The 55,662-nt window shown below is 68.6% G+C and carries 49 protein-coding genes, 6 tRNA genes and 2 pseudogenes (1 of these 57 running past the window's edge); 25 read left to right on the top strand and 32 right to left on the bottom strand.

Annotation, left to right across the window (positions count from 1 at the left end; all coding sequences use genetic code 11):
• The 8 genes from bioB to AruCF_RS20105 form a co-directional block, all read right to left on the bottom strand.
• On the bottom strand, positions 1-452 hold the 5' end (the start) of the coding sequence (gene bioB, locus AruCF_RS20140; protein WP_049075634.1) for a biotin synthase BioB. 574 nt of this gene lie to the left of the window's left edge; the window shows 452 of its 1,026 coding nt (coding positions 1-452); its start codon is at positions 450-452; the stop codon falls past the left edge of the window.
• Between the two features lie 250 nt (positions 453-702).
• Positions 703-2,193, bottom strand: a complete 1,491-nt coding sequence (locus AruCF_RS20135; protein ID WP_049075632.1) for a helix-turn-helix transcriptional regulator — start codon at positions 2,191-2,193, stop codon at positions 703-705.
• A gap of 228 nt (positions 2,194-2,421) precedes the next feature.
• Positions 2,422-2,498: transfer RNA gene (locus AruCF_RS20130), tRNA-Asp, on the bottom strand.
• A gap of 76 nt (positions 2,499-2,574) precedes the next feature.
• Positions 2,575-2,650, bottom strand: a tRNA-Glu gene (locus AruCF_RS20125).
• 45 nt (positions 2,651-2,695) lie between these two features.
• Positions 2,696-2,771 (bottom strand) — tRNA-Ala (locus AruCF_RS20120).
• 103 nt (positions 2,772-2,874) lie between these two features.
• Positions 2,875-2,951, bottom strand: a tRNA-Asp gene (locus tag AruCF_RS20115).
• A gap of 60 nt (positions 2,952-3,011) precedes the next feature.
• A tRNA-Glu gene (locus AruCF_RS20110) sits at positions 3,012-3,087 on the bottom strand.
• Positions 3,088-3,156: 69 nt separating this feature from the next.
• Positions 3,157-3,232, bottom strand: a tRNA-Ala gene (locus AruCF_RS20105).
• A gap of 428 nt (positions 3,233-3,660) precedes the next feature.
• On the opposite strand from AruCF_RS20105, the gene AruCF_RS20100 reads away from it, so the two are divergent.
• Positions 3,661-4,716 (top strand): aldo/keto reductase, encoded by a 1,056-nt coding sequence (locus AruCF_RS20100; RefSeq protein ID WP_080977473.1) that lies wholly within the window; start codon positions 3,661-3,663, stop codon positions 4,714-4,716.
• 84 nt (positions 4,717-4,800) lie between these two features.
• On the opposite strand, the gene lnt is transcribed toward AruCF_RS20100, so the two are convergent.
• From lnt to miaB, 5 genes are all read right to left on the bottom strand, one after another.
• On the bottom strand, positions 4,801-6,432 hold the full coding sequence (gene lnt / locus AruCF_RS20095; RefSeq protein ID WP_049075631.1) for an apolipoprotein N-acyltransferase: 1,632 nt from the start codon (positions 6,430-6,432) through the stop codon (positions 4,801-4,803).
• Positions 6,429-7,319, bottom strand: coding sequence for a CorC family transporter (locus AruCF_RS20090; RefSeq protein ID WP_049075628.1), 891 nt, complete (start codon positions 7,317-7,319; stop codon positions 6,429-6,431). Before AruCF_RS20090 ends, lnt begins: the two co-directional genes overlap by 4 nt.
• 155 nt (positions 7,320-7,474) lie before the next feature.
• Entirely contained in the window at positions 7,475-7,948 is a 474-nt protein-coding gene (ybeY, locus tag AruCF_RS20085) for an rRNA maturation RNase YbeY (protein ID WP_049075626.1), read from the bottom strand.
• Positions 7,938-8,963, bottom strand: coding sequence for a PhoH family protein (locus tag AruCF_RS20080; RefSeq protein WP_049075624.1), 1,026 nt, complete (start codon positions 8,961-8,963; stop codon positions 7,938-7,940). Before AruCF_RS20080 ends, ybeY begins: the two co-directional genes overlap by 11 nt.
• On the bottom strand, positions 8,960-10,393 hold the full coding sequence (gene miaB, locus AruCF_RS20075; protein WP_049075623.1) for a tRNA (N6-isopentenyl adenosine(37)-C2)-methylthiotransferase MiaB: 1,434 nt from the start codon (positions 10,391-10,393) through the stop codon (positions 8,960-8,962). Before miaB ends, AruCF_RS20080 begins: the two co-directional genes overlap by 4 nt.
• A 165-nt stretch (positions 10,394-10,558) precedes the next feature.
• Here miaB and AruCF_RS20070 point away from each other — a divergent pair, with 165 nt between their 5' ends.
• Positions 10,559-11,320, top strand: coding sequence for a phosphatase PAP2 family protein (locus AruCF_RS20070; protein ID WP_080977472.1), 762 nt, complete (start codon positions 10,559-10,561; stop codon positions 11,318-11,320).
• Positions 11,321-11,398: 78 nt separating this feature from the next.
• On the opposite strand, the gene AruCF_RS20065 is transcribed toward AruCF_RS20070, so the two are convergent.
• From AruCF_RS20065 to yajC, 5 genes are all read right to left on the bottom strand, one after another.
• A complete protein-coding gene (locus AruCF_RS20065) occupies positions 11,399-12,112 on the bottom strand; it encodes an alanyl-tRNA editing protein (RefSeq protein WP_049075621.1) in 714 nt (237 codons plus the stop codon).
• 35 nt (positions 12,113-12,147) lie between these two features.
• Positions 12,148-12,825, bottom strand: a complete 678-nt coding sequence (locus AruCF_RS20060; protein WP_049075619.1) for a VOC family protein — start codon at positions 12,823-12,825, stop codon at positions 12,148-12,150.
• A 129-nt stretch (positions 12,826-12,954) separates the two neighbouring features.
• Positions 12,955-13,890 (bottom strand): protein translocase subunit SecF, encoded by a 936-nt coding sequence (secF, locus tag AruCF_RS20055; RefSeq protein WP_049075617.1) that lies wholly within the window; start codon positions 13,888-13,890, stop codon positions 12,955-12,957.
• A 51-nt stretch (positions 13,891-13,941) separates the two neighbouring features.
• Positions 13,942-15,822 (bottom strand): protein translocase subunit SecD, encoded by a 1,881-nt coding sequence (gene secD / locus AruCF_RS20050; protein WP_049075615.1) that lies wholly within the window; start codon positions 15,820-15,822, stop codon positions 13,942-13,944.
• Between the two features lie 113 nt (positions 15,823-15,935).
• The gene (gene yajC, locus AruCF_RS20045; RefSeq protein WP_006390891.1) at positions 15,936-16,277 is read right to left on the bottom strand and encodes a preprotein translocase subunit YajC; all 342 of its coding nucleotides are present in this window, start codon (positions 16,275-16,277) and stop codon (positions 15,936-15,938) included.
• A gap of 371 nt (positions 16,278-16,648) precedes the next feature.
• Here yajC and relB point away from each other — a divergent pair, with 371 nt between their 5' ends.
• On the top strand, positions 16,649-16,945 hold the full coding sequence (gene relB / locus AruCF_RS20040) for a type II toxin-antitoxin system RelB family antitoxin (protein WP_020926666.1): 297 nt from the start codon (positions 16,649-16,651) through the stop codon (positions 16,943-16,945).
• A complete protein-coding gene (locus tag AruCF_RS20035; RefSeq protein ID WP_049075613.1) occupies positions 16,932-17,213 on the top strand; it encodes a type II toxin-antitoxin system RelE/ParE family toxin in 282 nt (93 codons plus the stop codon). Before relB ends, AruCF_RS20035 begins: the two co-directional genes overlap by 14 nt.
• A 49-nt stretch (positions 17,214-17,262) precedes the next feature.
• On the opposite strand, the gene tgt is transcribed toward AruCF_RS20035, so the two are convergent.
• From tgt to AruCF_RS20020, 3 genes are all read right to left on the bottom strand, one after another.
• Positions 17,263-18,399, bottom strand: coding sequence for a tRNA guanosine(34) transglycosylase Tgt (gene tgt / locus AruCF_RS20030; protein ID WP_049075611.1), 1,137 nt, complete (start codon positions 18,397-18,399; stop codon positions 17,263-17,265).
• Positions 18,396-19,451 carry a tRNA preQ1(34) S-adenosylmethionine ribosyltransferase-isomerase QueA gene (queA, locus tag AruCF_RS20025; protein ID WP_083036830.1) on the bottom strand — a complete coding sequence of 352 codons (1,056 nt, stop codon included), beginning with the start codon at positions 19,449-19,451 and terminating at the stop codon, positions 18,396-18,398. Before queA ends, tgt begins: the two co-directional genes overlap by 4 nt.
• 234 nt (positions 19,452-19,685) lie before the next feature.
• Entirely contained in the window at positions 19,686-20,519 is an 834-nt protein-coding gene (locus AruCF_RS20020) for an IclR family transcriptional regulator (protein ID WP_049075607.1), read from the bottom strand.
• A 120-nt stretch (positions 20,520-20,639) separates the two neighbouring features.
• On the opposite strand from AruCF_RS20020, the gene AruCF_RS20015 reads away from it, so the two are divergent.
• The 5 genes from AruCF_RS20015 to upp all read left to right on the top strand — a co-directional run bounded on the left by AruCF_RS20015 (position 20,640) and on the right by upp (position 25,720).
• Positions 20,640-21,653 carry an LLM class flavin-dependent oxidoreductase gene (locus tag AruCF_RS20015; RefSeq protein ID WP_049075605.1) on the top strand — a complete coding sequence of 338 codons (1,014 nt, stop codon included), beginning with the start codon at positions 20,640-20,642 and terminating at the stop codon, positions 21,651-21,653.
• Between the two features lie 23 nt (positions 21,654-21,676).
• A complete protein-coding gene (locus tag AruCF_RS20010; RefSeq protein WP_049075603.1) occupies positions 21,677-22,180 on the top strand; it encodes a flavin reductase family protein in 504 nt (167 codons plus the stop codon).
• Positions 22,181-22,245: 65 nt separating this feature from the next.
• Positions 22,246-23,400 carry an ABC transporter substrate-binding protein gene (locus AruCF_RS20005; protein WP_049075600.1) on the top strand — a complete coding sequence of 385 codons (1,155 nt, stop codon included), beginning with the start codon at positions 22,246-22,248 and terminating at the stop codon, positions 23,398-23,400.
• Positions 23,401-23,509: 109 nt separating this feature from the next.
• Entirely contained in the window at positions 23,510-24,958 is a 1,449-nt protein-coding gene (dacB, locus tag AruCF_RS20000; protein WP_049075599.1) for a D-alanyl-D-alanine carboxypeptidase/D-alanyl-D-alanine endopeptidase, read from the top strand.
• Between the two features lie 123 nt (positions 24,959-25,081).
• Entirely contained in the window at positions 25,082-25,720 is a 639-nt protein-coding gene (upp, locus tag AruCF_RS19995; protein WP_020926674.1) for a uracil phosphoribosyltransferase, read from the top strand.
• Between the two features lie 50 nt (positions 25,721-25,770).
• Here upp and cysG read toward each other — a convergent pair whose 3' ends face one another.
• Entirely contained in the window at positions 25,771-27,186 is a 1,416-nt protein-coding gene (gene cysG, locus AruCF_RS19990) for a siroheme synthase CysG (RefSeq protein ID WP_049075598.1), read from the bottom strand.
• A gap of 608 nt (positions 27,187-27,794) precedes the next feature.
• Between cysG and AruCF_RS19985 the strand changes: the two genes are divergently transcribed.
• The 7 genes from AruCF_RS19985 to AruCF_RS19955 all read left to right on the top strand — a co-directional run bounded on the left by AruCF_RS19985 (position 27,795) and on the right by AruCF_RS19955 (position 32,990).
• Positions 27,795-29,090, top strand: a complete 1,296-nt coding sequence (locus tag AruCF_RS19985; protein ID WP_080977471.1) for a CmpA/NrtA family ABC transporter substrate-binding protein — start codon at positions 27,795-27,797, stop codon at positions 29,088-29,090.
• Positions 29,091-29,136: 46 nt separating this feature from the next.
• On the top strand, positions 29,137-29,988 hold the full coding sequence (gene ntrB / locus AruCF_RS19980) for a nitrate ABC transporter permease (protein ID WP_372363989.1): 852 nt from the start codon (positions 29,137-29,139) through the stop codon (positions 29,986-29,988).
• Between the two features lie 4 nt (positions 29,989-29,992).
• On the top strand, positions 29,993-30,865 hold the full coding sequence (locus AruCF_RS19975) for an ABC transporter ATP-binding protein (protein WP_049075596.1): 873 nt from the start codon (positions 29,993-29,995) through the stop codon (positions 30,863-30,865).
• A 169-nt stretch (positions 30,866-31,034) separates the two neighbouring features.
• Positions 31,035-31,760 carry a hypothetical protein gene (locus tag AruCF_RS19970; RefSeq protein WP_049078020.1) on the top strand — a complete coding sequence of 242 codons (726 nt, stop codon included), beginning with the start codon at positions 31,035-31,037 and terminating at the stop codon, positions 31,758-31,760.
• An 83-nt stretch (positions 31,761-31,843) separates the two neighbouring features.
• The gene (locus AruCF_RS19965; RefSeq protein ID WP_049075594.1) at positions 31,844-32,161 is read left to right on the top strand and encodes an ElaB/YgaM/YqjD family protein; all 318 of its coding nucleotides are present in this window, start codon (positions 31,844-31,846) and stop codon (positions 32,159-32,161) included.
• Between the two features lie 68 nt (positions 32,162-32,229).
• Entirely contained in the window at positions 32,230-32,646 is a 417-nt protein-coding gene (locus tag AruCF_RS19960) for a phage holin family protein (protein ID WP_049075592.1), read from the top strand.
• Positions 32,643-32,990, top strand: coding sequence for a hypothetical protein (locus AruCF_RS19955; protein ID WP_049075590.1), 348 nt, complete (start codon positions 32,643-32,645; stop codon positions 32,988-32,990). Before AruCF_RS19960 ends, AruCF_RS19955 begins: the two co-directional genes overlap by 4 nt.
• Before the next feature lie 100 nt (positions 32,991-33,090).
• On the opposite strand, the gene ubiD is transcribed toward AruCF_RS19955, so the two are convergent.
• Complete coding sequence (gene ubiD, locus AruCF_RS19950) at positions 33,091-34,635, bottom strand: 4-hydroxy-3-polyprenylbenzoate decarboxylase (protein ID WP_049075588.1); 1,545 nt, start codon at positions 34,633-34,635, stop codon at positions 33,091-33,093.
• 82 nt (positions 34,636-34,717) lie between these two features.
• Between ubiD and AruCF_RS19945 the strand changes: the two genes are divergently transcribed.
• Positions 34,718-35,536: a lytic transglycosylase domain-containing protein gene (locus AruCF_RS19945; RefSeq protein ID WP_049075587.1), complete on the top strand. Its 819-nt coding sequence runs from the start codon at positions 34,718-34,720 to the stop codon at positions 35,534-35,536.
• Positions 35,537-35,564: 28 nt separating this feature from the next.
• On the opposite strand, the gene AruCF_RS19940 is transcribed toward AruCF_RS19945, so the two are convergent.
• Positions 35,565-36,671, bottom strand: coding sequence for a fimbrial protein (locus AruCF_RS19940; RefSeq protein ID WP_049075585.1), 1,107 nt, complete (start codon positions 36,669-36,671; stop codon positions 35,565-35,567).
• 282 nt (positions 36,672-36,953) lie between these two features.
• Positions 36,954-38,114 (bottom strand): pyridoxal phosphate-dependent aminotransferase, encoded by a 1,161-nt coding sequence (locus AruCF_RS19935; protein WP_049075584.1) that lies wholly within the window; start codon positions 38,112-38,114, stop codon positions 36,954-36,956.
• 44 nt (positions 38,115-38,158) lie between these two features.
• Between AruCF_RS19935 and AruCF_RS19930 the strand changes: the two genes are divergently transcribed.
• The 4 genes from AruCF_RS19930 (at position 38,159) to AruCF_RS19915 (ending at position 43,174) form a co-directional block, all read left to right on the top strand.
• Positions 38,159-39,064 carry a hypothetical protein gene (locus tag AruCF_RS19930; RefSeq protein ID WP_049075583.1) on the top strand — a complete coding sequence of 302 codons (906 nt, stop codon included), beginning with the start codon at positions 38,159-38,161 and terminating at the stop codon, positions 39,062-39,064.
• Positions 39,065-39,205: 141 nt separating this feature from the next.
• Positions 39,206-41,494, top strand: coding sequence for an NADP-dependent malic enzyme (locus AruCF_RS19925; RefSeq protein ID WP_049075581.1), 2,289 nt, complete (start codon positions 39,206-39,208; stop codon positions 41,492-41,494).
• Positions 41,475-42,710, top strand: coding sequence for a patatin-like phospholipase family protein (locus AruCF_RS19920; RefSeq protein WP_080977470.1), 1,236 nt, complete (start codon positions 41,475-41,477; stop codon positions 42,708-42,710). Before AruCF_RS19925 ends, AruCF_RS19920 begins: the two co-directional genes overlap by 20 nt.
• On the top strand, positions 42,707-43,174 hold the full coding sequence (locus AruCF_RS19915; RefSeq protein WP_006385613.1) for a barstar family protein: 468 nt from the start codon (positions 42,707-42,709) through the stop codon (positions 43,172-43,174). The genes AruCF_RS19920 and AruCF_RS19915 overlap by 4 nt, the downstream gene beginning before the upstream one ends.
• Before the next feature lie 73 nt (positions 43,175-43,247).
• Here the strand turns inward: AruCF_RS19915 and AruCF_RS19910 are convergent, their stop codons facing one another.
• Positions 43,248-43,979: a 16S rRNA (uracil(1498)-N(3))-methyltransferase gene (locus AruCF_RS19910; protein ID WP_049075579.1), complete on the bottom strand. Its 732-nt coding sequence runs from the start codon at positions 43,977-43,979 to the stop codon at positions 43,248-43,250.
• Between the two features lie 102 nt (positions 43,980-44,081).
• Positions 44,082-44,582 (bottom strand): hypothetical protein, encoded by a 501-nt coding sequence (locus AruCF_RS19905; protein ID WP_049075577.1) that lies wholly within the window; start codon positions 44,580-44,582, stop codon positions 44,082-44,084.
• A 261-nt stretch (positions 44,583-44,843) separates the two neighbouring features.
• On the opposite strand from AruCF_RS19905, the gene tkt reads away from it, so the two are divergent.
• The 3 genes from tkt to AruCF_RS19890 all read left to right on the top strand — a co-directional run bounded on the left by tkt (position 44,844) and on the right by AruCF_RS19890 (position 49,198).
• The gene (tkt, locus tag AruCF_RS19900; RefSeq protein ID WP_054501005.1) at positions 44,844-46,880 is read left to right on the top strand and encodes a transketolase; all 2,037 of its coding nucleotides are present in this window, start codon (positions 44,844-44,846) and stop codon (positions 46,878-46,880) included.
• Between the two features lie 15 nt (positions 46,881-46,895).
• Complete coding sequence (gene gap / locus AruCF_RS19895; protein ID WP_049075573.1) at positions 46,896-47,906, top strand: type I glyceraldehyde-3-phosphate dehydrogenase; 1,011 nt, start codon at positions 46,896-46,898, stop codon at positions 47,904-47,906.
• A 98-nt stretch (positions 47,907-48,004) separates the two neighbouring features.
• Positions 48,005-49,198: a phosphoglycerate kinase gene (locus AruCF_RS19890; protein ID WP_049075572.1), complete on the top strand. Its 1,194-nt coding sequence runs from the start codon at positions 48,005-48,007 to the stop codon at positions 49,196-49,198.
• A 170-nt stretch (positions 49,199-49,368) separates the two neighbouring features.
• On the opposite strand, the gene AruCF_RS19885 is transcribed toward AruCF_RS19890, so the two are convergent.
• A complete protein-coding gene (locus tag AruCF_RS19885) occupies positions 49,369-50,349 on the bottom strand; it encodes a Bug family tripartite tricarboxylate transporter substrate binding protein (protein ID WP_049075569.1) in 981 nt (326 codons plus the stop codon).
• Between the two features lie 305 nt (positions 50,350-50,654).
• Between AruCF_RS19885 and AruCF_RS19880 the strand changes: the two genes are divergently transcribed.
• The gene (locus AruCF_RS19880) at positions 50,655-52,346 is read left to right on the top strand and encodes a SulP family inorganic anion transporter (RefSeq protein ID WP_080977469.1); all 1,692 of its coding nucleotides are present in this window, start codon (positions 50,655-50,657) and stop codon (positions 52,344-52,346) included.
• A gap of 103 nt (positions 52,347-52,449) precedes the next feature.
• Here the strand turns inward: AruCF_RS19880 and fabI are convergent, their stop codons facing one another.
• The 4 genes and pseudogenes from fabI to AruCF_RS29985 form a co-directional block, all read right to left on the bottom strand.
• Entirely contained in the window at positions 52,450-53,223 is a 774-nt protein-coding gene (fabI, locus tag AruCF_RS19875) for an enoyl-ACP reductase FabI (RefSeq protein WP_049075567.1), read from the bottom strand.
• A complete protein-coding gene (locus tag AruCF_RS19870) occupies positions 53,220-54,404 on the bottom strand; it encodes an acetate/propionate family kinase (protein ID WP_049075565.1) in 1,185 nt (394 codons plus the stop codon). The genes fabI and AruCF_RS19870 overlap by 4 nt, the downstream gene beginning before the upstream one ends.
• A 77-nt stretch (positions 54,405-54,481) precedes the next feature.
• Positions 54,482-55,432, bottom strand: a pseudogene (locus AruCF_RS19865) (phosphate acetyltransferase); the annotation flags it as partial.
• Positions 55,423-55,662: pseudogene (locus AruCF_RS29985) on the bottom strand (hypothetical protein); the annotation flags it as partial. The pseudogenes AruCF_RS29985 and AruCF_RS19865, both read right to left, overlap by 10 nt.

Genomic DNA, 55,662 nt, shown 5'->3' with positions numbered 1-55,662 from the left:
TGGCCCTCGCGCAGCATGCCCAGGGTGACGCAGGTTTCCAGGCCCAGTGCCTTGACCGCGCTGACCATCTCCGCCACGGCTTCCAGATGATGCGGCTTGGGACTGCGCCAGGCCGCGCCCATGCAGAAGCGCTGCGCCCCGCCGGCCTGCGCGGCGCGGGCCGCGGCCAGCACTTCGTCCAGCGGCATCAGCTTTTCGGCTTCCAGGCCCGTGTCGTAGCGCGACGACTGCGAGCAGTAGCCGCAGTCCTCGGGACAGCCGCCGGTCTTGATCGACAGCAGGCTCGACAGCTGGATGCCGTTGGGATCGAAATGGGCCCGGTGCGTCTGCTGGGCGCGATACACCAGGTCCATGAACGGCAAGTCGTAGAGTTCCATCACGGCGGCGCTGCTCCACGCGGACGCGGGCTGCGGTTTGGGCGGCTTGGGAACGGGAATGTAGGCGGTCTGCATGAACGGACTCCAGGAAGGCTTGCGGGGATCTCGCCGCCGGCCCGAGGGGGCGGCTTGATCGGCGGATCGTATGAAGCTGCGCAGGGTTTGCGCAATCTGGTGTCCGGGGGCGATTTTGGCGATGTGTTGTCGCCGGTTTCGCTGGAAAAGGCGTTTTTTAGGGGCGGGCGGAATCTAACGCGGCGGCATCTTCGCGCAGCCGCCACCCCCGATTATTTTGATTCAAATTGTAAATTCTGAGCGCCGGCCGTCAGCCCGGGTCGGACTTGCCGCGTGCGCGCGGCTTCTCGTGGCCGGTGATGCCGCGGTCGCGGGCCCAGACGATGGCTGCGCTGCGCCGGTGCACCCCGATCTTGCTGTAGATGGTGGCCACATGGTTGCGCACCGTGTTGCGCGACAGGCGCAGGTGGCGCGCGATGCCGTCGTCATCGTGGCCCTGGCACAGCAGGCCCAGCACCTCGCGTTCGCGCGCGGTCAGTTGCGCCAGTTCGGCCACGTCGCGCGGCGCCGGCGCCGGGGCGCGCAATTGGGCCAGTTTTTCAATGATGCCGCGGCTGAACCAGGAGGTGTCCTGCATCACCGCCTCGATCGCGGTCAGCAGTTCGGTCTCGCTGCGCTTGCGTTCGCTGATGTCCTGCATCACAAGAAGCAGGCGGCGTTCGCCGCCAATCATGACCGGTTCGGCCGACACCAGGCAGTCGAGCTGGCCGCCGTCGGCCGTGACCAGCGCGGCCTCGCGGCTGCGCATGCTTTCGCCGCGCGCCAGGCGCTCGGCCATGCCCTCGGACGGACGCAGGCCGAGCGCCGTCAGTTCCTGGCCGACGCCGTCCCGGGACGATACGCCCACCGCCTGCGCAAAGGCGTCATTGAAATCCAGCGCGCGCAGCGAATCGCCCTCGCACAAAGCCATGGGCACCGGCGCCAGGCGGAATGCCTTGGAAAAGCGTTCCTCGCTATGTTGCAGGGCTTCTTCGGCGCGCTTGCGTTTTTCGAGGTCGATGAAGGTGAACAGCATGCAGGGCTCGTCCTGCATGTCGATGGGCTGGCCGGCGACGATGACGAACCGGGGCGCTCCATCGCCCAGCCGCAGCACGCCCTCGCGCTGGCTGATGGTCAGGCCCGCGTTCAGCTTGGCCACTGCGTCGTCCTTGTCCTCGCCGCCATCGAGCACGTCGAGTTCGTACGCCGATTTGCCCAACACCGCTTCGCGTGGCAGGCCCGTCATGTCCAGGAAGCCCTGGTTCACTTTCACATAGCGCAGGTCGGACAGCCGGCAGATGAGCGCCGGCGCGGGATTGGCGGCGAAGGTGCGTTCGAAGCGCTGTTCGGCGTTGAAGGCCTCGGTCTGGTCGTCCAGGATCAGCACGCGGTAGTCCGCGCCGTCGTCTTCGAGCAACAGGCCGCGCGCGCGAATGTTGCGCAGGAAGTCGGCGTCGTCCTTGCGCGTCAGGTCCAGCAGCAACTCGTCGAACGCCACGCCGGCGGCCAGCCGATCCAGCGGATACTGCCTGGCCGGCACGCGGTGGTGGTTGCGGTAGGTCAGGGCGAAGCGCTTGCGGTAGCCCGCGGGCGTCTGTCCCAGGGCGTCCAGCGTGTCGGCCCCGTGCAGCGCCAGCGCGCTGGCGTTGGCCCAGGCGATGGCGCCGTCGGCTTCGAGCAGGATGATACCTTCGTTCAAGCCAGCGATGATGCGTTGCAGGTGCTGGCGGTGGGCATGTGGAGCGGCGTTGCTGGCGGTCACGTGGGCCTCTTGGCTTGGCTGGCACAAGCGCACAGGATGCGTTGCGACGCGCGGCCTGTCCAGAGGATAAACGGACGAGACCGGGGAAGGGCGACGCGGCGCGTGTTGGCGCGCAAAGCAAAAAAGCCCCGGAATCCGGAGCTTTTGGCGGGCGCCTTCTGGCGCAGTGCAGGAAGACTCCTGCGGAACAACTGGTCTTGCGGCTTGCTGGGATGCACGCAATATGCTTGGCGGAGCGGACGGGGCTCGAACCCGCGACCCCCGGCGTGACAGGCCGGTATTCTAACCAACTGAACTACCGCTCCGCAGCGGCTTACTGGACTTCAGGGCATACCGTCTTGTCAGGACGATCTTGCAGGTCCGGTCGGCGAGCCAGCGAACTGGCGTCCCCTAGGGGATTCGAACCCCTGTACTCACCGTGAAAGGGTGATGTCCTAGGCCTCTAGACGAAGGGGACCGGAAACTGCAACTGCTCCAACTACTGTACTACTTACTGCTTTACTGGTGGAGGTAAGCGGGATCGAACCGCTGACCTCTTGCATGCCATGCAAGCGCTCTCCCAGCTGAGCTATACCCCCCAGAATCCCTGCTGTTCCAACCTGCAAACAACAAGGCTTACACCCTATAAATGCAAAAAGCTCCAGGGACGGAGCTCTTGAAAGGCACTGCGTAGAGCGCTTTTGGCGGAGCGGACGGGGCTCGAACCCGCGACCCCCGGCGTGACAGGCCGGTATTCTAACCAACTGAACTACCGCTCCGCAGCGGCATACTCAACTACTGTGTCACTTCAACTGCATCTTGTACTGCTGCCAGTGAACTGGCGTCCCCTAGGGGATTCGAACCCCTGTACTCACCGTGAAAGGGTGATGTCCTAGGCCTCTAGACGAAGGGGACTTGGACTTGCTGGCTTTACTACGATTTTTACTGCGGTTTTCCTGCTGTACTGCGTTCTTCGCTTTGGACTGGTGGAGGTAAGCGGGATCGAACCGCTGACCTCTTGCATGCCATGCAAGCGCTCTCCCAGCTGAGCTATACCCCCGTTCTTCTAATCAATTCCTGCTTCCGTTCCACGTTTTTCCGACCGCTTTCGTGGTCGTTTTTCGTGTTTCGTTGCCGGTTTTGTTTAGTGCCGTTGGCGAAGAAACGAGATTATGCACGAACTAATTTCGGCGTGCAAGTCGGTTGGATGCAAAAAATGAAAAAGTTGCGCTGAAATCGCTTTCAAGGGGACATATGCGGGGGAGCCGGGCTTGGGGGCCGTGCTCCATCCGGTGTGCGGGAGGGGCCGGCAAGGCCCGCGCAGAAGCGTTTGCGGGCTGTCCGCAAACGCTTCTGCGGGCTCGGTCCGAAGCCGCCCGGCCGCTGGAAAATCAAAGGCTTGCGCGAGTGCTATCGTGGGGGGCGGGGCCGCGGGCGCGCGCAAGGCGTCCCGCCATGATGTCTTTGCCGGCAGGAGATTTTTTTCGCATGAGCACCAACACTTCTTTTCCGACGCGCCAGTTGGGGCGCAGCGACATGTCCATCACGCGCATTGGCCTGGGCGCCTGGGCCATGGGCGGCAACGCCTGGGCCATCGGCTGGGGGCCGCAGGACGATGGCGATTCGATCGCCGCGATCCGGTTGGCGGTGGACCGCGGCATCAACTGGATCGACACCGCCGCCGTCTACGGGCTGGGCCATGCCGAGGAAGTGGTGGGGCGGGCGCTGGCGCAAATGAGCCCCGGCGACCGGCCCTATGTCTTCACCAAGTGCGGCCTGACGTGGTCCCCCGAACAGCCGCGGGCGACGCCGCGGCGCACTGGCGCGCCGGCCAGCATCCGCCGTGAAATCGAGGGCTCGTTGCGGCGCCTGGGCGTGGAACGGATCGACCTCTACCAGATGCACTGGCCGGCCGGCGACGGCACGCCGCTGGAAGTCTATTGGCAGGAACTGCTCGACCTGAAACAGGCGGGCAAGGTGCGGGCGGTGGGGCTGTCCAACCACAACCTGGCGCAGTTGCAGGACGCCGAGGCGCTCGGCCACGTGGAGTCGCTGCAGCCGCCCTTTTCCGCGATCCAGCGCGGCGCGGCCAACGACCTGATACCGTGGTGCGCGCAGAACGGCACCGGCGTCATCGTCTATAGCCCGATGCAGTCGGGCCTGCTCAGCGGCGGTTTTTCCGCCGCGCGGGCGCAGGCCCTGGGCGCGGATGACTGGCGTTCGCGCAATGCCGAATTCCAGGCCCCCAACCTGGCGCGCAACCTGGCGTTGGCCGAGGCGCTCAAGCCCATCGCCGAACGCCACGGCACGACGCAGGCGGCGGTGGCCATCGCCTGGACGCTGGCGTGGCCGGGCGTCACCGGCGCCATCGTCGGCATGCGCAATGTGGCGCAGGTCGACGGCGTGCTGGGCGCGGCGGAACTGGAACTGGACAGCGACGACATGGCGCGCATCGCGGACGCGATCGAGCTGACGGGCGCGGGAGTGGGGCCGCTACGGCCGGTCGACGACAGCGGCGCGCTGCCTGTCAACCTGTTGCGCTAGGACCTCGGCCAGTGACGGCCGCCAATGAAGGTAGCCGGCGAAGGCGCATGCGTCGGACCGGGCGCTGCCCGGTCCGATTCAGGGTCAGGAACGGCGCGCGCGGCGGGCGCCGAAGGCGGCAATCAGCGCCAGGCCGATCAGCGCCAGCGCCGATTTGTCGCCGAAGCGCGCGTAGGGCGTCAGGCCCGCCATGCCCTGCACCGACACCGGCAGCACGCCCGGCCGCAACGGCGCCAGTTGCGCCGCCACCCGGCCCTTGGCGTCGATGGCCGCGGTGATACCGGTGTTGGTGGCGGTCAGCATGGGGCGGGCGGTCTCGATCGTGCGCAGGCGCCCGATCTGCAGATGCTGGCGCAACGCCCAGGTGTCGCCGAACCAGCCCAGGTTGCTGACGTTCACCAGGATGGTGGCGCCCGGTTCGCCGTTGGCGCCGGGCTGCAGCGCCGGCAGCAGGTCGGGGCCGAACAGGTCTTCGTAGCAGATGTTGAAGGCGATGTGCTGGCCGCCCACCGCGAACGGCGTCTGGCGTTCGGGGCCGCGGTCGAAATCGCCCAGCGGGATGTTCAACATGTCGACGAACCAGTGAAAGCCCGGCGGCACGTATTCCCCCCACGGCACCAGGTGACGCTTGTCGTAGCGCATCGCCGTGCTGCCGCCGGTCAGCTGTTCCAGCGGCGTCTGGCCGTCGAAACCCATGACGCTGTTGGTGTAGCGGTCACGGCCGTCGCGCACGTCGTGGATCGGCACGCCCATGGCGATCACGGCATTCTGCCGCGCGGCCACCTGGCGCCAGACGTCCCAGACGCGCGGATCGAGCTGGTCCTGGAAGATCGGCAGCACGGTTTCCGGCAGGATCACCATTTGCGGCGGCGGCACGCCCGGCGCCGGCGGCAGGGCCGCCAGTTCGAGATGGCGGCGCAGGCTCTGGTCCAGCAGCGCCGGATCGAATTTCTGCGATTGCTCGATGTTGCCCTGGACCAGCCGCACATTCAGCGCCTCGCCGCTGGCCGTGGACCAGTCGATGCGCGACAGCGGCCAGCCGGCGGCCGCCAGCGCCAGCGCTACGCCGGCGGCCAGCGCTCGGCGGCCGTCCCGGGGAGCGTTGCGGTCGCTGGCGGGACGCCACAGGCTTGCGATCGCGGCGGCGGCGAAGGCCGACAGCAGCGCCATGCCGTGCACGCCCAGCAGCGGGGCCCAGCCAGCGATGGGGCTGTCGACCTGCGCGTAGCCGATGTTGAGCCAGGGGAAGCCGGTCAGCAGCACCGCGCGGACCCATTCGAAGCCGGCCCACAGCGCGCCCCAGGCCAGCGTGCTGGACAGCACCTGTCCCGGCGCCGAGTCGGCCGCCAGCGGGACGTAGCGCCGCGCCAGCGCGCCGGCCGTGGCCGGGAACAGCGCCAGGAAGGCCGACAGCGCCAGCACCGCGGCCACGGCCAGCGGCGCGGCCAGGTCACCGTAGCGATGCAGGCTGATGAAGATCCAGTACAGCCCCAGCGCGTAGGTGGCGAAGCTGAACAGCCAGCCGCGCAGCCAGGCCTGGCGCGCCGAGGGCGCGTATAGCGTGACGCGCGCGGCCACCGCCAGCGCCAGGATCTGGGTGATGGCCAGCGCCCAGTCCGGCAGCGGACCGGGCGCGAAGGTCAGGGCGTGGATGGCGCCGGCCAGCGTCAGGCCGGCCGCGCCCAGCAGGAACGGACCGCGGGCGGCGCGGCTCATGCGTCGGTATCGGGCTGGACGCCGCGGGAGGGCGCCACGCGCTTGACGCGCAGCCAGATGGCGCGGCGCGCGTCGCCGCGCGCCACTTCGAGCTTCAATCCGTCGAACTCGGCGACGTCGCCGCGGCGCGGGATGCGACCCAACTGGCCGCCCATCCAGCCGCCGACGCTGTCGTACTCGTCGTCGGGTAACTGGCAGCCGAACACGTCGTTGAAGTGCGAGATGTCGGTGGCGGCCAGCACGCGCCACTGGTTCTCGCCCTCGGGGAAGATCGAGTCTTCCTCGGTTTCGTCGAATTCGTCCTCGATGTCGCCGACGATCTGTTCCAGCACGTCTTCCATCGTCACCAGGCCGGAGATGCCGCCATGCTCGTCGATGACGATGGCCTGGTGGTTGCGGCTGGCGCGGAACTCGTGCAGCAGCACGTTCAGGCGCTTGGATTCGGGGATGAACACGGCCGGACGCACCAGCGTGCGCACCTCGATGCCGGGTTCCAGCATGCAGCGCAGCAGGTCCTTGGCGAGCAGGATGCCGATGATGTTGTCGCGGTCGCCTTCGTAGACCGGGAACCGCGAGTGCGCGGTTTCGATCACGTTGGCCACCAGGTAGGGGATGGGCTGCGTGACGTCGAGCAGGTCCATGCGCGAACGCGGCACCATGATGTCGCCGACGGTGCCTTCGGACACGGCCAGCGCGCCCTTGATCATCTTGTAGGACTCCGCGTCCAGCAGGTCGCGGTCATGCGCGGCTTCCAGGACGGCCTTGATGCCTTCACGGTCCTCGGGCTCGCGGCGCACGAGGGAAAGCAGGCGGTCTAGAAGGGATTTGGTGGCGGGTTTGGATGAGCGAGCGGGCGTCGCTTCGGGAGCAGGGTAGGGGTCAGACATCGTCCGGGAGGACAAGTTAGGGAGGGGTCAGCATAACCGAATCTGGCGCGCAATTTGTAACGCGGCACGCGAAAATGGGGCCAACCGACGCGATCTGCGCCGTGCAGGCCGCCATTTCGCGCCGATTGCTCAGGGTTGACCCGAGGACGGCCGGATCAGGCCGCCACGTACGGGTCGGCGATGCCCATGCGCGCCAGCGTGGCGGTCTCCAGCGCTTCCATGCGACGGGCGTCGCGCGCCTTGATGTGGTCGTAGCCGAGCGAATGCAGCACCCCGTGCAGGGTCAGGTGGGCGGCGTGGTCGAGCAGCGCCTTGCGCTGTTCGCGCGCCTCGCGCACCAGCACCGGCACGCACATCACGATGTCGCCGCGCGCCACGCCCAGCGGGTCGACGCCGTATTCGAACGTCAGCACGTTGGTGGCGTAGTCGCGCTGGCGGAAATCGCGGTTCAGGCGGCGCCCCTCGGCCGCGCCCACCAGGCGCAGGCTGAGCTCGGCGGCGCTGAAGTCCACCAGCCCGTCCTCGGCCGCGGCGGCCAGCGCCCGCTCGGCCCAGCGGCGCAGGCGCCAGCGCGGCAGGCGGGGTTCCTCGACGCCGTACTGGACGGACAGGGACAGATCAGGCGTCATGTTCGGCGGCCCGGTCGTAGGCATCGACGATGCGGGCCACCAGCGGGTGGCGCACCACGTCGCGGCTGGTGAAGCGGGTGGTGGCGATGCCCTGCACGTCGTGCAGCACCTTGACGGCGTGCGCCAGGCCGCTTTCCTGGCCGCGCGGCAGGTCCACCTGCGACGGGTCGCCGGTGATGACGGCCTTGCTGCCGAAGCCGATGCGCGTCAGGAACATCTTCATCTGTTCGGGCGTCGTGTTCTGCGCCTCGTCCAGGATGACGAAGGCGTGGTTCAGCGTGCGGCCGCGCATGTAGGCCAGCGGCGCGATCTCGATGGTCTGCTTCTCGAACAGGCGCTGCACCTTCTCGAAGCCCATCAGGTCGTACAGGGCGTCGTACAGCGGGCGCAGGTATGGATCGACCTTCTGCGCCAGATCGCCGGGCAGGAAGCCCAGCCGTTCGCCGGCTTCGACCGCCGGGCGCGTCAGCACCAGGCGCTGCACCGTGTCGCGCTCCATCGCGTCGATGGCGCAGGCCACCGCCAGCCAGGTCTTGCCGGTGCCGGCCGGGCCCACGCCGAAGGTGATGTCGTGCTTGAGGATGTTGTTCAGGTAGTCGCGCTGGCGCGGCGTGCGCGGACGCAGGTCGCTGCGCTTGGTGCGCAGGGCGATGGCGTCGCTGTCGTCGTCCAGCGACGGCAGCGGGTCGGCCTCGCGGGCCGGCGCGTCCTGCGTTTTCTCTTCCTGGCGGCCGACGCCGATCTCGACCAGCCCGAGCTGGATGTCGTCGACCGAGAGCGCGCGATGCACGGCCTGCTCATGGAAACGGCGCAGCACGCGGCCGGCCAGTTCGGCCTTGTCGCCTTCGATGGTGACGCGGCTGCCGCGGCGCGAGAGCTTCACGCCCATGCCGTCGGCGAGCTGGCGCAGGTTCTCGTCCAGCGGGCCGCACAGGTTGGCCAGGTGGGTGTTGTCGCCGTCCAGGATGACGACGGCGGGCAGGCTGCGGCGGGCGCGGGGGCGGGAAGTGGTCATTCGGCCTCTTGGGAGTCGCGGTCGACGTCGGCCACCCGGGCGCGCAGCGAATTGGTGTGCGCCTCGGTGATGATGACGTCGACCATCTGTCCGATGAGCCGCGCGGGCGCGGCGAAGTTGACGATGCGGTTGTTCTCGGTGCGGCCCATCAGCTCGTTCGGGTCGCGCCGCGACGGGCCTTCCACCAGTAGGCGCTGGCGCGTGCCGATCATGTTGCGGGCGATGGTGGCGGCCTGCTCGTTGATCAGCGCCTGCAGGCGCTGCAGGCGGCGCAGCTTGACGTCCTGCGGCGTGTCGTCGTGCAGGTCGGCCGCCGGCGTGCCGGGGCGGCGCGAATAGACGAACGAGAACGAGGTGTCGAAGCCGACGTCCTCGATCAGTTTCATGGTCTTTTCGAAGTCTTCCTCGGTTTCGCCGGGGAAGCCGACGATGAAGTCGGACGACAGCGTCAGGTCGGGACGCGCGGCGCGCAGGCGGCGCACCACCGACTTGAACTCCAGCGTGGTGTAACCGCGCTTCATGGCCGCCAGCACGCGGTCGCTGCCGGCCTGCACCGGCAGGTGCAGGAACGACACCAGCTTGGGCAGGCGGGCGTAGGCGTCCACCATGCGCTGGGTCATTTCCTTGGGGTGCGAGGTGGTGTAGCGGATGCGTTCGATGCCGGGGATCTCGTGCACGTACTCCAGCAGCATGGCGAAATCGGCGATCTCGTCGCTGTCGGCCATGCGGCCGCGATAGGCGTTGACGTTCTGGCCCAGCAGCGTGACTTCCTTGACTCCCTGGTCGGCCAGGTCGGCCACTTCGACCAGCACGTCGTCGAACGGCCGCGAGACTTCCTCGCCGCGCGTGTAGGGCACGACACAGAAGCTGCAGTACTTGCTACAGCCTTCCATGATCGAGACGAAGGCGGTGGCGCCGTCGACGCGCGGCGGCGGCATGTTGTCGAACTTCTCGATCTCGGGGAAGCTGATGTCGACCTGCGAGCGGCCTTCGGCGCGGCGGCGCTGGATCAGGTCGGGCAGGCGGTGCAGGGTCTGCGGGCCGAACACCACGTCCACATAGGGCGCGCGCTTGACGATGGCCTCGCCTTCCTGGCTGGCCACGCAGCCGCCCACGCCGATCACCAGGTTCGGGTTGGTCTTCTTCAGGTGCTGCACGCGGCCCAGGTCGGAAAAGACCTTTTCCTGGGCCTTCTCGCGCACCGAACAGGTGTTGAACAGGATGACGTCGGCTTCTTCCGGATTGTCGGTCAGTTCCAGCCCCTGGTCGCCGCGCAGCACGTCGGCCATCTTGTCCGAGTCGTACTCGTTCATCTGGCAGCCGAAGGTGCGGATGTAAAGCTTGCGGGGAGCGCCGGTGGCGGGGGCGGGCGGGACGGCGGCGGCGCCGTCTTGCGCGTGGGGCACGCGCTTGAGGGAAGTTTCTTGCATGTCGGTCGCCGTGACGGGTGTAGATCCCGGGGGCAGTGGAGAGGGGAAAAGCGGAATTTTACCCCTTGCAGCAAATTTCCTTCATCGATGTGCAATGCAGGGTTACGATAGCTGGCCCTCGCCGATTCCCTTTCCGAGAACAATTATCTTTACGCGACCGGTCCGATGACGACGAATCCCTCCCTTCCGCCGGCCGCCACGCTCGCGCCCGGCGCCGCGGTCGCCGCGGCGGACGAGTTCCGCAACCCCCTCTCGACCACCGCCTGGCTGCTGGCCGGGTTGGGCGTGGCCGTGGTGGCGGCGGCCTGTGCCCGGTGGGTCGACCTGCCGCTGGCGATCTGGATCCGGCAATCGGTCAGCGATGGCGTCAACACCTCGTTCGAGTGGATCGGTGAACTGGGTGAAAGCGGCCGCTATATCGGCGTGGCGCTGGCCTTCTACGTGGTCGGCCTGATCGGCCTGGCGCGCGGCTGGCGCAATCCGGTGCGCATGAGCTACGCCAGCATGGCGCGCGGCAGCCTGCTGATGCTGTCGACCATGGCCGTGGGTGGACTGGTGGTGCTGGTGCTCAAGCGTTCGGTGGCGCGGGCGCGCCCCGAGCTGTTTTTCGAGAAGGGCATCTACGGGCTGGGCGAAGCGTTCTCGCGCGCCAACCAGTTCAATTCCTTTCCTTCCAGCCACACCTACGCCGCCTTCGCGGTGGCGGTGACGCTCGGCATCCTGGCGCCGCGCTGGCGCTGGGCCTTTCTGTCGCTGGCCGCGCTGGTCGCCGCCAGCCGCCTGGTCAACCTGGATCACTACCTCTCCGACGTGCTGACCGCCGCCGCGATCGCCATCGCGGTCGGCCATCTGCTGGCGCCGCGGGTGCTCTGTAGCAAGTACCAGTGGCCGCTGCGCGCGCCGTGGCGCTGGTGGAAAAAGGGCTGAGCGCGCCGCGAGGCGCCGCCGACGGACCTCAATGAAAATGGCCGCCTGCATGGCGGCCATTTTCGTTGGCGGCAAGGTTCAGGCGAACGCCACCACCACGCGGCGGTTGGTGCGGCTCTTCTTTTCGATCTTGGTGACCGTGACCGGGCCGATCTCGCCGGTGTTGGCCACGTGCGTGCCGCCACAGGGCTGGCGGTCCACGCCGGGGATCTCGATGATGCGGATGCGCGCCGCGCCGCCGGGCGGGGCGGCGCCGACCGTGCGCACCAGGTCGGGCTGCGCCGCCAGTTCCTCGGGCGTGATGGTGTTGACGGTGACGTCGGTGCGGGCCTGGATCAGCGTGTTCAGGCGCTCGGTCAGGTCGGCCTTGTCGAGCGTCGACTCGGGCAGGTCGAAGTCGATGCGGGCCGAGTCGGGCGAAATGCTGCAGCCGGTGACGGGCGCCGGCACCAGCGAACCGAGCAGGTGCAGACAGGTGTGCAGGCGCATCAGCCGGTGGCGGCGCGGCCAGTCGATGCGCACGGTGACGCGGTCGCCGACCTGCGGCGCCGCGGCGCCCTCGGCCAGCACGTGCAGGATGCGGCGGCGGTCGTCGGCGTAGATGGTGTCGGCCACCGGCAGCGCGCGGCCATCGGCCAGCGTCAGCGTGCCGCTGTCGCCGGCCTGCCCGCCGCTGCGGGCGTAGCAGAGGGTCTGGTCCAGTTCGACGCCGTCGGCGCCGACGGCGATGACGGTGGCCTCGCACTGCTGCTCGTAGGGCGCGTCGTCGAAGCGCTTGAGGGTGACGCTCATGGGGATGTCTCCGTTGTCTTTCTGTGTGGTGTGGGTCAGGCCAGGATCCGGATGCCCCGGTCGGTCTCGATGGCGGCCTGCAGGCGTGGCGGGCCGTCGGCCTGCTCGATGGCGATGAGCGCGTCCGCGCCCAGCCAGGCCAGCCCCTGGCGCAGCAGCGCGGCATGCGGATGGGTGGCGGTCAGGGCGCGCAGCGTCAGCGGCTGGCGCGGCAGGCTGACGCCGGGATAGGCTGGCACGTCCCACTGGATCAGGGTCGGCAGCAGGCCGTCGCCGGCCGCCTGGCCGCCCTCGCGCCAGGCGGGCAGGCTGCCGTCGTCCGGCACCGTGAGCCGCCAGCGCAGGTCGCCGCGGGTCATGGGGATGGCGGGCGCGATGCGATCGGGGTGCCGCGCCTGCCATGCGCTCAGGTCAGCGGGCGCCTCGACGCGCGCCGCCCAGTGCGCCAGGAACGGCCCTTCGGCCAGGCGCGCCCGCATGGCCGGCTGGTCCAGCCCGAACCAGCGCGGCCGCTGTGGCGCGGGGGCGTCCGGGTCGATGGCGATCACTTCCAGGTACACGCCGCCCGCCATGCCCAGCACGCGGTTGTGGGTGCCCATGCGGGGATGCGCGCCGCCGCCCGTGGGCGCGATGCCCAGCAGGTCGGCCACGTGGCGCGTGCCGCTGTCCAGGTCGGCGGCGGCGACGACGAGATGATCGAGAGCCAGTTTCATGAGGCCTATGGTAGCGAATAAGGGGGCGGTCGTACCCGTACAGCGGGTGGGCGAGGCGTCTGTACAGTGGCCTTGCCAAGCATAAAAAAACCCGCCACGCGGGCGGGTTTTCCAAAAAAGGGAAACGGCTCAGGCGACTTCGCCTTCCTCGCCTTCCTTCTTGACCGGCTTGATCAGGTCTTCGCGCTTGACGCCCATCCACATGGCCAGCGCGGCGGCGACGAACACCGACGAGTAGATGCCGAACCAGATGCCGATGGTCAGGGCCATGGCGAAGTAGTGCAGGGTGGGGCCGCCGAAGAACAGCATCGCCAGCACCATCATCTGGGTCGAACCGTGGGTGATGATGGTGCGCGAGATGGTCTGCGTGATGGCGCTGTTGATGACTTCCTGCACGTCCGCCTTGCGGTACTTGCGGAAGTTCTCGCGGATCCGGTCCATGATGACCACGGATTCGTTCACCGAGTAGCCCAGCACCGCCAGCACGCCCGCCAGCACGGACAGCGAGAACTCCCATTGGAAGAAGGCGAAGAAGCCCAGGATGATGACCACGTCGTGCAGGTTGGCGATCACGCCGGCCACCGCGAACTTCCATTCGAAGCGGAAGCCCAGGTAGACCATGATGCCGATGACCACCACCAGCAGGGCCATCAGGCCGTTGTGCAGCAGTTCCTGGCCGACCTGCGGACCGACGAACTCGACGCGGCGCAGCTCCACGCCCTGGTCGGCGGCCTTGAGCGCGGCCATGACGGTTTCGCTCTGGGTGGCCGACGTCTGGCCTTCCTGCAGGGGCAGGCGGATCATGACGTCGTGCGAGGTGCCGAAGTTCTGCACCTGGAAGTCGGTGTAGCCCAGCTTCGAGACCACGCCGCGTACGTTTTCAAGCTGCGCCGTCTGGGCGTAGTTGACTTCCATGACCGTGCCGCCGGTGAATTCGATCGACAGGTGGAAGCCGCGCGTAATGATGAAGAAGACCGCCGCCACGAAGGTGACGAGGCTGATGATGTTCAGCACCAGCGCGTGGCGCATGAACGGGATGGTGCGGTGAATCCGGAAAAATTCCATGTTTTGCCCTGGCTATTCGGCGGCGGGCGGCGTGGCCGCCCGCGCGCATGTTCAGTTGGTCTTCGGCTTCCAGACTTCGCCGATGGAGATCGACGTGAGCTTCTTCTTGCGGCCATACCAGAGGTTGGCCAGCGCGCGCACGCCCACGACGGACGAGAACATCGAGGTCAGGATGCCCAGGCAATGGACCACCGCGAAGCCGCGGATCGGGCCGGAACCGAAGGCCAGCAGGGCCAGGCCGACAATCAGCGTGGTGAGGTTGGAGTCGAGAATCGTGCCCCAGGCGCGCTCGAAGCCATGGTGGATGGCCTGTTGCGGCGTTGCCCCGTTGCGCAATTCTTCCCGTATCCGCTCGTTGATCAGCACGTTCGAGTCGATCGCCATGCCCAGTGTCAGCGCGATGGCGGCGATGCCTGGCAGCGTCAGCGTGGCCTGCAGCATCGACAGCAGGGCCAGCAGCAGCAGCACGTTCAGGGTCAGGCCGACGGTCGAGAACACGCCGAACAGGTGGTAGTAGATGATGATGAAGACGGCGATCGCCAGGAAGCCGTACAGCGTCGAATGGAAGCCCTTCGAGATGTTGTCGGCGCCCAGGCTCGGGCCGATGGTGCGTTCCTCGATGATCGACATCGGCGCGGCCAGCGCGCCGGCGCGCAGCAGCAGGGCGGTGTCGGCGGCTTCCTCGGAGCTCATGCTGCCCGAGATCTGCACCTGGCCGCCGGCGATTTCACTGCGGATGACCGGGGCCGTGACCACTTCGCCCTTGCCGTTCTCGAACAGCAGGATGGCCATGCGCTTGCCGATGTTGTCGCGGGTGACGTCGCGGAAGATGCGAGCGCCCTTGGAGTCCAGCGTCAGGTGCACGGCGGCCTGCTGGGTCTGCGAATCGCGGCCGGGCTGGGCGTCCTGCAGGTTCTCACCGGTCAGGACCACCTGGCGGCGCACCAGGATCGGGCGGCCGTCGCGGTCGGAGTAGCGCTCCAGGCCGAACGGCACCGAGCCGCCCAGCAGCGCGGCCTGCGCGGCGGGCGAGTCGTCGACCATGCGGATTTCGAGGGTGGCGGTGCGGCCCAGCAGTTCCTTGGCCTTGGCCACGTCTTGCACGCCGGGCAGCTGCACCACGATGCGGTCCGAACCCTGCTGCTGGATGACCGGTTCGGCCACGCCCAGTTCGTTGATCCGGTTGTGCAGCGTGTTGATGTTCTGCTTGAGGGCCGAGTCCTGCACGCGGGTGACGGCGGCCGGGTTCAGCGCGCCCAGCAGCAGCAGCTTGCCGTTCTCTTCGCTTTCGGTGAATTCCAGGTCGGGCAGGCGGCTGCGCAGCGTCGAGATGGCGCGGTCGCGGTCCTGCGCGCTGGCGAAGCTGGCGGCCACGCTCATGCCGGAACGCTCGACGCCGGCCACGTTGACCTTCTGGTCGCGCAGCACCGAGCGCACGTCGGCGGCCAGCGAGTCGTAGCGGGCGGTCAGCGCGCCCTGCATGTCCACTTGCAGCAGGAAGTGCACGCCGCCGCGCAGGTCCAGGCCCAGGTACATGGGCTTGGGGGCGAACCAGCCCATCGCGCGCATCCAGCTGGGCGAGGCCGGCAGCAGGTTCAGCGCCACGGTGTAGTGCGGGTCGCCTTGGACGGTGTTGAGGGATTTGTCGATCAGGTCGCGCGCCTGCAGTTGCAGGTCGGTCGACGTGAAGCGGGCGCGCACGGTGCCGAGCGTGCCGTTCTGTTCGTAGTAGACCCCGTCGTTGGGGATCTTGGCGTCGGCCAGTACCTGCTCGACCCGGTCACGCATGGCCGGATCCACCTTGATGGTGGCCTTGGCGCTGGAAACCTGGACGGCGGGCGACTCGCCGTAGAAATTGGGAAGCGTATACAGCAGGCCGATAAGGACCGCAATCAGGACCGTAATGTACTTCCAGAGGGGATAGCGGTTCATTGCCGGCTACGTCATGTAAGAGTGGAGAAAAGGCCGCCCGGGCGGCTGGCGCGGCGGGCGGCGGGGCAGCTGCCGCGGGCCCGGGGCCCGGCGGCGGAGCTCCTATGGGACGCTTACAGGGCCTTGATGGTTCCCTTGGGCAGAACGGTCGACACCGACGACTTCTGCATGATGATCTCGACCGGCTTGTCGGCCAGTTCCGAGACTTCGACGGTGACGTAGCTGTCGTTCACCTTGGTGACCTTGCCCAGCATGCCGCCGGCGGTCACGACTTCGTCGCCCTTGGCCAGGGCGGCGATGAGGTTGCGGTGTTCCTTCTGGCGCTTCATCTGGGGACGGATCATCAGGAAATAGAGGATCACGAACATCAGGATGATGGGCAGCATGCCCATCAGCGCATTGCCTTCGGGAGCGGCCTGGGCCACGACGAGGCTGGCGGTATCGATAGCGGACATGTAATTCTCCTGCGTTTGGTCTGTTTGGGTTTGTTTGTATCGTGCTGTCGACGATCTTGTTCTGCGCCCATCCCCGCGCGAGCCATGGATAGGGCAAGCCGACTATTGTAGCGAGGTTTAAGGGTCCCCACGCCGCGCGCACGTGGTGCGCTAGCTGCCCCCCCGAGGGGGCTGCCCCGCCTTGGGGGGGCCGGCGGCGGGGCGGCCGTTCTGGCGTAGAGTTCGTCCTGTGCGCAGTGATGAGGGCGGAAACGCGAAACAAAAGTCCTTGTTCGGGTTCTCCCTGTATGGTGGATGCAAAATGCGCGGTTGGTGGCGGGAAAGTATCTCAATTGAGATACACTGGCTCGACATCTATCGCAGGAGTCGCCATGCCCCAGACCTCGATGCTCCACGTCCGCGTGGACGACAAGCTCAAAGCCGACGCCACCGAAAAGCTGGCCGAATTCGGCCTGACGATTTCCGACGCCGTGCGCATCCTGCTCACGCGGGTGGCCAAGGAGGGCGGCCTGCCCGCCGGATTGACCACCGATGCCCAGGCGCACGACGCGTGGTTCCGCGCCAAAGTTCAGGAAGCCCTGGCCGACACCGGGCCGGCCGTTCCGCACCAGCAGGTCATGGACGAGGCCCAGGCGCTGATCGACAGGAAGCGCCGTGCCCGCAGTTGAGTGGTCGTCTGTCGCCAGGGCCGATCTGTTGGCCATAGTCGACTACATCTCGGATGACAATCCAGACGCTGCCCAGCGTCTGAAAGACGATATTGAAACGAAGGCGGCGCAACTGCCCGCCCATCCCGGGCTGTACCGCCCCGGCAGGATCGCCGGTACCCGCGAAATGGTCGTCCGCGCGAATTACATCATCGTGTATGCGGCGGATGCGCTGGCCGTGCGGATCCTGCGCATCCTGCATGCCGCGCAGCAATGGCCGCCGCAGTGATTCTCTCGTCGCGCCGCTGAGCGCGAACCGCGAGCGGCACAGCGTCCCGCTACTCCACCCCGCGCGCCCGGTCGGCCGCGAACTGCGCGCGCCAGGCCTCGAAGCGGCCCTCGGCGATGGCCTCGCGCATTTCCTTCATGATGCTCAGGTAGAAATGCAGGTTGTGCAGCGTGTTCAGGCGCGCGCCGGTGATCTCGTTGGCGCGCTGCAGGTGGTGCAGATAGGCGCGCGAGAAGTTGGCGCAGGTGTGGCAGGCGCAGCTCGGGTCCAGCGGACGGGTGTCGTCTCGGTACTTGGCGTTGCGGATCTTGACGTCGCCGAAGCGGGTGAACAGCCAGCCGTTGCGGGCGTTGCGGGTCGGCATGACGCAGTCGAACATGTCGACGCCGCGGCTCACGCCCTCGACCAGGTCTTCCGGCGTGCCCACGCCCATCAGATAGCGCGGCGCCTGGGCCGGCAGCTTGGGCGTCACGTGCGCCAGGATGCGCATCATGTCTTCCTTGGGCTCGCCCACCGACAGCCCGCCGATGGCGTAGCCGTGGAAACCGATGTCCTGCAGGCCGGCCAGGGACTCGTCGCGCAGCGACTCGTACATGCCGCCCTGCACGATGCCGAACAGCGCGTTGGGGTTCTGCAGCCGGTCGAATTCCTCGCGCGAGCGGCGCGCCCAGCGCAGCGACATGCGCATCGAGCGGGCCGCTTCCTCGACGGTCGCGGGGCGGCCGTCGATCTCGTAGGGCGTGCACTCGTCGAACACCATGACAATGTCCGAGTTCAGCGAGCGCTGGATGCGCATCGATTCCTCGGGCGTCAGGAACAGGCGGGCGCCGTCGATGGGCGAGGCGAACTTCACGCCTTCCTCGGTGATCTTGCGCATGCCCTGCAGGCTGAACACCTGGAAACCGCCCGAGTCGGTCAGGATCGGCTTGTCCCACTGCATGAAGCCGTGCAGGCCGCCATGCTTTTCCATGATTTCCGTGCCGGGGCGCAGCCACAGGTGGAAGGTGTTGCCCAGCACGATCTGCGAACCGATCTCCTTGAGCTCGTGCGGCATCATGGCCTTGACGCTGCCGTAGGTGCCCACGGGCATGAAGATGGGCGTTTCCACCACGCCGTGGTTGAGCGTGATGCGGCCGCGGCGGGCGCCGCCGTCGGTGGCGAGCAGTTCGAAATTCAGTCCGGTCATGGGGCGGGGGATTCGATGAACATGGCGTCGCCGTAGCTGAAGAAGCGGTAGCGCTGGGCGACGGCGTGGGCGTAGGCGCGGCGGATCGGCTCGACGCCGGCCAGCGCCGACACCAGCATCAGCAGGGTCGACTGGGGCAGGTGGAAGTTGGTGACCAGCGCGTCGATGACGCGGTACTGGTAGCCGGGGGTGATGAACAGGCGCGTGTCGCCTTGGGCGGCGGCCAGCGGCAGGCCGGGGGCGGTGCGGCCCTCGGTTTGGGCGGCGGCCGATTCCAGGGCGCGCACGCTGGTGGTGCCGACCGCGATCACGCGGCCGCCGCGGGCGCGCGTTGCGGCGATGGCGTCCACCGTGGCCTGCGGCACGGTGAACCATTCGGCGTGCATGACGTGGTCGGCCAGGTTGTCCACACGCACCGGCTGGAAGGTGCCGGCGCCGACGTGCAGCGTGACGAAGGCGCGTTCCACGCCCAGCGCCGCCAGGCGGTCCAGGGTGGGCTGGTCGAAGTGCAGGCCGGCGGTCGGGGCCGCCACCGCGCCCGGCTCGCGGGCGTAGACGGTCTGGTAGCGGTCGTCGTCGCCGGCGTCGGCGGCGTGCGTGATGTAGGGCGGCAGCGGCGTGGCGCCGTGGGCGTCCAGCAATTCCAGCACCGGCCCGGGAAAGCGGATGTCGAACAGCTCGCCCTCGCGGCCCAGCACCGTGGCGTCGAAGGCGTCGGCCAGCCGCAGCACCATGCCGGCGCCGGGCGACTTGCTGGCGCGCACGTGCGCCAGGGCGCGGTCGGTGTCGATGATGCGTTCGACCAGCACCTCGACCTTGCCGCCGGTGATCTTGTGGCCGGCCAGGCGCGCCTTGATGACGCGGGTGTCGTTGAACACCAGCAGGTCGCCGGGGCGCAGCAGTTTTTCCAGGTCGGCGAACTGGCGGTCATGCAGTTGACTGGCGCCATACAGGTGCAGCAGGCGGCTGCCCGTGCGCTGGGCGGCGGGCGTCTGCGCGATGAGCTCGGGAGGCAGCTCGTAGTCGAAATCGGAAACGGTAAGGGCTTGCACGCGGGTATCGGTATCAGGGGCGGGCGCGGCCTGGGCCGGCCGCCGGGCCGCCGGATGGGCGGCGGCAAAAAAGCGAGCCGGACCTGTCGGCTCGGCTCTGGGCAACTGTCTATTGTAAAGGGGCTGGCGAAAAGGGCGGGGCGGCCGGCGATGGCCATGCCCGCGCCAGCGAGGATGGCAAGACGAGGGCGGGCGACTTTCAGGGGAAGGTGCGCCGGGGGCTGGCGCGGCGCCTTAGCGCCCGCCGCGCCAACCTAGCCGGCGCGAGCAGTCGGCCGCGGCCGCCATCAGGGCCCGCAGCGGCGCGCCGTCCGGCGCCAGGTCGAAGCCGCCGTGCAGTCCCAGCCCGGTGATGGCCCCGGCCAGCTGGCCCTGGGCGTCCAGCACTGGCAGCGCGGCCGAGTCGATGCCGTGCAGCAGGTGGCCGCTGACGCTGGCGTAGCCGCGCTGGCGCGTGGCCTGCCAGCGCGCCCGCAGCGCTGCGGCCGGGTCGGCCGGGTCGAGCGGCAGGCCGGCGGCGGCGGGGTCGTCCAGCAACGCCGCGGCGTCGCCGCCCTGGCGCCGCGCTGTGTCCCATTCGGCCAGCGCGCGCGGCAGCGCCAGCGCCTCCGGCAGCCAGGCCGCGAAGACCCGTCCAGTGGCGCTGTTGAGCAGCGGCAGCACCGAGCCGACGCGCACGTTGACCGTGACCGGCAGCCGCGCGTCGCGCCACTGCACGATGGTGGGTCCGTGCTGGCCCCAGACCGAGATGAAGACGGTCTGGCCGATGGCCGCGCTCAGGTCTTCCAGGCCGCCGGCCGCCAGCTTGACGAAATCCACTTCCGCCAGCGCCGCCAGTCCGGTGTGCAGGGCCTGCGGTCCGAGCCGGTAGCGGGCGCTGGCCGGGTCCTGCTCGACGTAGCCGCGCCGCTCCAGCGACACCAGGTAGCGGTGCGCCTTGGCGCGCGGCATGTCCAGGCTGCGGCCCAGTTCCGACACCGACACGGCGCCGCCCAGCTCCGCCAGGCGGGTCAGGACGTCCAGGGCGATTTCGGCGGACTGGATCCCGGTGCTGCTTTCTGTTGACATCAGTTCGTCTCTTATTAGAATACGTGTATCACTAAAAAATACATCAGCGTGCCGTGGCAGACAAACATCCGGGCTGGATGACCGGCCCGGGGCGCGGACGGACAAAGACGGAGACAAGCAATGAAGATGTCCATCTTCTCGGTGCAGGACCATTACCCCGACCAGCCCCGCGGCCTGGGCCAGCTCTACGGCCAGGTGCTGGAGCAGGCGCGCCGCGCCGAACAGCTGGGCTACGACACCTTCTGGGTGGCCGAGCACCATTTCCATGAATACGGCGCGGTGCCGAATCCGGCGGTGTTCCTGGCGGCGCTGTCGCAGCAGACGACGCGGCTGCGGCTGGGCACGGCGATCTCCATCCTGACCTTCCACAACCCGCTGACGGTGGCCGAAAACTATGCCCTGGTGGACCAGCTTTCGCAAGGCAGGCTGTCGCTGGGCGTGGGGTCGGGCTACCTGAAGCACGAGTTCGAGGGCTACGACGTGGATCCGGCCACCAAGCGCGAGCGCTTCGACGAGAACCTGATGCTGGTCGAGCGCCTGCTGGCCGGCGAGCGCGTCAGTCATGAAGGCAAGTTCAACCGCATCCACGCGGTGCGCCTGAACGTGCAGCCGGTGCAGCAGCCGGTGCCGGTGTACGTGGCGATCCTGCGCCGCGAGGCCGCCTACCACGTCGGCCGCCAGGGCCGCCGCATGCTGTTCGTGCCCTACGCAGCGGTGGACAACTTCGAAGAGATCGGCCTGATGATGCAGGACTACCGCCGCGGCCTGGCCGAGGCCGGCATCGAGGATGCCAGCGGCATGGCGGCGGTGGCGCTGCACACCCACGTGGCGGAAACCGACGCGCAGGCCCGTGAACGCGCCGCCCGCGCCTTCGACCTGTACGTGGACACCCGCTTGTATGCGCGCAAGCAGGTCTACGACGACATCATCGCCAGCGGCCTGTCGCTGTTCGGCTCGGCCCGCACCGTGGCCGACAAGCTGGCGCGGCTGGCCGACATGGGCCTGGACCACGTCATGAGCCTGCACAATTTCGGCCTGATGCCGCAGGACCGGGTGCTGGACTCGATGCAGCGGCTGATGGCCGAGGCCCTGCCGCTGTCGGGCGTGCGCCCGGTCCGCGCGGTGCCGGCCTGATCGCGGGGCACGCGGGAGCCGCCATGCGCGCCAGCCACGATCTCAGCCCGGCCCGCTTGCGCCGGGCGCTGGGGCGCTACGCCACCGGCGTCACGGTGGTGACCGCCGCCGGCGCCGACGGGCCGATCGGCCTGACCGTCAATTCCTTCGCCCCGGTCTCCCTGGAGCCGCCGCTGGTGCTGTGGAGCCTGCGCCGCGCCAGCCTCCACTACGCCGACTTCACCGCGCGCGGCGGCTTCGCCATCCATGTGCTGGGGGCGCCGCAGCGCGACCTGGCGCGGGTGTTCTCGCAGCCGGTGGCCGACCGCTACGCCGGGCTCGACTGGTACGCCACCGAGGACGGCATTCCCGTGTTCGACGCGTGCGCCGCCCGCTTCGAGTGCGCCACCCGCCAGGTGCTGGAGGTGGGCGACCACGCCGTGCTGATCGGCGAGGTGCGCCGCCTGCACGCCCCGGACGACCACGGCGGCGCCCTGGTTTTCCATAATGGAGCCTTCCTGTCGCACCTGGGGGATCCCGTCGTATAACGTTTTTACGCCGTAGCGGATCGGCAAGACGCATAACGATATCCGCGCCCCAAAGGAGACACCGCATGACCCCTCGTAGCACTCTGACGGCCGCGCTGGCGGCCCTGCTGGTCGCGGCCGCCGCGCCCGCGCTGGCGCAGGTGAAGATCGGCGCCACCCTGTCCACCACTGGTCCCCAGGCCTCGCTGGGCATTCCCGAACGCAACACCATCAGCCTGTTGCCCACCGAGATCGGCGGCGCCAAGGTCGAATACGTGGTGCTGGACGACGCCTCCGACACCACCCGCGCGGTCAGCAATTCGCACAAGCTGATCTCGGAAAACCAGGCCGACCTCATCATCGGCTCCTCCACCACCCCCAATACCATGGCCATGCTGGACACCGTGGCCAGCGGCGCCACCCCGGTCATCACGCTGGCCTCGTCGGCGCGCCTGATCGACCCGGTGGATGACAAGCGCCGCTGGGTCTTCAAGACGCCGCACTCCGATTCCCTGATGGCCGAGGGCATCGCCCGCCACGCTGCCGCCAACGGCGTCAAGAAGCTGGCCTTCATCGGTTTCAACAACGCCCTGGGCGAAACCTTCTGGGTGGAAGTGGAAAAGGCCGCCAAGCAGCACGGCATCGAGATCGTCGGCAAGGAAAGCTTCGCGCCCACCGACACCTCGGCGGTGGCGCAGACGCTGAAGCTGGTCGCCGCCGCCCCCGACGCCGTGGTGGTGGGCGCCTCCGGCACGCCGGCGGCGATGCCGGCGCGGGCCCTGCGCGAACGCGGCTTCAAGGGCAAGATCTACTTCAACCACGGCGTGGCCAACAACGACTTCCTGCGCGTCTGCGGCGCGGCCTGCGACGGCGCCTGGGTGCCGGTGGGGCCGGTGATGGTGGCCGATCTGCTGCCGGACACCCATCCGGTCAAGGCCACGGCCCAGGCCTTCGCCAAAAAGTACGAGGCCGCCAACGGTCCGGGCAGCGTGTCGCTGTTCGCCGCCTACACGTGGGACATCGGCCTGCTGCTGCAGCAGGCCGTGCCGGTGGCGCTCAAGAAAGCCAAGCCCGGCACCGCGGAATTCCGCGCGGCGCTGCGGGACGCGCTGGAGAACGTCAAGAACCTGCCGACCGCCACCGGCGTGGTCAACATGAGCCCGACCGACCACAACGGCCTGGACGAGCGCGCGCTGGTCATGGCCACCGTGGCCGGCGGCAAGTGGAAACTGCAACAGTAGACCCCTCGCGGGGGCGGCCGGCGCGCTTTCGGCGCGCGCCGCCGCCCGCAACCGTCCCAGGTTTTGTATGCTCACGGTTTTGCAGCACGAGCAACCGGGTGGACAGGGCATGACGGGACTAGGGAAAAAGCGGGTGGGCGGGCCGTGGCAATGGCTGGCCGGCGGACTGCTGGCCCTGGCCGCCAGTGCCGCCTGCGCCCAGGTGCCGGGGCTGCCGCCCAGCGTGGTCAACGCCTGGAAGGCCAGCAAGCTGCCCGACAGTTCGCTGTCGCTGGTGGTGCAGGAGGTCGGCGGCCCGCGGCTGGCGGCGCTGAATGCCAAGGAAGCGCGCAACCCGGCGTCGGTGATGAAGCTGGTCACCACCTGGGCGGCGCTGTCCGAACTGGGCCCCAACTACGTCTGGCGCACCGCCTTCATGACCGAGCCGGGCGCCCGGCCCGACGCCAAGGGCGCGCTGCCCGGGCCGCTCTACCTGCGCGCCGGCGGCGATCCGCAATTCCTGATGCAGGACCTGTGGGTGCTGCTGCGCGAATTGCGCCTGCGCGGCGTCAAGCAGATCAACGACCTGGTGATCGACCGCAGCATCTTCGGTCAGGTCGCCACCGACCCCGGCGCCTTCGACGGCGCGCCGGACCGCGCCTACAACGCCAGCCCCGACGCCCTGATGGTGGGCTTTGGCGCCGTGCGCATCCTGTTCACCCCCGATCCGGCCGCCAACAAGTGGGTGCCGCTGATCGACCCGCCGCTGCCCGGCCTGAAGATCGAGGGCCGGGTCGAATGGAGCGACGCCCGTTGCCCGGGCGCGCCCGTCGTCAACACCGACCCGGTCATCACCCAGCAGGGCGTGACCCTGCGCGTTAGCGGCAAGGTGGCCGGTTCCTGCGGCGAATTCGACCTGTACCGGCTGGCGCTGTCGCAGACCGACTACGCCACCGAGCTGTTCCGCCTGTTGTGGAAGGAACTGGGCGGCACCTTCAAGGGCCAGGTGCGCGCCGGCATGGTGCCGGGCGACGCCGTGGTGCTGGCTTCGCACGATTCGCCGACGCTGGCCGAGGTTATCCGCCAGATCAACAAGCGCAGCAACAACGTCATGGCGCGCACGCTGCTGCTGACCCTGGGCGCGGAAAAGGGCCGCCGGCCGGCCACCGTGGCCAGCAGTGGCAGCGTGGCCAAGGACCTGCTGGCCCGCCAGGGCCTGGACATGCCCGAACTGGTGATCGACAACGGCGCCGGCCTGTCGCGCGACGCGCGGGTCTCGGCCGACAGCCTGGCCTCGATGCTGACCCTGGCCTGGAATTCCCCCGTCATGCCGGAGTACATTTCATCCCTCGCGATCGCCGGCGTCGACGGCACGGTGCGCCGCCGCATGAAGGGCGACGGCACCCTCGGCATGGCCCACCTGAAGACCGGGTCGCTGCGCGACGTGCGCGCGATCGCCGGCTACGTGCTGGGAGCCAGCGGCAAGCGCTACGTGGTGGTCAGCATCGTCAACCACGAGCAGGCCGGCGCCGTGCGGGCCTTCGACGACGCCCTGATCGCCTGGCTGGCCGAACAATAAGGTTGACGCGGCCCCCTGCATCCACCCGGTAAACCGATTACGATTCTCGGGCGCGCGCCATGTTTGCGGCGGCGCCTGAGGCGAACCAACCCTGCCTATCAATAATCCTGGAGATTTACGCACATGCCCGTGCACGAAATCCGCCACCCGCTGATCCGCCACAAGCTCGGGATCATGCGCCGCGCCGACCTCAGTACCAAGAGCTTCCGTGAACTGTCGCAGGAAGTGGGCGCGCTGCTCACCTACGAAGCGTCCAAGGACCTGCCGCTCGCGCCCGCCACCGTCGAAGGCTGGTGCGGCCCCGTGCAGGTCGAGAAGATCGCCGGCAAGAAGGTCACCGTGGTGCCCATCCTGCGCGCCGGCATCGGCATGCTGGACGGCGTGCTCAGCCTGATCCCGGGCGCCAAGGTCAGCGTGGTGGGCGTGGCCCGCAACGAAGAGACCCTCGAAGCCCACACCTACCTGGAACGCCTGGTGGGCGAACTGGACCAACGCCTGGCGCTGATCGTCGACCCGATGCTGGCCACCGGCGGCTCCATGGTTGCCGCCATCGACCTGCTCAAGCGCGCCGGCTGCAAGGAAATCCGCGCGCTGGTGCTGGTGGCCGCGCCGGTCGGCATCGACGCGGTGCTGTCCAAGCACCCGGATGTGCATATCTACACCGCGTCCATCGACGACGGCCTGAACGAGCATGGCTACATCATGCCGGGCCTGGGCGACGCCGGCGACCGCATCTTCGGCACCACCCAGAAGACCGATTGAGTCGTCCCCCGGCGGCGTGGCCGGGCGCCCGCGGCAGCCGCCGCCGGCCGCTACGCCGCCAGTCTTTGCGGCGCGCCTTCCAGGTGCTCGCCGAACCAATGCAATGATTGCGCCAGTCCCGCCACCTCGCCCACGATCAGCAGGGCGGGGGAGCGGATGGCGTGCGCCCGCGCCAGACGCGGCAGGTCTTCCAGCGTGCCCGACAGCACCCGCTGCTCGGGCCGGCTGCCGTTCTCGATCAGCGCGAACGGCGTGGTCGCGGCGCGGCCATGGCGGATCAGGCGCTGCGCCAGCAGTTCCAATTGGCCCACGCCCATGTAGAACGCCAGCGTCTGGCGTTCGCGCGCCAGCGCCGGCCAGTCCAGGTTGTCCTCGTCTTCGCGGCAGTGCGCGGTCACCAGGCGCACCGATTGCGCGTGCTCGCGATGCGTCAGCGGGATGCCGGCGTAGGCGGCGCAGGCCAGCGCGGCGGTGATGCCGGGCACCACCTCATAACGCACGCCATGCGCGCGCAGGTGTTCCAGTTCCTCGCCGCCCCGACCGAAGATGAAGGCGTCGCCGCCCTTGAGCCGCACCACGCGGCGGCCCAGGCGGGCGTGTTCGACAAGCAGGGCGTGGATGCGCGCCTGGGTGGCGTGGTGGTCCTCGCCCGGCAGCTTGCCCACCGAGATGCGTTCGGCGTCGCGGCGCGCCAGCGACATGATGTCGTCGCTGACCAGCCGGTCGTACAGGATCACGTCGGCCTCGTTCAGCGCGCGCAGCGCCTTCAGCGTCAGCAGGCCCGGATCGCCGGGGCCGGCGCCGACCAGCACCACGCTGCCTTCGGCCGGCGCCAGCGGCTGGGCCAGGGCGGCTTCCAGCGCGGCTTCAGCGTCCTGCGGGCGTTGCTGGCGCAGAAGGCCGGCTACCGGCCCGTCCAGCAGCCAGTCATAGAAACGGCGGCGCGCGCCCAGGTCGGGGTGGCCTGCGCGGATGCGCGCGCGGTAGCGTTCCGCCAGGCCCGCCAGGCGGCCCAGGCTGTGGTCGAACAGGGATTCGATGCGTTCGCGCAGGCGCCGCGCCAGCACTGGCGCCACGCCGGACGAGGAAATGGCCACGATGACCGGCGAGCGGTCGACGATCGACGGCACCTGGAACGACGACAGTTCGGGATCGTCCACCACGTTGCTGAAGATGCGGCGGGCCCGCGCGGCGTCGGAGACCGCCGCGTTGACGCCGCGGTCATCGGTGGCGGCCACGGCCAGCCACGCGCCGTCGAGCCAGGCGGGGTCGAAGCGGCCCGCCAGGTGGCGGATGCGGCCCGCCGCCAGCAGGTCCGCCAGCGCCGGCGTCAGCTCGGGCGCGCCCACGGCGACATCGGCATGGGCTTCGAGCAGGGCGAGCGTCTTGCGCTCGGCCACCGCGCCGCCGCCCACGACCAGCACGGGCCGGTCCTTCAGATCGGCAAAAATCGGGAAAAGCTTCATTACGCGGCCTCGGGCGCACCCGGCAGTAGGTCAAACGATCATAGGGACCGGGTCTCATCCCCACAACTTCTGATTTCTTGAATCCATATAGCCACAACTTATTTGGCGCGGGCCGCTTGCGGGGCGCGCCGGCTCAACCCATGCAAGTTCCATGCCCGCGCCAAGGCCCCGGCCAAGCCAGAAACGCCGCGCATCGGGCAGCGGCCGTGTGGGCGAGGGTGCCGGGCCGCAGGGAAGACGGGGCGCGGGCAAGCCGCCGGATTCGAGGCCGCCGGCGCCGCCCGCACATCGATGGTGCGTTGCCGCATTCGTTTGCGAACCAAGTTGGATCGCCAGGCGCGCCGGCCATCATCGGGGCGGGGCGCCCCGGCCGGCTTGGCCCGGCCTTGCGGATCGCCGCAAACCCAATGGGCGCGCGGGTGCGCGCCGGCCGCGAAGAGCGTGCCCGGCCACTTGGCACGCCGATTGCTTAACCGTTGATGGACGGTCCGCGCGCGGTCCGGCCACGCCAAGCGCCGCGATCCGCGGCAGGGAACAACGACGTTCCGCAGCGCCAACGGGTTGTCCCCGATCGGCGCGCGGGACGTTTTTTTTGCCAGGAGCCTCGTATGACGCCAGAGAAACCCCGCCTTCCCGCCGCCACGGGGCCGGATTCGACCACCGACGCCAGCCGCCGCAAGTGGCTGGCCGGCACCGCGCGCGCCGTGGCCGGCGCCGGCCTGCTGTCGCTGGTCGACCCGCTGGTGCGCGCCGGCGCCTGGGCCGCGGGCAGCGACGCGCCCGAGAAGGCCGAGGTCAAGATCGGCTTCATTCCGCTGACCGACTGCGCCTCGGTGGTGATGGCCTCGGTGCTGGGCATCGACAAGAAGTACGGCGTCACCATCACGCCGTCCAAGGAAGCGTCCTGGGCCGCCGTGCGCGACAAGCTGCTCAACGGCGAACTGGACATGGCCCACGTGCTCTACGGCCTGATCTATGGCGTGCAACTGGGCGTGGGCGGGCCGAAGAAGGACATGGCCGTGCTGATGAGCCTGAACCAGAACGGCCAGGCCATCACCCTGTCCAACAAGCTGCTGCAGGCCGGCGCCCGCGACGGCGAATCGCTCGCCAGGGTGATGGCCTCCGAGAAGCGCGAATACACCTTCGCCCAGACCTTCCCGACCGGCACCCACGCCATGTGGCTGTACTACTGGCTGGCCGCCTACGGCATCGACCCGATGAAGGACGCCAAGGTCATCACCGTGCCGCCGCCGCAGATGGTGGCCAACATGCGGGTGGGCAACATGGACGGCTTCTGCGTGGGCGAGCCGTGGGGCGCGCGCGCCATCCTCGACAAGATCGGCTTCACCGCCGTGACCACCCAGGCCATCTGGACCGACCATCCCGAAAAGGTGCTGGGCACCAGCGCCGACTTCGTGGCGCGCCATCCGAACACCGCGCGCGCCGTCACCGCCGCCATTCTGGAGGCGGGCAAATGGATCGACGCCTCGCCCGAAAACCGCCGCAAGACCGCCGAGACCATCGCCGCCAAGTCGTACGTCAACACCGACGCCAGCGGCATCATCGACCGCATGCTGGGCCAGTACGACGACGGCCTGGGCAAGCGCTGGAGCGACGCGCACGCGATGCGCTTCTCGGGCGACGGCGCGGCCAACTTCCCCTACCTGAGCGACGGCATGTGGTTCCTGACCCAGCACAAGCGCTGGGGCCTGCTCAAGGAGCATCCCGACTACCTGGCCGTCGCGCGCCAGGTCAACCGCATCGACATCTACAAGCAGGCCGCGCAGGCCGCCGGCCTCGCCGTGCCAGGCAGCGAGATGCGCAGTTCCAAACTGGTCGACGGCGTGGTCTGGGACGGCAGCAACCCGGCGGCCTACGCCGATGGTTTCAAGGTCAAGGCCTGAGCGCCGCCACGCATAGGAGAAGCTCGCGATGTCTACCGTAACGAGTATGGAGCGGGCCGCGCCCGTGTCCGCCACCCCCGCCCCGGCGCCACGGGCCGCCCCCTGGACCGATGCCTGGCGCGAACGGCTGGAAGCGGCGCTGCGCGCCGTGGTCGGCCCGTTGGCCGGTTTCGCGCTGTTCGTGCTGGTGTGGCAGGTGGTGGCCATGCGCATCCCGGAGATTCCCACGCCGGGCGTGACCTGGCAGGCGGCGGTGGCGTTGTTCTCGGATCCGTTCTACGACAACGGCCCCAACGACAAGGGTATCGGCTGGAACCTGCTGGCCTCGCTGCAGCGGGTCGGCATCGGTTTCGGCCTGGCCGCGCTGGTGGGGATTCCGATCGGTTTCGCCATCGGCCGCTACGCGCCGGTGCGGGCGATGTTCTCGCCCATCGTCAGCCTGCTGCGGCCGGTGTCGCCGCTGGCGTGGCTGCCGCTGGGGCTGCTGTTGTTCAAGGCCGCCAACCCGGCCGCGATCTGGGCCATTTTCATCTGTTCGATCTGGCCCATGATCATCAACACGGCGGTCGGCGTGTCGCGCGTGCCGCAGGACTACCTGAACGTGGCGCGGGTGCTGAACCTGTCGGAATGGAAGGTCACCACCAAAGTGCTGCTGCCCGCCGTGCTGCCCTACATGCTGACCGGCGTGCGGCTGTCCATCGGCACCGCCTGGCTGGTGATCGTCGCGGCCGAGATGCTGACCGGCGGCACCGGCATCGGCTTCTGGCTGTGGGACGAGTGGAACAACCTGAAGGTCGAGCACATCGTCATCGCCATTTTCGTGATCGGCATCGTCGGGCTGATCCTGGAAACGCTGCTGGTCGCGCTGGCCCGCCGCTTCACCTACACCGAGGAGTAGCGCCATGAAGAAATTCGTACGCATCGAACGCGTGGGCCAGACTTTCGCCACCCGCAAGGGCGCCTTCGTCGCGCTGCGCGACATCGACCTGACGGTGGAGCAGGGCGAGTTCATCACCCTGATCGGCCATTCCGGCTGCGGCAAGTCCACCCTGCTGAACCTGATCGCCGGCCTGACCCGCCCGACCAGCGGCGTGCTGCTGTGCGCCGAGCGCGAAATCACCGGGCCCGGCCCGGACCGCGCCGTGGTGTTCCAGAACCACTCGCTGCTGCCCTGGCTGACCTGCTTCCAGAACGTGCACCTGGCGGTGGAGCGGGTTTTCGGCGCGTCGGAAAAGCGCGCCCAGCTGGCCGAGCGCACCCGCGCCGCGCTCGATCTTGTCGGCCTGCTGCCGGCGCAGAACAAGCTGCCGCGCGAGATCTCCGGCGGCATGAAGCAGCGCGTCGGCATCGCCCGCGCGCTGGCGATCGAGCCGGGCGTGCTGCTGATGGACGAGCCGTTCGGCGCGCTCGACGCGCTGACCCGCGCGCACCTGCAGGACGAGCTGCTCAAGATCGTCGCCAAGACCCGCACCACCACCATCATGGTCACGCACGACGTGGACGAAGCCGTGCTGTTGTCCGACCGCATCGTCATGCTGACCAATGGGCCGGCCGCGACCATCGGCGAGATCCTGCCAGTGCCTTTGCCGCGCCCGCGCGACCGGGTGCGGTTGGCCAACGACCCGGTCTATCTGTCGTGCCGCGCGGCGGTGGTGGATTTCCTGCACCGGCGCCACGGCAATCCCGAGCGGGCCCAGGCGCCCGTGGTGCTGGCGGCGGTGCCCGACGTGGAGGACGCCTCGTCGCAGGCGGCCGGGTCGCGCGCGGTGGCCTAGCGCGTGGAGGCTGGCGCCGGGCCACGGCGCGCCCTCGCCGGCGCGCCGGCGCCCGTCATCGGCCTGACACGTTCGGTCATGCGCCGCGCCGGCCAACCGGTGTAGTATCAAGCCAGCCGTGCGCGGACAGCGCTCGGCGCTTTCTGGATTTCTGGAGTGGCTTGTGGCGTTGCGAAATTGGGCATCCCTGGTATTTGTGGCCGGCGCGCTGGGCGCGGCCGGCGTGGCGCAGGCCGGCGTCTGCGACGCGCAGTTCATGCATGATGGCGGCGCGGTCCAGCTCACCGGGTCCGGCAACATCGCGCTGGGCGCCGACCTGAACTTTTCCGAGGTTACAAAAAGCAATGGCGACAACTGCCGCGCGCGGGTGCAGGGCGTGGCCCGCTTCAGCTACGCCGGCCTGCCGCCGGGCAAGTCCAGCCTCGATTACCTGATGACCGTCAAGAGCGGCCAGGCCACCTTCCTCAAGTACGCCACCGCCGGCGAAGCGCCGCGCCCCTCCGAAGGCCAGTTCGACCTGCGCATGCTGGGGCTGTTCGCTTACGACGGCAAGCTCAATCCGGGCCAGAAGCTGCCCGGTTCGTCGTTCCGTCTGAAAATCGGCAAGGAAGCGCCGGTCGGCGGCCAGCCCAGCACCACGGTGCGCATCGGTGAAAAAAGCGTGGGGCGCGCGGCCAGCATCAGCACCGCGCTGGGCCAGCAGTCCTGCCATCCCATTTCCTACACCCGCAATTCCGATCCCACCATGGCCACGTTCCAGGGCTTGACCATTCCCATTCCCGGCATGAACACCACGGTCACCGATTGGTATTGCCCCGCGGTCAACCTGGTCATGAAGCAGGATATCGACCAGGGCGGCGTCAAGTCCGCCGTTGAGATTACGCAAATCAAGTAGCACACGGTAGCAAGCCGGCCTGGACCCGCGCGGGACGGCTGGTATGATGGTTTCGTCATAGACACACTACAGGAGCTCAAAAAATGGCCACGAGAAAATCCGAAGACGTCGCAAAAGAAAAACTGATCGACAGTGTCAAGACCAGCCTGAACGACGCCGAGAGCCTGCTGCGCGAAGCCGCCGGCAGCACCGGCGACAAGGCCGCCGAATTGCGCGAACGCGCCATGACCTCGCTCAAGCGCACCCGCGAAGCCCTGTATGAAGCCCAGGACGCGGTGCTCGAACGCGGTCGCAAGGCTGCCCGCGCCACCGATGACTACGTGCACGACAATCCCTGGCAAGCCATCGGCATCGCAGGCGTGACCGGCCTGCTGCTCGGCTTGCTGATCAGCCGCCGCTGACAAGGCGGGACCTCCGGGCGGGCGGCGCCGGCGTCATGCCGGCTCGCCCGCCCGGTGTCCTTCTTGCCATGGGTCTACGCAAATCTGTGTTTGGCGTGGCGTCCAGCCTGGTCGGGCTGATGCGCACGCGCCTGGAACTGCTGGCACTGGAAGCGGCGGGCGAAAAAGCGCGCCTGCTCAAGCTGCTGGGCATGGCGTTCGCCGCCTTGCTGTTCCTGACGCTGGCGGTGCTGGTGTTCACCATCACGATCGCGGTGGCGTTCTGGCCTACCGAAGACCGCTACCTGGCCCTGGGCCTGCTGGCGGCCTTCTATCTGGTGGTCGGCGTGGTGTTGCTGCTGGTGGTGCGCCACGGCCTGGTCTACGGACCGCCGCCGTTCGCGGCCACGCTGGAAGAACTGGGCCGTGACGCCGAGCTGCTCGAACGGGTGCGCGACGCACAGGACGATGACCGCGCGCAGCGGCGCCAGGAGGACTTGTCATGACGAAAAGGTCTCCCACTGTCGACCGCGCCGTACGCATCGAACTGCTGCGCGCCCGCGCCGCGATCGAGCGCGAGTCGCTGGCCCAGGGCATCGTGTCCACCGGGCGCAGGCTCGAGCCGGCCGCGCTGCTCAAGAGTTTCCTGCCAGGGCTCGCGTCCGGCGGCGCCTCGCGCTGGGCCATGCAGGCCATCGGCCTGGCGCGGCGCTATCCCATCATCAGCTCGTCGTTGTCGGCGATGTTCATGCGGGGCGGCGGCAAGTCCAAGCTGCTCAAGCTGGCCGGCGGCGCGCTGGTGGGCTGGCAGCTGTTCAAGCTCTGGCGCGATTCGCGCGACGACGTCTGATTCCGGTCTTCGCGCCCCCCCAAAAAAATCCCGCCGTCTCCGGCGGGATTTTTTTGGGGGGGCGGGCAACGCGGCCAGCGCGACCGTCCGCGCCGCCGGCCTACAGCCCCAATTGCCCCCAGATGTCGTCCACCCGCTTCTTGACGTCGGCGTCCATGGTGATGGGCGTGCCCCATTCACGCTGGGTCTCGCCCGGCCATTTGTTGGTGGCGTCCAGGCCCATCTTGCCGCCCAGGCCCGACACCGGCGAGGCGAAGTCCAGGTAGTCGATGGGCGTGTTTTCGACCAGCAGCGTGTCGCGCACCGGGTCCATGCGCGTGGTCATGGCCCACACCACTTCCTTCCAGTCGCGCGGATTGATGTCCTCGTCCACGACCACGATGAACTTGGTGTACATGAACTGGCGCAGGATGCTCCACAGCCCGAACATGACGCGCTTGGCGTGGCCGGCGTACTGCTTGCGGATCGACACCACCGCCAGGCGGTAGCTACAGCCCTCGGGCGGCAGGTAGAAGTCGACGATCTCGGGCAACTGGCGCCGCAGCAGCGGCACGAACACCTCGTTGAGCGCCACGCCCAGCACGGCGGGCTCGTCGGGCGGCTTGCCGGTGTAGGTCGAGTGGTAGATGGGGTTGCGGCGCATGGTGATGCGCTCGACCGTGAACACCGGGAACCAGTCCTGCTCGTTGTAGTAACCGGTGTGGTCGCCGTAGGGGCCTTCCAGCGCCATCTCGTAGTCGCTGTTGGGCGGCGGGTTGACGCCGTCCGGCACCACCGGGGCGATGGCGCGCGGATCCGACGACGGCAGCAGGTGGCCTTCCAGCACGATCTCGGCCCAGGCCGGCACCGACAGGTTGCTGCCCAGCGCCTGTGCCACCTCGGTGCGCGAGCCGCGCAGCAGGCCGGCGAACTGGTATTCGGACAGGCTGTCCGGCACCGGGGTGACCGCGCCCAGCGTGGTGGCCGGGTCGGCGCCCAGCGCCACGGCGATGGGGAAGGGCGTGCCCGGATGCGCCAGCGCGTGGTCACGGAAATCGAGCGCGCCGCCGCGGTGCGACAGCCAGCGCATGATGAGCTTGTTCGGGCCCAGCAACTGCTGGCGGTAGATGCCCAGGTTCTGGCGGCGGGCGTTGGGGCCGCGCGTGATCACCAGGCCCCAGGTCAACAGCGGCGCCACGTCGCCTGGCCAGCAGGTCTGGATCGGCAGGCGCGTCAGGTCCACGTCCTTGCCTTCCCAGACGATCTCCTGGCAGGCCGGGCTCTTGACGTTCTTGGGGCTCATGTCCCACAGCGCCGACTTCAGCATCGACACCTTGGCCAGCGCGTCGCGCAGGCCCTTGGGCGCCTCGGGCTCGCGCAGCGAAGCCAGCAGTTCGCCGATGTCGCGCAGCGCGCTGACGTCGTCGGCGCCCATGCCGCGCGCCACCCGCGAGGGCGTGCCGAACAGGTTGGCCAGCACCGGCATCTCGGCCGGCTTGCCGTCGTGCCGCGCTTTTTCGAACAGCAGGGCAGGGCCCTCGGCGCGCAGCACGCGGTCGGAAATCTCGGTCATTTCCAGGCGCGTCGAGACCGGCGCGGCGATGCGTTTGAGCTCGCCCATGCGTTCGAGTTGAGCGAGGAAGTCTCTAAGGTCGCGGTATTTCACTACAGATCCCGGCTATTTGGTTACATCTTGGGGAGAAAGAGAGGTTAACATTGACTCCCTCTTTTTAACGCAGGAGGTTTTCATGCCCGATGCGTCAGTGGCCAGCCTGTTCAGGAACATGGCCCAAGGAGTGCACCAATATCTTGCCGAATCGCTGCGCATCTGCTCCGTCTACCTGGGCATCGCGGTGATCGTGACGGTAAGCATGGGATTCGCCCTGCCTGGTTTGCGCGACCAGGCATTGCAAGTGCACAAAGCCTTGTTGACCGCCCTCGCGCCTTCATCCATGCAGCCTGGCATCGAAACCGAAGCCGGGTCCGAGTTCGGCGCCGACTCCTCGTCGGCGATTGCCATGGCCGTGCCCACCGCGCCTTCCAGCAATGCGACCGGCATGCTGGGGCCTGCCCGCGCCGCGCCGGCGACGCCCAAGAAGCCCGCCATGGTCGCCACCGGCCCGCAGGCCGAGGCGTTGCGTAACTATATCTCGCGCAAGTACAAGGTCGCCTATGACGCGACCGGCCCGCTCTTGAACACCGTGTACAAGGTGGGCCGCGAGAAGCAGCTGGATCCGCTGCTGCTGCTGGCCGTCATCGCCATCGAGTCGCGCTACAACCCGCTGGCCGAGAGCCATGTCGGCGCGCAGGGGCTGATGCAGGTGATGACCAGCGTGCACCAGGACAAGTTCGACGCGGTGGGCAAGAACCCCCTGGACCCCGGCGCCAATATCGCCGTGGGCGCCACCATCCTGAAGGACTGCATCAACCGGCGCGGTTCGGTCGATGGCGGCCTGGCCTGCTATGTCGGCTCGACCGGGCCGGACGACAACGGCTACGGCGCCAAGGTGCAGGCCGAGCGCCGGCGCCTGGCGCTGGCGTCGGGGATCGCGCTGGCGCGCGATTGATCCGGCAGGCCCATAGGCGGACCGGGGATCAGCGGAAGGTCACGAGTATCGTGATTTGTTGGCTGAACGTCCCCGGCACCACTGCCGCGCCGGTCTTCATCAGTTCCGCCGAGTAGTACAGGCTCCTGGGACGCAGCGTGGTAGTCAGTGACTCGGTCGGGCGCCATTCATTGAAGGCGATCGGAATGGCGCCGTTTTCCTTGACTTGCAGTGCAAGCCCGTTCGGCGTGCCATCGGTGTTTTTCAACTCGATGTTCTGGCCGTTGGACGTCAGCACCGGGCTGCCTTCGGGCTGGAACTTGATCTGCAGCGGAACCACCATGTTGTCCAGGTCGGCGATGTGGAAGCCGCCATCGCAGGCTTCGTCGAAATCCGCGACGATGGAGAATGGCGTCGGTGGCGGCAGCGGCAGATTGCCCAGGCTGTAGGCCCTGCCCAGGTAGACCGAACCGGGCGTCGAGATTTTCGCGATGCAAGTCGGGACCAGGCTTATGGCCGTTGCGTTGCTGGAGCCGATCGCGATGTGATTTGTATTGATGAATGCGTAATGCATCCTGACCAGGTCGCTGTACGCGGGGAAGAAGGCCCTGACAGGCTTGGTCGGAGGCGTCACGGTGACCAGTTGCAACTTGCCGAGCAGCACCCCTGTCGCCGTGAGCGTGGGGTCGGTCGCGGACTTGGGGGCGTATTGCTCGGCGCTCAAGCGGAATCGGTCATCGGTGGTGCTGCCCGTGGGTTCCCAGGCCGGGTAACCATTGATCTGGATGACGAGTTTCAGGCCGACCTTGTGCAACTCGTTCAGTACCGAGGCCATGTTGCCCCCAGACACCAGGAAAGGCGCCATACTCGCGCTGCCGCTGATGCACACCCAAGGTACGGGCGGCAAAGGGGCATCGTAGACGACCGTGCCTGGCGGATTGGACTTGTCCAACGTCAGGAGCGTTGGCGCGAATTGGCCGGGCGCCGCTTGCGCCCCCATGTCCTGTATGTAGTTGCCGGCCCGCGTCGGGTCGAGTTGGCATCCCGGGCCCAGCGCGTGGGCCGCCACGGGCAGCAGACAGGCGGCGAGCCATCCCGCCACCGCCAGCGCGCCATGCCGCGGGCGGCGGACCCTCGTCGCAATCCGCTTGATCATGCATTGACTCCTGAATGGGCGCGGTCCGGCCGCGCGGCTGCCCGCAACCCGGCCTCGGTCGGGTCGCGGGAAAGACTCCAGGGAATATAGGTGGGCGGACTAGGCAAATGCCGCGCCGCCATAGGCTCGGCTATTGTGTCCGGGCCATGTCGGCGGCCGGGACGACGGCCTGGCCATGGCTGTGGCTTCACAGCGGCGCTCAACGCGGGAATGCGTGGCGCCGGCGAGTGTGCCCGGCGATGATGATCCGGACGTTAATTCTTCGCCAGGCGTGGCCGCGCGTCAGCGGCCCAGCAGCTTGCCCAGGCGGGCCACGGCTTCTTCCAGACGGTCCAGCCCGGTGGCGTAGGAGAAGCGCATGGTGTGATGGCCATGGGCGGGGCCGAAATCCAGGCCGGGCACGGCGGCGATGCCGGCTTCCAGCAGCAGGCGCTGCGAGAAGCTGGCGCTGTCGGTGTCGAATTCGCTGATGTCGGCGTAGATGTAGAAGGCGCCGTCCGGCTTGACCGGCACCTTCAGGCCGAGGCGTTCGAACTCGGGCAGCAGGTAGTCGCGGCGCTGCCTGAAGGCTTCGCGGCGGTGTTCGAAGGTGCGCAGGGCGTCCGGCGTGAAGCAGGCCAGGGCGGCGTGCTGCGCCAGCGTGGGGGCGCAGATGGCCAGGCTGCCGGCGATCTTCTCGACCGGCGCCACCATGGCCTCGGGCACGATCATCCAGCCCAGGCGCCAGCCGGTCATGTGGAAGTACTTCGAGAAGCTGTTGATGACGATGATGTCGTCGTCCAGCGTCAGCGCGGAGCGCGGCTGGCCTTCGTAGGACAGGCCCAGGTAGATCTCGTCGACGATGGCGAAGCCCTGGCGGGCGCGTACCTCGGCCAGCAGCCTGGACAGTTCACCGTGGTCGATGGAGGTGCCGGTGGGATTGCTGGGCGACGCCACCAGCACGCCCTGGGTGGCCTCGGTCCAGTGCCGGGCCACATCCTGCGCGGACAGCTGGAAGCGCTTGTCCGCGGAACTGGGGATCAGGCGCGGCCGGCCGCCGGCAGCGAGCACGAAGTTGCTGTTGGCGGGATACGAGGGGTCCGGCATCAGCACTTCCGCGCCCGGGTTGACCAGGGCGGCGCAGGCCAGGGTCAGGGCGCCCGAGGCCCCGGCCGTGACGATGACGCGGCGCGGATCGATCGCGGCGCCGAACTGTTCGTGGTAGAACCGGGCGATGGCCTCGCGCAGCGGCATCAGGCCGGCGGGCGCGCTGTAGCCGCTCTGGCCAGCCTGGGCCGCGCGCTGCAGCGCTTCCACGACCTGGGGCGGCGCGGTAAAGTCCGGTTCGCCGATGCCCAGGCTGATGATGTCCTTGCCCGCCGCCTGCAGCGCTTGCGCCTGCTTGAACAGTTCAACCACCTGGAAGGTCAGGAAATCGTTGGTACGGGCGGCAAGGCGGGGCATCGGAATCTCGAAGGCTACTTGAAGCGGAAAAAGGAATTGTAGTCATGCAGCCATCGCGGCGCGCTTTCCTCCTGGGCCGACGGCCGGTCCAGACCCCTTGGGCCACTTTCCTGCAACGACTCGCGCTGCTGTGCCACGGGGCGGTGCGGGACCAGGGCGAGGCGCCGGGCGAGGGGCCGCGTGCCGTGCTGGCGCCGCAGCGCGAGGCCGACGTCGTCCACGCCCGCGCGCTGTGCGCCGAGTACGGCGTGGTGATGGCGCTGGACGAGGCGCCGGGCCCGTTCGAGCCGGTGAACGGGCCGCTGCTGTGGATCGACCCCGGCCGACTGGCGACGCTGGCGCGCCTGTCCGGCCCGGTTCCGCGCTGGCGCGCCCAGCCGGGCGTGCCGGTGGCGGCCCTGGCCCAGGCTGGCCTGCGGCAGTTCGACGGGCTGCCCGGCGCCATGACGCTGGCGCAATGGCTGGCGGCCCCCGCGATCTGGCCGGCGGGGCGCGGCGCCGACTCGGGTGTGCTGACCGTCGATCTGTTGCTGGCCGACGGCGTGGAGGAAACCCTGGGGCCCTTTGGCGCCGACGATGTGCAGCCGCTGCGGTCGGCCACGGTGCAGCGGCTGGTGCCGGCGCTGTTCCAGTTGGCGGGGGGCGAACTGGCCGCCGCCTGCCGCGTCGCGGATCGCTGGGCCGCGCGCTATCGGCTCGACGCCCTGGCGCCGCAGGCGCCGGCCAGCGTCAACCTGGCGCACCTGTTGTTGGGACATGGCGGCACGCTGGCCTGGGTCCAGGGGGTGACGCTGGGCGTGGGCGCGGCGCCGACGGCGGCTCAGGCCGACGCCACGGCGGTCGCAGCCGGGCGGTCGACCGCCGCCTTGCAGGCGCGGATCAAGGCCCTGTTCGACCCCCATGGGCGTTTTCCCGAATTGGCGGCGCGCCCGGATGGCGACAATTTGTAAGCCGGGGGTAAGATGGGCGGCGCGCCCGGGGCTTGCGGGCGGTGCGCCCCGGCGGCGCCCGCAGGGAACGTTTCGCCCCGTCCGCCATCGGAATAGAATTGCCCCCTTTCGTGTTCCTCACTCTAGCCAGTAGCCGCCCCTATGGATGCCAACCTCCGCAAAGCCGCCCTTGAATACCACGAGCACGGCCGTCCCGGCAAAATCTCGGTCACCCCGACCAAGCAGCTCACCAACCAACGCGATCTGGCCCTGGCGTACTCGCCCGGCGTGGCGGCGGCCTGTGAGGAAATCGTGGCGGACCCGGCCAACGTGTTCCGCTACACCGCGCGCGGCAATCTGGTGGGCGTGATCACCAACGGCACCGCGGTGCTGGGCCTGGGCAACATCGGCGCGCTGGCCTCCAAGCCGGTGATGGAAGGCAAGGCGGTGCTGTTCAAGAAGTTCGCCGGCCTGGACGTGTTCGACATCGAGATCAACGAAACCGACCCGGACAAGCTGGTCGAGATCATCGCCGGCCTGGAAGCCACCTTCGGCGGCATCAACCTGGAAGACATCAAGGCGCCGGAATGCTTCACGGTCGAGCGCAAGCTGCGCGAGCGCATGAAGATCCCCGTCTTTCACGATGACCAGCACGGCACCGCCATCTGTGTGTCGGCGGCCTTCATCAACGGCCTGAAGGTGGTGGGCAAGGACATCGACAAGGTCAAGGTGGTGACCTCCGGCGCCGGCGCGGCCGCGCTGGCCTGTCTGGACCTGATGGTGGACCTGGGCTTGCCGCTGGAAAACATCTGGGTCACCGACATCGAGGGCGTGGTGTACGAAGGCCGCACCACCTTGATGGACCCTGACAAGGCGCGCTTCGCGCAAAAGACCGACGCCCGCAAGCTGGCCGAAGTGATCGAGGGCGCGGACGTGTTCCTGGGCCTGTCGGCCGGCGGCGTGCTCAAGCCCGAGATGGTGGCCAAGATGGGGCCGCGTCCGCTGATCCTGGCGCTGGCCAATCCCACGCCGGAAATCCTGCCCGAACTCGCCCATTCCGTGCGCGACGACGTGGTGATGGCAACGGGCCGTTCGGACTACCCGAACCAGGTCAACAACGTGCTGTGCTTCCCGTACATCTTCCGCGGCGCGCTGGACGTGGGCGCGACGACCATCACGCGCGAGATGGAAAAGGCGGCGGTCTACGCCATCGCCGAACTGGCCGAGGAAGAGCAGAACGAAGTGGTGGCGGCCGCCTATGGCACCTTCGATATCTCGTTCGGCCCCGAGTACCTGATTCCCAAGCCCTTCGATCCGCGCCTGATCGTGCGCATCGCGCCGGCGGTGGCCAAGGCCGCCATGGAAGGCGGCGTGGCCACGCGCCCGCTGGCCGACCTGGAAGCCTACGAAGAGCAGCTGCAGCAGTTCGTCTACCACTCCGGCGCCTTCATGAAGCCGCTGTTCTCGGCGGCCAAGCGCATCGTGCGCGAGGGCGGTCCGGCCCGCATCGTGTTCGCCGAAGGCGAGGACGAGCGCGTGCTGCGCGCGGTGCAGGTGGTGGTGGACGAAGGCCTGGCCCGTCCCATCCTGGTGGGCCGCCCGTCGGTGCTGCTGACCCGCATCGAGAAGCTGGGCCTGCGCCTGCGTCTGGGTGAAGACGTCGAGGTCACCAACCCGGAATACGACGAGCGCTTCCACCAGTACTGGACCACGTACTGGGAACGCATGTGCCGCCGTGGCATCACCAAGGAAATGGCGCGCGTGGAAATGCGCCGCCGCATGACCCTGATCGGCGCGATGATGGTGCACCTGGGCGATGCCGACGGCATGGTCTGCGGTTCGGTCGGCGCCTATCACGACCACCTGCGCTTCATCGACGAAGTGATCGGCCGCCGGCCGGGCCGCAACGTCTACGCCGCCATGAACATCCTGCTGCTCAACGAGCGCACGGTGGTGCTGGTGGATACGCACGTCAACGACGAACCTACTGCCGAGCAGATCGCCGAGTTCACCATCGCCGCCGCCAAGGAAATGCAGCGCATGTTCCTGGCGCCCAAGGTGGCGCTGCTGTCGCGCTCGAACTTCGGCTCGGGCAGCTCGGCCTCGGGCGCCAAGATGCGCCGCGCGCTGGAACTGGTGCGCCAAGCCGAGCCGGAGCTGGAGATCGACGGCGAGATGCACGGCGACTGCGCGCTGGACGAGGCGCTGCGCCTGCGCATCCTGCCGTCCTCGACGCTCAAGGGCGAGGCCAATCTGCTGGTGTGCCCGAACGTGGATGCCGGCAACATCGCCTACAACCTGCTCAAGACGGCGGCCGGCGGCAACGTCGCGGTGGGCCCGTTCCTGCTGGGCGCCAACGCGCCGGTGCACATCCTGACCTCCAGCTCGACCGTGCGCCGCATCGTCAACATGACCGCGATGACTGTGGTCGATGCCAATACGCCACGTTGAAGTCACCAATGGCGGTCCGGCGTGCCCGCGCACGCCGACCGGCCTGGTCCTGACCGGGGGCGGCGCCCGCGCCGCCTACCAGGTCGGCGTGCTCAGCGCCATCATGGAGCTGCTGGACCCCGACTGGCATTCGCGTTTCAAGAATCCCTTCGACATCATCTGCGGCATGTCCGCCGGCGCCATCAACGCCGCCGCGCTGGCCTGCCGGGCCGAGCGGCCGCACCTGGGGGTGAGGCGCATCCGCCGCCTGTGGTCGTCGCTCAATACCGACATGATCTACCGGGCCGACGCGCCCGGCCTGATCCGCACCGGCGTGCGCTGGCTGGGCCTGCTGTCGCTGGGGTGGATGTATTCCGGCCTGACGCGCAAGCGGCCGCAGTCGCTGCTGGACAACAGCCCGATGCAGGCGCTGCTGGGCCGGGTGCTGGACTTCGGCCACCTGCAGTCCAGCCTGGAGAACGGCGCCTTGTCGGCGCTGGCCATCACGGCCTCGGGCTACACCAGCGGCGAGCACCTGACTTTCTACCAGGCACATACGCCGATCGAGCCCTGGCACCGCTACCTGCGGCTGGCCATCCCCACGCCGATCACGGTCGACCACCTGATGGCGTCGTCCGCCATTCCCTTCGTCTTTCCAGCCAGGCAGATCACGGTGCATGGCAAGGGTGAGTGGTGCGGCGATGGCTCCATGCGGCAGCTGGCGCCGATCAGCCCCGCCATCCACCTGGGCGCCCACCGGGTGCTGGTGATCGGCACCGGTTTTCGCGACGACACCCATCCGGAGCATCGCGAGGAATCGCCGCCATACCCCTCCCTGGCCCAGGTCGGCGGCCACGCCCTGTCCAGCATTTTCCTGGACGGACTGTCGATGGACGTCGAACGCCTGGAACGGATGAACTACCTGGTCGACCAGGTAGTTCCCCGGGAGGACGGCGAGCCGGTCGCCGTGCGCCGCATCCAGGTGCTGACGATTACCCCGAGCCGCTCCCTGGATTCCCTGGCGCTGGAGCACCTGGACGATATGCCGCCCCAGGCCCGTGCGCTTTTCCGCGTACTCGGTGTATCGTCCGACCCAAGCCGTCCGGGGGGCGGGGCGCTGATGTCCTACCTGTTGTTCGAGTCCAGCTACACCAAGCGATTGATCGAACTGGGTTATGCCGATACGATGCAGCGTAACGATGAAGTGATCGCCTTTTTCAAGGAGGCACAGGCATGACGCGCAATGCCCAATCTACCCTGCACAAGCAATTGAAGCGAGGTGGAGCGCTGGCCCATGACGGGCTGGACAAAAAGGCCGTGGTCGACGCCGCGCATGAGCTCGGCCTGGCACTGTTTGTGGCCAATTGCGACCCGGCCCGCAGCCGCTCCGCGGTGCTGCGCGCCATCGTCAAGGCGGTGGACTTCCCCGAGTATTTCGGCGGCAACCTCGACGCGCTCTACGACTGCCTGTGCGATACCGTGCTGGATCACAAGACGGGCGTGGTGCTGTGGCTGTACAAGTTGCATTCCGGCGACCCGGCGCTGGAGGAAGACGCCGCCCGTATCGAGTCGGTGTGCGCCGACGCCGCCGAATTCGCCCATGAGAATGGCCGCACGTTTGCGTATGTGGTGGAGCACGCGGGCAAGCACCCGGACCCGGAACCCGGCGTGGCCGCCGCGCCCTACGGCGAGAACGACTGAAGGTCCTGGCAGGGGCGCTTGCGCCGCCGGCCCGTGGGTCATCTGCCTGTCATGTCCCGGGGCGGGACGCCGATCACCAGCCGAGCAAGGCGCCGGCCGCTGAAATCAACGCCAATCCCGCCGTTTCCGTGCGCAGCACGCGCGGGCCGAACCTGACGGCCTGGACGCCCGCCTCGCGCGCCTGCGCCAGTTCCTTTTCCGACCAGCCCCCTTCGGGGCCGACCAGCAGCGTCAACGATTGCAGGTTCGGCGTGGCGCCGAGCCGGCCGGCCAGGTCGGCATCGGCGTCCGGATGACACAGCAGGCGCAGGCCGTCGGCCGGGAGGGCCAGCCAGTCGGCCAGCGTCACGGGGGCGTCGACCGCCATCAGCCGGTTGCGGCCGCACTGTTCGGCGGCCGACTGCGCGATACGCTGCCAGTGGGCCACCCGCTTTTCGAGCCGCGGGCCGGCCAGTTGCAGCACGCTGCGCTGCGCGGCGATGGGACAGAGCCGGGCGGCGCCCAGCTCCACGGCTTTTTCCACCACCCAGTCCATCTTGTCGCCGGCGGGCAGGCCCTGTACCAGGGTGATGCGGCCGGCCAGCTCGGCTTCGCGCGGGTCGAACGCGCCCAGCTGGGCGAAGCCGGCCTTGCCCTCGATTTCCAGCACCGCCGGGTATTCGCCGCCCTGGCCGTTGAACAGTGCCAGGGTTTCCCCCGCGCGCAGCCGCAGCACCCGGATGGCGTGGTGCGCCAGGGCCTCCGGCAGGGCGATGCGGGCGCCGGGGGACAGGGGAGCGTCGCAGAAGAAGCGAGGTGCGGACATGGATGTTGCGGTGGCGTACGGAAGACGGACGAGGGACCGGGCGCAGGCCCGGGGCGCGGCACCGGGCGGCTGCCCGGCGGCTCTGGGGGGGCCGTGGCCCCGTCACCTGAGCGCGTAGCCTACCATTTTGATGCCCCAGTCGATCAGGTTGGGGGCGCTGGACGCCAGTTGCAGCGTCAGCAGGGTCAGGAAGCCCACGGTCATTTTCTTGTCCAGCCGCAGCAGGTCGTGGCGCACCTCGGCCAGATCTTCGTGGGTGGCGAAACGCTTGAGTTCTTCGCGGGTGGGCAATTGCTTGAGTTCCTCGCGGGTGGGCAATTGCGCGACGATTTCGACGAGTCTGTCGAATTGTTCCTGGGCGGCGCGCCTGGCGATGTCGCGTTCGAGCTCGGCGCGTTCGCGGGCGAAGTCGGCGCGCGACAGGGCATAGGCCTGGAGCTCGGCGCGCGCTTCGTCCTGCGAGCGCTTGAGCAGGTCGGCCTCGCCCTGCAGGCGGGCGTGTTCCAGCGCCTGCGCCACCGCGATGGCGCGTTCCTCGCCGAGCGCGTTGCGCAGGGCCAGGATGCCGGCGGCGGGAATGGTGAAGCTCAACATGGCAATCATGATACGGATTCCGACATAGGGCTGTGCCAGGCCATCATGAATCTCGGACCGCCCCGCCGCAATTGTGGCAACTACGCCATGACATGGCTGTCTCCCCCCTGGGGGCTACCGCGATTCCGCGGCGGGCCATCGTCCATCTGGCGGACCCCGCCACCCGCCACCGGCCCGGCCATCCCCAGGTGTTAAAATCGTCTGCTTCGCAACCTACTCAACTGGCCCCCATTTCCTGCGTGGGCGCGCCAGCCTCAAAGAGCCTTCCGAATGAGCAATCCGACCGCCCCTAAACTTGCCTTGGCGGATGCCATCCGCGCCCTCGCGATGGATGCCGTGCAACAAGCGAACTCCGGGCACCCGGGCGCTCCCATGGGCATGGCGGAAATCGCCCAGGCCCTCTGGATCGGCAACCTGCGCCACAATCCCAAGGATCCCGCCTGGGCCAACCGCGACCGCTTCGTGCTGTCCAACGGCCACGGCTCGATGCTGATCTACGCGCTGCTGCACCTGACCGGCTACGACCTGCCGATCGAAGAACTGAAGAACTTCCGCCAACTGCATTCCAAGACGCCGGGCCACCCCGAAGTGGGCATCACGCCGGGCGTGGAAACCACCACCGGCCCGCTGGGCCAGGGCCTGGGCAACGCCGTCGGCATGGCGCTGGCCGAAGCGCTGCTGGCCGCCGAGTTCAACAAGCCCGGCCACACCATCGTCGATCACCACACCTACGCCTTCACCGGCGACGGCTGCCTGATGGAAGGCATCTCGCACGAAGTGTGCTCGCTGGCCGGCACGCTCAAGCTGTCCAAGCTGGTGGTGCTGTATGACGACAACGGCATCTCGATCGACGGCCACGTCGAGCACTGGTTCGCCGACGACACCGCCAAGCGCTTCGAGGGCTACGGCTGGAACGTCATCCGCGGCATCGACGGCCACGACGCCGCCGCGGTGGACGCCGCCATCAAGGCCGCCCGCGCGCAATCGGAAAAGCCCACGCTGATCGTGTGCCGCACCGTCATCGGCAAGGGTTCGCCCAACATGGCCGGCACCCACAACGTGCACGGCGCCCCGCTGGGCAAGGACGAGATCGCCGCCACCCGCGCCGCGCTGGGCTGGTCGGCCGAGCCGTTCCAGATCCCGCAGGACGTCTACGATGGCTGGGACGGCCGCAAGACCGGCGCCGCCGCGCAGGCGGAATGGCAGTCGGCGTTCGACGCCTACGCCGCCGAATTCCCGGCCGAGGCCGCCGAGTTCACCCGCCGCATGAAGGGCGAGCTGCCCGCCGGCTACGCCGACCAATTCAAGGCGTTCCTGAACGCCACGCTGGAAAAGGCCGAAACCGTCGCCACCCGCAAGGCTTCGCAGTTCGCGATCACGGCGCTGGCCGCCGCGCTGCCGGAAATGCTGGGCGGCTCGGCCGACCTGACCGGCTCCAATTTCACCGACTGGAAGGGCGTGGGCGCGGTGCGCGCCGGCGACAAGGGCATCCAGTTCGGCCGCCACATCAACTACGGCGTGCGCGAATTCGGCATGGCCGCCATCATGAACGGCGTGGCCCTGCATGGCGGCTACCTGCCGTTCGGCGGCACCTTCCTGACGTTCTCCGACTACTCGCGCAACGCCATCCGCATGGCCGCGCTGATGAAGCAGCGCGTGGTGCACGTGTTCACGCACGACTCCATCGGCCTGGGCGAAGACGGCCCGACCCACCAGTCGATCGAACACGCCGCCAGCCTGCGCCTGATCCCCAACCTGTCGCTCTGGCGTCCCTGCGACACGGCCGAAACCGCCGTGGCCTGGAACGCCGCCGTGACGCGCCCGGCCAGCATCGGCATGGACGTGCATGACGGCGGCCCGACGGCACTGTTGCTGTCGCGCCAGAACCTGCCGTTCGTGCAACGCGACGCCGCCACCGTGGACGCCATCGCCCGCGGCGGCTACGTGCTGCGCGACGCCGACGGCGCCCGCGCCGTGATCATCGCCACCGGTTCCGAAGTCGCCATCGCCCTGGACGCGCAAGCCCAGCTGGCCAAGGAAGGCATCGCGGTGCGCGTGGTGTCCATGCCGAGCACCGACGTGTTCGACAAGCAGGACGCCGCCTGGAAGCAATCGGTGCTGCCCAAGGGGCTGCCGCGCGTGGCCGTCGAGGCCGGCGTGACCGCCTTCTGGCACAAGTACGTGGGCCTGGAAGGCGCCGTGGTCGGCATCGACCGCTACGGCGAATCGGCCCCGGCGGGTGCGCTGTTCAAGTTCTTCGGGCTGACCGCCGACAAGGTGGCCGAGACCGTCAAGCAAGTTCTGTAAAAAAGGAGCCTAGTCATGACCATTCGCGTCGCCATCAACGGTTACGGTCGCATCGGCCGCAACATCCTGCGTGCCCACTATGAAGGTGGCAAGAAGCACGATATCGAAATCGTCGCCATCAACGACCTGGGCGATCCCAAGACCAACGCCCACCTGACCCGCTACGACACCGCCCACGGCAAGTTCCCGGGCACCGTCGAAGTCGACGGCGAGTACATGGTCGTCAACGGCGACAAGATCCGCGTGCTGGCCAACCGCAACCCGGCCGAACTGCCGTGGGGCGAGCTGAAGGTCGACGTGGTGCTGGAATGCACGGGCTTTTTCACCACCAAGGAAAAGGCCGGCGCGCACATCAAGGGCGGCGCCAAGAAGGTCATCATCTCGGCCCCGGGCGGCAAGGACGTTGACGCCACCGTCGTCTACGGCGTCAACCACGGCGTGCTGAAGTCGACCGACACCGTCATCTCGAACGCGTCGTGCACCACCAACTGCCTGGCCCCGCTGGTCAAGCCGCTGAACGACAAGCTGGGCCTGGAAAACGGCCTGATGACGACCGTCCACGCCTACACCAACGACCAGGTCCTGACCGACGTCTACCACGAAGACCTGCGCCGCGCCCGTTCGGCCACCATGAGCATGATCCCGACCAAGACCGGCGCCGCCGCCGCGGTCGGCCTGGTGCTGCCGGAACTGAACGGCAAGCTGGACGGCTACGCCATCCGCGTCCCGACCATCAACGTGTCGATCGTCGACCTGTCCTTCGTGGCCAAGCGCGACACGACCGTCGAGGAAGTGAACAGCATCCTGAAGGCCGCCTCGGAAGGCGAGCTCAAGGGCATCCTGGACTACAACACCGAACCCCTGGTCTCGGTGGACTACAACCACAACCCGGCCTCCAGCACCGTTGACGCGTCGCTGACCAAGGTCTCGGGCCGCCTGGTCAAGGTTTCGTCCTGGTACGACAACGAGTGGGGCTTCTCGAACCGCATGCTCGACACCACCGTCGCGCTGATGTCGGCCAAGTAAGCATCGCTGTCGAACCGAAGGGGACGAACAGGTTTTCCGCCACGGCGGAAAGCGGGTTCGTCCCCTTCGTTCGCCAACTCTAGGAGACGCAAAGCATTATGTCCAAGGTCAATACCCTGTCCGCGCTGGCCAAGGCCGGCGCCCTGTCCGGCAAGCGCGTGTTCATCCGCGCCGATCTGAACGTGCCGTTCGATGACGCCGGCCGCATTTCCGAAGACACCCGCATCCGCGCCTCGGTGCCCGGCATCCGCCTGGCGCTGGACGCTGGCGCCGCGGTGATGGTCACCTCGCACCTGGGCCGCCCGAAAGAGGGCGTGCTGACCGAGGCCGATTCGCTGGCCAAGGTCGGCCAGCGCCTGTCCGAACTGTTGGGCATGCCCGTGCCGCTGGTGCGGGACTGGGTCGACGGCGTCAAGGTCGAGCCGGGCCTGGTGGTGCTGCTGGAAAACTGCCGCGTCAACGTCGGCGAGAAGAAGGACGACGAGGCGCTGTCGCGCAAGATGGCGGCGCTGTGCGACGTCTACGTCAATGACGCCTTCGGCACGGCGCATCGCGCCGAGGCCACCACGCACGGCATCGCGCGCTTCGCGCCGGTGGCCTGCGCCGGTCCGCTGCTGGAGGCCGAGCTGGACGCGCTGGGCCGCGCGCTGCACGAGCCGAAGCGTCCGCTGGTGGCGATCGTTGGCGGCTCCAAGGTGTCGACCAAGCTGTCGATCCTGCAATCGCTGGCCGACAAGGTCGACCAGCTGGTGGTGGGCGGCGGCATCGCCAACACCTTCATGCTGGCCGCCGGGCTGCCGATCGGCAAGTCGCTGGCCGAGCCGGACCAGGTGGAGCAGGCGCGCGCCGTGATCGAGCTGATGAAGCAGCGCGGCGCGGATGTGCCGATCCCGGTGGACGTGGTGTGCGCCAAGGCGTTCGGCGCGGACGCCGAGGCCACCGTGAAGGCGGCCGATGAAGTCGCCGCCGACGACATGATCCTGGACATCGGCCCGCAGACCGCGCAGCAATTGGCCGAGATCCTCAAGCAGGCCGGCACCATCGTCTGGAACGGTCCGGTCGGCGTGTTCGAGTTCGACCAGTTCGCCAACGGCACCAAGGTGGTGGCGCAGGCGATCGCGGATTCCGAGGGCTTCTCGATCGCGGGCGGCGGCGACACGCTGGCCGCGATCGCCAAGTACGGCATCGGCGAGCAGGTCGGCTACATCTCGACTGGCGGCGGCGCGTTCCTGGAGTTCCTGGAAGGCAAGACCCTGCCGGCGGTGGCCGTGCTGCAAGAGCGGGCCAAGTAGTCTTTCCGCCCGCACGAGGAAAAGCCGCTCCTTTTGGAGCGGCTTTTTTCGTGGACCCGGGATCATACTGTCGGCCGTCGCCCGCGGGGACGCGGGTCGATGGGGCGTACGGATCGCCACGGCCACGAAATGCGGCCGCCGTGTTGCGCAGCGGCGCGGTCGGGTGGCGCTTATTCCATCTTCGCGCCCGACAGTTTCACGATGCCGGCGTAGCGATCGATCTCGGCGCGCATGAACGCGCCGAACTCGGCGGGCGTCTGGCCGGCGGGGACGATGGCGCCCATGGATTCCATGCGCTGGCGCATGGCGGGGTCGGCGGTGATGGCGTTGATGTCGCGGTTCAGGCGCGCGACGACGTCATCGGGCGTGCCGGCGGGGGCGACGATGCCGTACCAGGCCGAGGCATACATGTCGCTGACACCGGCTTCGGCGAAGGTGGGCACGTTCGGCAGGGCGGGCAGGCGCTGGCGCGAGGCGACCGCGAGGGCGCGCAGGGCGCCGGCCTGGACCTGGGCCAGCGAGCCGGTGTCGATCATCATGTCGACCTGGCCCGCGAGCAGGTCGGAGACCGCGGGGCCGCTGCCTTTGTAGGGAATGTGCAGGATGTCGACGCCGGTGCGGGCCTTGAACATGGCGCCGGCCAGGTGCTGCGACGATCCCACGCCACCCGAACCGTAGTTGAGCTTGCCGGGCGCGGCCTTGGCGGCGTCGACCAGCTGCCGCACGGACTGGTAGGGCGACTGCTTGGGCACTTCGAGGATGTTGGGGATCTCGGCGACGAAGGCCACCGGCGTGAAATCCTTGACCGGATCGAAACCCAGGCGCGCGTACAGGTGCGGGTTGGCGGCGTTGGTCGAACTGGTGGCGACCAGCAGGGTGTAGCCATCGGGTTTCTCGCGCACGAACGCGGCGGTGCCGATGTTGCCGCCGGCGCCGGCCTTGTTGTCGACGATGACGGTCTGGCCCAGGCGTTCGGTCAGGCGCTGGGCCAGCATCCGGCCCAAGGCGTCGGTGGCGCCCCCGGGAGGCCACGGCACCACCAGCTTGATGGGGCGTTCAGGGTAGGCCTGGGCGTGCGACAGGGCGGGAACGGCGGCGAACGCGGCCAGGGCGAGCGCGCTCGCGGCGCGGCGCAGGAAGGCGTGGGGCATGGAGTCTCCTGATGCGCGGTCCGGCGAGCGGCCGCGCTGTTGTCCGAGGGCCGCGCGGGCGGCTTCGGGGCGGCTGGGGGCCGCGTTTGTTGTGTCCAGCACTCTACGCAATCCCTTCCTTGATAAAAAGGGATAAATATTTAAGGAATTTCATTCCTTTTTGGAATGATGGTCCGAGTCCAGGCACGGCGGCACAGCGGCACCGTTTGATTTACCCGCGGTTTCAGGAACGTAGACTGGTGTAGGCTTGGCGCTCGTCCGCGCCGCGGTTTCCTTCCCCCTTTGTTCCTCTGCCCCGCAGTCCCATGAATCTACGATTTCTCCCTGGCCTGAACAATTTCCGGGGCATCACCCGGGAGTCCGCCGGCCGCGACATCGCCGCGGGCCTGAGCGTGGCCGCGGTGGCGCTGCCGGTGGGGCTGGCCTACGCCGCGATGATGGGCGTGCCGCCCGTGGCGGGGCTGTGGGCGGCCATCGCGGGCATGCTGGGGTACGCGCTGTTCGGGTCGTCGCGCACGCTGATCGTGGGGCCGGACACGGCCACCTGCACCCTGATCGCGGCCACCCTGACGGGCATGGCGCTGACCACGCCCGAAGACCGCCTGGCGGCGGCGACCAGCATCGCGCTGACGGTCGGGGCGGGCTGCCTGATTGCGCGGGTGCTGCGCCTGGGCGTGCTGGCCAACCTGCTGTCGCGGCCGGTGCTGATCGGCTACATGGCGGGCGTGGCGGTGACGCTGGCGCTGTCGCAACTGAGCGGCCTGACCGGCGTGGGGCTGCGCAACAGCGGGCTGGTGCATCCGTTCCTGGAGCTGTCGCGGCGCGTGTCGGAAATCCGCATTCCGACGTTGTGCCTGGGGCTGGCGTCGTGCCTGCTGCTGGTGGCGATCAAGCGCTGGCGGCCGACCTGGCCGGGGCCGATCATGCTGGTGGTGGGCGCCTGTCTGCTGTCGTGGCTGTTCGATTTTCCCAGCCTTGGCATCGCGGTGGTGGGCGAGGTGCCGGCGGGCCTACCGGCGCTGCGGCTGCCCGTGCGGCTCGACGGCGTGGACAACATCCTGCTGGGCGCGGCGGGCGTGCTGGTGGTGAGTTTTTCCAGCGGCATCGTGACCGCGCGCAGCTTCGCCGCGCGCACCGGCGAACACGTCGATCCGAACCGGGAACTGGTCGGCTTCGGCGCGGCCAACGTGGCGGCCGGACTGTTCCAGGGCTTCGTGGTGACGGGGGCCGATTCGCGCACGGCGGTGGGCCTGGCCGCGGGCGGCTCGTCGCCATTGGTGGGCGTGAGCGCGGCGGTGGCGCTGGCCGTCGTGGTGGGCCTGCTGAGCGCGCCGCTCTATTGGCTGCCGCAGGCGGTGCTGTCGGCGATCCTGCTGCTGGCGGCCGCCAGCCTGTTCGACGGCCAGGCCTTCATGCGGCTGGCGCGCATTTCACGCATCGAGCTGGCCTTCGGCATCCTGGCGGCCGTCGGCGTGGTGGGTTTCGGCGTGCTGCAGGGCGTGGCGGTGTCGGTCGGCGCCACGCTGCTGTACGCCATGTATGTTTCCGGCAACCCGCGCGATGCCCTGCTGGGCCGCCTGCCGGGCGAATCGGTGCTGGGCAAGATGCACCTGAACCCGCAGGCGCAGCCGGTGCCCGGCGCGGTGATCTGGCTGTTCGAATCGTCGGTGTGGTTCTTCAATGCGGATGCGTTCCGGCGCCGCGCGCGCGAGATCATCGAGCAGGCTGGCGACATCACCTGGTTCGTGCTTGACGCCGAGGCCATGACGCAGGCCGACGCCGACGCCATCGAAGCGTTGTACGAACTGCGGCGCGAGCTGCGCGACCGCGGCATGGTGCTGTTGGTGGCCGGCGGCCACGGGCAGTTCCGCATGGCGCTTGAGCGCTCGGGCCTGGCCGAGCGCATCGGCCGCGACAAGATCTTCCCTTCGCCCGAACAGGCGGTCGAGGCGATCGAGCGCTGGCGCCAGGGGCCGGCGCCGGCCACGCTGTCCTGAACGTTCTGGCGGGCGAGGTCGCCGCCGCGTTGGGCCGCCGCCCGCGCCGATCCGGGGGCGCTACCCGGCCTCGTCGCGCCACCGCGTGCGCCGTGGCGCGGCCTCAATCGATGATGTGATAGCCGCCGTCGATGTACAGCGTTTGCCCGGTCATGCGGCGGGCGGCGTCGGTGGCGAGCCAGGCGGTGGCTTCGCCGACGTCGTCGATGGAGACCAGGCTGCGCGCCGGCGCCTTGGCCTGGGCGCGGTCGAGCAGCGCGTCGAATTCGGCGATGCCCGAGGCCGCGCGGGTCTTGAGCGGCCCGGGTGAAATCGCATGCACGCGGATGCCCTGCGGGCCGAGTTCGGCCGCCAGGTAGCGGGTGGCCGATTCCAGCGCGGCCTTCACGGGACCCATCATGTTGTAGTGTTCGACCACCATCTGCGAGCCGTAGTAGCTCATGCAGAACAGCGCGCCCCCGCCGGGCATCAGCGGCTCTGCCAGCTTGGCCATGCGGATGAACGACCAGCACGACACATCCATGGCCGTCAGGAAGCCGGCGCGCGAGCAGTCCGTGACGCGGCCGTGCAGGTCGTCGCGCGGGGCGTAGGCGATGGAATGCAGCACGAAATCCAGGCCGCCCCATTCGGCGGCGATGCGCTCGAACACCGCCTCCAGCTCGCCCTCGCGCAGCAGGTCCAGCGGCATCAGCAGGGACGCGTCCACCTGGCGCGCCAGCGGCTCGACGTGCGGGCGGGCCTTGTCGTTCAGGTAGGTCACGGCCAGTTCCGCGCCCATGGCGCGGAACGCCTTGGCGCAGCCCCAGGCGATGGAGTCGGCGTTGGCGATGCCGGTGACCAGGCCGCGCTTGCCGGCAAGAGGGAGGGCGGCGCTCATCGTTGTTTCACCAGGGCCAGGGTGTGTTGGGCGATGATCAGCTCTTCATTGGTGCGCACCACGTACACGCCGATGCGGCTGTCGTCGCTGGAAATGCGCGGCCCGTGATGCGCGTTGCGGTCGGGGTCGAGCTTGATGCCGAGCCAGCCCCAATGCTCGCTGATGGCCTGGCGGATCTCGGCCGAGTTTTCGCCGACGCCGGCGGTGAAGACGATGGCGTCGATGCCGTTCATGGCGCAACCCAGGCCGATCATGCCTTCGGCCACGCGCCAGGCGAAGTACTTCAGCGCCAGCCTGGCCGACGGCGCGTCGCTGGCCAGCAGCTCGCGCATGTCGTTGCTGATGCCCGACAGGCCCTTCATGCCGCAGTCGTGGTACAGCACGTGCTCGATGTCGTCGTGCGACATGCCCTGTTCCATCATCCACAGCACCACGCCGGCATCCAGCCGGCCCGGCCGCGTGCCCATCGGCAGGCCTTCGAGCGCGGTGAAGCCCATGGTGCTGTCGACGCTCTTGCCCTGGTGCATGGCGCAGGCCGACACGCCCGAACCCAGGTGCGCCGCGATGATCCTGCCCATGGCGATCTCGGGCAGCGCCTGGCGCAGCCGCTGCGCGATGTATTCGTACGACAGGCCGTGAAAGCCATAGCGCCGCACGCCCTGCTGGTACAGATGCTCGGGCAGGGCGTAGCGGTCGGCCACGTCCGAATGGCTGCGGTGGAACGCGGTGTCGAAGCAGGCCACCTGGGGAATCCACGGGCGCCGCTCGCGGATCACGCGGATCGGCGCCAGGTTGTTGGGCTGGTGCAGCGGCGCCAGCGGCGTGAAGGTGTCCAGTTTGGCGAGGATGGCGTCATCGATCAGCACCGGCTCGGCCAGGTCGGGGCCGCCGTGCACCACGCGATGGCCCACCGCCAGCGGCGCGCCGCCCAGGTGACCGCTAAGCCAGGTGCCGACCACCTCCTGGCCGTTGGGCACATCGGGCGCGTGGCTGGGCGCGATGTCGCGTTCCACCAGCGTCTGGCCGGCGGCGTCGCGCACCCGCAGGCGCGGATGGCTGGTGCCGATGCCTTCGAGCTGGCCGCCCAGGCGCGGCGCCAGCGCCTGTTTGCCGTCGATGTCGTACAGGTAGAACTTGATGCTGGAACTGCCGGCGTTGATGACGAGAATGGTGTCGGACATGGAGTCGATCGCCTCTTGATGCAAGGGACAAGGCAGGGCCGGGGCCCCGCCGCTCATTCACGGCCTGTCGGCCGGCCCTAGGCCAGCGGACGCGCCTGCTGCGTGGCCAGGTGGTGCGCGTAGATCGCCGCCACCGCGCACGACGCCAGGCGCGAGCGCGGGCTGTCGGCGCGGCTGGTCAGGATGATGGGCACGCGCGCGCCCAGCACGATGCCGGCGGCCTCGGCGTTGGCCAGGAAGGTCAGGTTCTTGGCCAGCATGTTGCCGGCTTCCAGATCGGGCACCACCAGCACCTGGGCCACGCCCGCCACCAGCGAGCGGATGCCCTTGATGCGGGCGGCATCGGGGCTGATGGCGTTGTCCAGCGCCAACGGGCCGTCCAGCACGCCGCCGGCGATCTGGCCGCGGTCGGCCATCTTGCACAGCGCGGCGGCCTCGATGGTGCTGGGGATGCTGGGCGTGACCTGCTCGACCGCCGACAGGATCGCCACGCGCGGCTCGCCCAGGCCCAGGCCGTGGTGCAGGTCGATCACGTTGCGGATGATGTCGGCCTTGGTTTCCAGGTCCGGGAAGATATTGATGGCCGCGTCGGTGATGAACAGCGGCTCGGCGTAGGTCGGCACTTCCATGATGAACACATGGCTGATGCGGCGGCCGCTGCGCAGCCCGGTGGCGCGCGCCACCACTTCGTGCATCAGCTCGTCGGTGTGCAGGCTGCCCTTCATCAGCAGCGAGGCCTCGCCGCCGCGCACCAGCGCCACGGCGGTCTCGGCCGCGGCGTGGCTGTGCGGCGCATCGACGATGCGGGCATCGCCCAGATTCAGCCTGTACTGCGCGGCCGTGTCGCGGATCTTGTGTTCCGGGCCCACCAGGATGGGACGCAGCAGGCCCAGGTCACGCGCTTCCAGCGCGGCCGACAGCGACGGCTCGTCGCAGGGATGGGCGATAGCGCAGGCCGCGGGCGCCAGGGTCTGGGCGCGCGCGATTAGTTTGTCGTAGTGCGTGGAGGTGGGCAGGCTCATTCCGGTTTGGCCTTGGCGGTGGCGGGTTTGCGGACGCGCGCGGGCGCGGGCTTTCTGGCGGCCGTTTTTCCAGCCGCGGCAGCCTTGACGGCAGTCTGCGGCGTGGACTTGGCGGCGGCCAGGTTAGCGGCGGCGCGGCGGGGGGAAGTCGCGGGCGCCGCGTCCCCGGCCGAGGTCGCGGCAATGCGTTTGGCCGCGGCCGGCTTCCTGGCGGCAGGCTTGCCCCCGCTGGACGG

Origin of the sequence: Achromobacter ruhlandii (assembly GCF_002082135.1) — a bacterium.
Taxonomy (GTDB): domain Bacteria; phylum Pseudomonadota; class Gammaproteobacteria; order Burkholderiales; family Burkholderiaceae_B; genus Achromobacter; species Achromobacter ruhlandii.
This window is presented reverse-complemented; position numbering and strand designations above follow the sequence as displayed.

Bases quoted from the DNA above. Each gene is read 5' to 3' on its own strand.
- AruCF_RS20100 (WP_080977473.1), top strand. From the start codon at position 3,661: ATGAGCACCAACACTTCTTTTCCGACGCGCCAGTTGGGGCGCAGCGAC.
- lnt (WP_049075631.1), bottom strand. From the start codon at position 6,432: ATGAGCCGCGCCGCCCGCGGTCCGTTCCTGCTGGGCGCGGCCGGCCTG.
- AruCF_RS20090 (WP_049075628.1), bottom strand. From the start codon at position 7,319: ATGTCTGACCCCTACCCTGCTCCCGAAGCGACGCCCGCTCGCTCATCC.
- ybeY (WP_049075626.1), bottom strand. From the start codon at position 7,948: ATGACGCCTGATCTGTCCCTGTCCGTCCAGTACGGCGTCGAGGAACCC.
- AruCF_RS20080 (WP_049075624.1), bottom strand. From the start codon at position 8,963: ATGACCACTTCCCGCCCCCGCGCCCGCCGCAGCCTGCCCGCCGTCGTC.
- miaB (WP_049075623.1), bottom strand. From the start codon at position 10,393: ATGCAAGAAACTTCCCTCAAGCGCGTGCCCCACGCGCAAGACGGCGCC.
- AruCF_RS20070 (WP_080977472.1), top strand. From the start codon at position 10,559: ATGACGACGAATCCCTCCCTTCCGCCGGCCGCCACGCTCGCGCCCGGC.
- AruCF_RS20065 (WP_049075621.1), bottom strand. From the start codon at position 12,112: ATGAGCGTCACCCTCAAGCGCTTCGACGACGCGCCCTACGAGCAGCAG.
- AruCF_RS20060 (WP_049075619.1), bottom strand. From the start codon at position 12,825: ATGAAACTGGCTCTCGATCATCTCGTCGTCGCCGCCGCCGACCTGGAC.
- secF (WP_049075617.1), bottom strand. From the start codon at position 13,890: ATGGAATTTTTCCGGATTCACCGCACCATCCCGTTCATGCGCCACGCG.
- secD (WP_049075615.1), bottom strand. From the start codon at position 15,822: ATGAACCGCTATCCCCTCTGGAAGTACATTACGGTCCTGATTGCGGTC.
- yajC (WP_006390891.1), bottom strand. From the start codon at position 16,277: ATGTCCGCTATCGATACCGCCAGCCTCGTCGTGGCCCAGGCCGCTCCC.
- relB (WP_020926666.1), top strand. From the start codon at position 16,649: ATGCCCCAGACCTCGATGCTCCACGTCCGCGTGGACGACAAGCTCAAA.
- tgt (WP_049075611.1), bottom strand. From the start codon at position 18,399: ATGACCGGACTGAATTTCGAACTGCTCGCCACCGACGGCGGCGCCCGC.
- AruCF_RS20020 (WP_049075607.1), bottom strand. From the start codon at position 20,519: ATGTCAACAGAAAGCAGCACCGGGATCCAGTCCGCCGAAATCGCCCTG.
- AruCF_RS20015 (WP_049075605.1), top strand. From the start codon at position 20,640: ATGAAGATGTCCATCTTCTCGGTGCAGGACCATTACCCCGACCAGCCC.
- AruCF_RS20010 (WP_049075603.1), top strand. From the start codon at position 21,677: ATGCGCGCCAGCCACGATCTCAGCCCGGCCCGCTTGCGCCGGGCGCTG.
- AruCF_RS20005 (WP_049075600.1), top strand. From the start codon at position 22,246: ATGACCCCTCGTAGCACTCTGACGGCCGCGCTGGCGGCCCTGCTGGTC.
- dacB (WP_049075599.1), top strand. From the start codon at position 23,510: ATGACGGGACTAGGGAAAAAGCGGGTGGGCGGGCCGTGGCAATGGCTG.
- upp (WP_020926674.1), top strand. From the start codon at position 25,082: ATGCCCGTGCACGAAATCCGCCACCCGCTGATCCGCCACAAGCTCGGG.
- cysG (WP_049075598.1), bottom strand. From the start codon at position 27,186: ATGAAGCTTTTCCCGATTTTTGCCGATCTGAAGGACCGGCCCGTGCTG.
- AruCF_RS19985 (WP_080977471.1), top strand. From the start codon at position 27,795: ATGACGCCAGAGAAACCCCGCCTTCCCGCCGCCACGGGGCCGGATTCG.
- ntrB (WP_372363989.1), top strand. From the start codon at position 29,137: ATGGAGCGGGCCGCGCCCGTGTCCGCCACCCCCGCCCCGGCGCCACGG.
- AruCF_RS19975 (WP_049075596.1), top strand. From the start codon at position 29,993: ATGAAGAAATTCGTACGCATCGAACGCGTGGGCCAGACTTTCGCCACC.
- AruCF_RS19965 (WP_049075594.1), top strand. From the start codon at position 31,844: ATGGCCACGAGAAAATCCGAAGACGTCGCAAAAGAAAAACTGATCGAC.
- AruCF_RS19960 (WP_049075592.1), top strand. From the start codon at position 32,230: ATGGGTCTACGCAAATCTGTGTTTGGCGTGGCGTCCAGCCTGGTCGGG.
- AruCF_RS19955 (WP_049075590.1), top strand. From the start codon at position 32,643: ATGACGAAAAGGTCTCCCACTGTCGACCGCGCCGTACGCATCGAACTG.
- AruCF_RS19945 (WP_049075587.1), top strand. From the start codon at position 34,718: ATGCCCGATGCGTCAGTGGCCAGCCTGTTCAGGAACATGGCCCAAGGA.
- AruCF_RS19940 (WP_049075585.1), bottom strand. From the start codon at position 36,671: ATGATCAAGCGGATTGCGACGAGGGTCCGCCGCCCGCGGCATGGCGCG.
- AruCF_RS19935 (WP_049075584.1), bottom strand. From the start codon at position 38,114: ATGCCCCGCCTTGCCGCCCGTACCAACGATTTCCTGACCTTCCAGGTG.
- AruCF_RS19930 (WP_049075583.1), top strand. From the start codon at position 38,159: ATGCAGCCATCGCGGCGCGCTTTCCTCCTGGGCCGACGGCCGGTCCAG.
- AruCF_RS19925 (WP_049075581.1), top strand. From the start codon at position 39,206: ATGGATGCCAACCTCCGCAAAGCCGCCCTTGAATACCACGAGCACGGC.
- AruCF_RS19920 (WP_080977470.1), top strand. From the start codon at position 41,475: ATGCCAATACGCCACGTTGAAGTCACCAATGGCGGTCCGGCGTGCCCG.
- AruCF_RS19915 (WP_006385613.1), top strand. From the start codon at position 42,707: ATGACGCGCAATGCCCAATCTACCCTGCACAAGCAATTGAAGCGAGGT.
- AruCF_RS19910 (WP_049075579.1), bottom strand. From the start codon at position 43,979: ATGTCCGCACCTCGCTTCTTCTGCGACGCTCCCCTGTCCCCCGGCGCC.
- AruCF_RS19905 (WP_049075577.1), bottom strand. From the start codon at position 44,582: ATGATTGCCATGTTGAGCTTCACCATTCCCGCCGCCGGCATCCTGGCC.
- tkt (WP_054501005.1), top strand. From the start codon at position 44,844: ATGAGCAATCCGACCGCCCCTAAACTTGCCTTGGCGGATGCCATCCGC.
- gap (WP_049075573.1), top strand. From the start codon at position 46,896: ATGACCATTCGCGTCGCCATCAACGGTTACGGTCGCATCGGCCGCAAC.
- AruCF_RS19890 (WP_049075572.1), top strand. From the start codon at position 48,005: ATGTCCAAGGTCAATACCCTGTCCGCGCTGGCCAAGGCCGGCGCCCTG.
- AruCF_RS19885 (WP_049075569.1), bottom strand. From the start codon at position 50,349: ATGCCCCACGCCTTCCTGCGCCGCGCCGCGAGCGCGCTCGCCCTGGCC.
- AruCF_RS19880 (WP_080977469.1), top strand. From the start codon at position 50,655: ATGAATCTACGATTTCTCCCTGGCCTGAACAATTTCCGGGGCATCACC.
- fabI (WP_049075567.1), bottom strand. From the start codon at position 53,223: ATGAGCGCCGCCCTCCCTCTTGCCGGCAAGCGCGGCCTGGTCACCGGC.
- AruCF_RS19870 (WP_049075565.1), bottom strand. From the start codon at position 54,404: ATGTCCGACACCATTCTCGTCATCAACGCCGGCAGTTCCAGCATCAAG.